The sequence below is a fragment of the Corynebacterium sp. UMB9976 genome, from assembly GCF_030212265.1.
GTDB lineage: Bacteria > Actinomycetota > Actinomycetes > Mycobacteriales > Mycobacteriaceae > Corynebacterium.
The window spans coordinates 1-57671 of sequence record NZ_JASODY010000010.1 but is presented as its reverse complement, the minus strand read 5'-3'; the positions used below and the strand labels follow the sequence as shown (position 1 = coordinate 57671).

44 protein-coding genes and 2 tRNA genes (1 of these 46 running past the window's edge) are annotated in these 57671 nt (G+C 65.2%); 34 read left to right on the top strand and 12 right to left on the bottom strand.

The annotated features are described in order from the left end of the window. The 8 genes from QP140_RS06220 to QP140_RS06185 all read left to right on the top strand — a co-directional run. Positions 1 to 607: the final stretch of a class I SAM-dependent methyltransferase gene (locus QP140_RS06220; RefSeq protein ID WP_284758692.1), read on the top strand. 665 nt of this gene lie to the left of the window's left edge; the window shows 607 of its 1272 coding nt (coding positions 666–1272); its start codon lies off the left edge, out of view; its stop codon occupies positions 605 to 607. A 190-nt stretch (positions 608 to 797) separates the two neighbouring features. Next, positions 798 to 1586, top strand: coding sequence for an electron transfer flavoprotein subunit beta/FixA family protein (locus QP140_RS06215; protein ID WP_284758691.1), 789 nt, complete (start codon positions 798 to 800; stop codon positions 1584 to 1586). A gap of 62 nt (positions 1587 to 1648) precedes the next feature. Further along, entirely contained in the window at positions 1649 to 2599 is a 951-nt protein-coding gene (locus QP140_RS06210) for an electron transfer flavoprotein subunit alpha/FixB family protein (protein WP_070759305.1), read from the top strand. A 188-nt stretch (positions 2600 to 2787) separates the two neighbouring features. Next, positions 2788 to 4578, top strand: coding sequence for a vWA domain-containing protein (locus QP140_RS06205; RefSeq protein ID WP_284758690.1), 1791 nt, complete (start codon positions 2788 to 2790; stop codon positions 4576 to 4578). A gap of 135 nt (positions 4579 to 4713) precedes the next feature. Continuing rightward, a complete protein-coding gene (locus QP140_RS06200; protein WP_284758689.1) occupies positions 4714 to 6093 on the top strand; it encodes an SLC13 family permease in 1380 nt (459 codons plus the stop codon). Between the two features lie 30 nt (positions 6094 to 6123). Beyond that, positions 6124 to 7311: a cysteine desulfurase family protein gene (locus QP140_RS06195; protein WP_284758688.1), complete on the top strand. Its 1188-nt coding sequence runs from the start codon at positions 6124 to 6126 to the stop codon at positions 7309 to 7311. Positions 7312 to 7340: 29 nt separating this feature from the next. After that, a complete protein-coding gene (gene mnmA, locus QP140_RS06190) occupies positions 7341 to 8561 on the top strand; it encodes a tRNA 2-thiouridine(34) synthase MnmA (protein WP_070759309.1) in 1221 nt (406 codons plus the stop codon). Beyond that, positions 8558 to 9616, top strand: a complete 1059-nt coding sequence (locus tag QP140_RS06185; RefSeq protein ID WP_284758687.1) for a hypothetical protein — start codon at positions 8558 to 8560, stop codon at positions 9614 to 9616. Before mnmA ends, QP140_RS06185 begins: the two co-directional genes overlap by 4 nt. A 72-nt stretch (positions 9617 to 9688) precedes the next feature. Here the strand turns inward: QP140_RS06185 and ligA are convergent, their stop codons facing one another. Further along, positions 9689 to 11833, bottom strand: a complete 2145-nt coding sequence (gene ligA / locus QP140_RS06180; protein ID WP_284758686.1) for an NAD-dependent DNA ligase LigA — start codon at positions 11831 to 11833, stop codon at positions 9689 to 9691. A gap of 62 nt (positions 11834 to 11895) precedes the next feature. Here ligA and QP140_RS06175 point away from each other — a divergent pair, with 62 nt between their 5' ends. Then, positions 11896 to 12567, top strand: a complete 672-nt coding sequence (locus QP140_RS06175; RefSeq protein WP_246818125.1) for a 3'-5' exonuclease — start codon at positions 11896 to 11898, stop codon at positions 12565 to 12567. Positions 12568 to 12591: 24 nt separating this feature from the next. Then, positions 12592 to 14127, top strand: a complete 1536-nt coding sequence (gene ilvA, locus QP140_RS06170) for a threonine ammonia-lyase, biosynthetic (RefSeq protein WP_284758685.1) — start codon at positions 12592 to 12594, stop codon at positions 14125 to 14127. 63 nt (positions 14128 to 14190) lie between these two features. Here the strand turns inward: ilvA and QP140_RS06165 are convergent, their stop codons facing one another. After that, positions 14191 to 14874, bottom strand: coding sequence for an amino acid-binding ACT domain protein (locus QP140_RS06165; RefSeq protein WP_070759316.1), 684 nt, complete (start codon positions 14872 to 14874; stop codon positions 14191 to 14193). 97 nt (positions 14875 to 14971) lie between these two features. Here QP140_RS06165 and gatC point away from each other — a divergent pair, with 97 nt between their 5' ends. The 10 genes from gatC (at position 14972) to QP140_RS06115 (ending at position 26565) form a co-directional block, all read left to right on the top strand. Next, entirely contained in the window at positions 14972 to 15277 is a 306-nt protein-coding gene (gene gatC, locus QP140_RS06160) for an Asp-tRNA(Asn)/Glu-tRNA(Gln) amidotransferase subunit GatC (RefSeq protein ID WP_070759377.1), read from the top strand. 99 nt (positions 15278 to 15376) lie between these two features. Continuing rightward, positions 15377 to 16885, top strand: a complete 1509-nt coding sequence (gene gatA / locus QP140_RS06155) for an Asp-tRNA(Asn)/Glu-tRNA(Gln) amidotransferase subunit GatA (protein WP_284758684.1) — start codon at positions 15377 to 15379, stop codon at positions 16883 to 16885. Positions 16886 to 16966: 81 nt separating this feature from the next. Continuing rightward, positions 16967 to 17644: an NUDIX domain-containing protein gene (locus QP140_RS06150; protein WP_284758683.1), complete on the top strand. Its 678-nt coding sequence runs from the start codon at positions 16967 to 16969 to the stop codon at positions 17642 to 17644. 124 nt (positions 17645 to 17768) lie between these two features. Continuing rightward, on the top strand, positions 17769 to 19214 hold the full coding sequence (locus tag QP140_RS06145) for an MFS transporter (RefSeq protein WP_284758682.1): 1446 nt from the start codon (positions 17769 to 17771) through the stop codon (positions 19212 to 19214). A gap of 70 nt (positions 19215 to 19284) precedes the next feature. Beyond that, positions 19285 to 20322: a 6-phosphofructokinase gene (locus QP140_RS06140; protein ID WP_148812430.1), complete on the top strand. Its 1038-nt coding sequence runs from the start codon at positions 19285 to 19287 to the stop codon at positions 20320 to 20322. A 54-nt stretch (positions 20323 to 20376) separates the two neighbouring features. Then, positions 20377 to 21891 (top strand): Asp-tRNA(Asn)/Glu-tRNA(Gln) amidotransferase subunit GatB, encoded by a 1515-nt coding sequence (gatB, locus tag QP140_RS06135; protein WP_173362309.1) that lies wholly within the window; start codon positions 20377 to 20379, stop codon positions 21889 to 21891. A gap of 135 nt (positions 21892 to 22026) precedes the next feature. Beyond that, a complete protein-coding gene (locus tag QP140_RS06130) occupies positions 22027 to 23658 on the top strand; it encodes an AMP-binding protein (RefSeq protein ID WP_284758681.1) in 1632 nt (543 codons plus the stop codon). An 86-nt stretch (positions 23659 to 23744) separates the two neighbouring features. Continuing rightward, positions 23745 to 24800 (top strand): FecCD family ABC transporter permease, encoded by a 1056-nt coding sequence (locus QP140_RS06125; RefSeq protein ID WP_284758680.1) that lies wholly within the window; start codon positions 23745 to 23747, stop codon positions 24798 to 24800. Continuing rightward, positions 24797 to 25501, top strand: a complete 705-nt coding sequence (locus QP140_RS06120) for an ABC transporter ATP-binding protein (protein ID WP_284758679.1) — start codon at positions 24797 to 24799, stop codon at positions 25499 to 25501. Before QP140_RS06125 ends, QP140_RS06120 begins: the two co-directional genes overlap by 4 nt. 119 nt (positions 25502 to 25620) lie before the next feature. After that, complete coding sequence (locus QP140_RS06115) at positions 25621 to 26565, top strand: ABC transporter substrate-binding protein (RefSeq protein ID WP_284758678.1); 945 nt, start codon at positions 25621 to 25623, stop codon at positions 26563 to 26565. Between the two features lie 29 nt (positions 26566 to 26594). On the opposite strand, the gene QP140_RS06110 is transcribed toward QP140_RS06115, so the two are convergent. Beyond that, positions 26595 to 27641 carry a glutathione S-transferase family protein gene (locus QP140_RS06110; protein ID WP_284758677.1) on the bottom strand — a complete coding sequence of 349 codons (1047 nt, stop codon included), beginning with the start codon at positions 27639 to 27641 and terminating at the stop codon, positions 26595 to 26597. Positions 27642 to 27871: 230 nt separating this feature from the next. On the opposite strand from QP140_RS06110, the gene QP140_RS06105 reads away from it, so the two are divergent. Continuing rightward, positions 27872 to 29398, top strand: a complete 1527-nt coding sequence (locus tag QP140_RS06105; protein WP_284758676.1) for a DoxX family protein — start codon at positions 27872 to 27874, stop codon at positions 29396 to 29398. A 101-nt stretch (positions 29399 to 29499) separates the two neighbouring features. On the opposite strand, the gene QP140_RS06100 is transcribed toward QP140_RS06105, so the two are convergent. From QP140_RS06100 to QP140_RS06085, 4 genes are all read right to left on the bottom strand, one after another. Next, positions 29500 to 32091, bottom strand: a complete 2592-nt coding sequence (locus QP140_RS06100) for an excinuclease ABC subunit UvrA (protein WP_284758675.1) — start codon at positions 32089 to 32091, stop codon at positions 29500 to 29502. A 5-nt stretch (positions 32092 to 32096) separates the two neighbouring features. Continuing rightward, the gene (ilvD, locus tag QP140_RS06095; RefSeq protein WP_284758674.1) at positions 32097 to 33974 is read right to left on the bottom strand and encodes a dihydroxy-acid dehydratase; all 1878 of its coding nucleotides are present in this window, start codon (positions 33972 to 33974) and stop codon (positions 32097 to 32099) included. 99 nt (positions 33975 to 34073) lie between these two features. Continuing rightward, positions 34074 to 34739: a PH domain-containing protein gene (locus QP140_RS06090; protein ID WP_284758673.1), complete on the bottom strand. Its 666-nt coding sequence runs from the start codon at positions 34737 to 34739 to the stop codon at positions 34074 to 34076. A 76-nt stretch (positions 34740 to 34815) separates the two neighbouring features. Beyond that, positions 34816 to 36510, bottom strand: a complete 1695-nt coding sequence (locus QP140_RS06085) for a mechanosensitive ion channel family protein (RefSeq protein WP_284758672.1) — start codon at positions 36508 to 36510, stop codon at positions 34816 to 34818. A gap of 351 nt (positions 36511 to 36861) precedes the next feature. On the opposite strand from QP140_RS06085, the gene QP140_RS06080 reads away from it, so the two are divergent. From QP140_RS06080 to QP140_RS06065, 4 genes are all read left to right on the top strand, one after another. Then, the gene (locus QP140_RS06080) at positions 36862 to 38775 is read left to right on the top strand and encodes an acetolactate synthase large subunit (RefSeq protein WP_284758671.1); all 1914 of its coding nucleotides are present in this window, start codon (positions 36862 to 36864) and stop codon (positions 38773 to 38775) included. Next, on the top strand, positions 38775 to 39278 hold the full coding sequence (ilvN, locus tag QP140_RS06075; RefSeq protein ID WP_070759343.1) for an acetolactate synthase small subunit: 504 nt from the start codon (positions 38775 to 38777) through the stop codon (positions 39276 to 39278). Before QP140_RS06080 ends, ilvN begins: the two co-directional genes overlap by 1 nt. A gap of 138 nt (positions 39279 to 39416) precedes the next feature. Then, complete coding sequence (gene ilvC / locus QP140_RS06070) at positions 39417 to 40430, top strand: ketol-acid reductoisomerase (protein WP_012360004.1); 1014 nt, start codon at positions 39417 to 39419, stop codon at positions 40428 to 40430. 96 nt (positions 40431 to 40526) lie between these two features. After that, complete coding sequence (locus QP140_RS06065) at positions 40527 to 41525, top strand: cation diffusion facilitator family transporter (protein WP_284758670.1); 999 nt, start codon at positions 40527 to 40529, stop codon at positions 41523 to 41525. Between the two features lie 30 nt (positions 41526 to 41555). Here QP140_RS06065 and QP140_RS06060 read toward each other — a convergent pair whose 3' ends face one another. Then, positions 41556 to 43028, bottom strand: a complete 1473-nt coding sequence (locus QP140_RS06060) for a DUF5129 domain-containing protein (RefSeq protein ID WP_284758669.1) — start codon at positions 43026 to 43028, stop codon at positions 41556 to 41558. An 8-nt stretch (positions 43029 to 43036) separates the two neighbouring features. After that, complete coding sequence (locus QP140_RS06055; protein ID WP_284758668.1) at positions 43037 to 43459, bottom strand: phosphatase PAP2 family protein; 423 nt, start codon at positions 43457 to 43459, stop codon at positions 43037 to 43039. 665 nt (positions 43460 to 44124) lie between these two features. Between QP140_RS06055 and serA the strand changes: the two genes are divergently transcribed. After that, positions 44125 to 45717, top strand: coding sequence for a phosphoglycerate dehydrogenase (gene serA / locus QP140_RS06050; protein WP_284758667.1), 1593 nt, complete (start codon positions 44125 to 44127; stop codon positions 45715 to 45717). Positions 45718 to 45912: 195 nt separating this feature from the next. Here the strand turns inward: serA and QP140_RS06045 are convergent, their stop codons facing one another. Continuing rightward, a complete protein-coding gene (locus QP140_RS06045; RefSeq protein WP_284758666.1) occupies positions 45913 to 47427 on the bottom strand; it encodes an ABC transporter permease in 1515 nt (504 codons plus the stop codon). Between the two features lie 134 nt (positions 47428 to 47561). Next, entirely contained in the window at positions 47562 to 48329 is a 768-nt protein-coding gene (locus tag QP140_RS06040) for an ABC transporter ATP-binding protein (RefSeq protein ID WP_262370426.1), read from the bottom strand. Positions 48330 to 48555: 226 nt separating this feature from the next. Between QP140_RS06040 and QP140_RS06035 the strand changes: the two genes are divergently transcribed. From QP140_RS06035 to QP140_RS06020, 4 genes are all read left to right on the top strand, one after another. Continuing rightward, positions 48556 to 49575, top strand: coding sequence for a 3-isopropylmalate dehydrogenase (locus QP140_RS06035; protein WP_284758665.1), 1020 nt, complete (start codon positions 48556 to 48558; stop codon positions 49573 to 49575). A gap of 137 nt (positions 49576 to 49712) precedes the next feature. Further along, complete coding sequence (locus QP140_RS06030; RefSeq protein WP_284758664.1) at positions 49713 to 51575, top strand: DUF294 nucleotidyltransferase-like domain-containing protein; 1863 nt, start codon at positions 49713 to 49715, stop codon at positions 51573 to 51575. Positions 51576 to 51612: 37 nt separating this feature from the next. Beyond that, positions 51613 to 52332: an exonuclease domain-containing protein gene (locus tag QP140_RS06025; protein WP_070760825.1), complete on the top strand. Its 720-nt coding sequence runs from the start codon at positions 51613 to 51615 to the stop codon at positions 52330 to 52332. Positions 52333 to 52343: 11 nt separating this feature from the next. Then, the gene (locus tag QP140_RS06020) at positions 52344 to 53150 is read left to right on the top strand and encodes a fumarylacetoacetate hydrolase family protein (RefSeq protein WP_012360016.1); all 807 of its coding nucleotides are present in this window, start codon (positions 52344 to 52346) and stop codon (positions 53148 to 53150) included. A gap of 54 nt (positions 53151 to 53204) precedes the next feature. On the opposite strand, the gene QP140_RS06015 is transcribed toward QP140_RS06020, so the two are convergent. Continuing rightward, positions 53205 to 54347: an isochorismate synthase gene (locus QP140_RS06015; protein ID WP_284758663.1), complete on the bottom strand. Its 1143-nt coding sequence runs from the start codon at positions 54345 to 54347 to the stop codon at positions 53205 to 53207. 106 nt (positions 54348 to 54453) lie between these two features. On the opposite strand from QP140_RS06015, the gene QP140_RS06010 reads away from it, so the two are divergent. The 4 genes from QP140_RS06010 (at position 54454) to QP140_RS05995 (ending at position 57477) form a co-directional block, all read left to right on the top strand. Next, positions 54454 to 55530, top strand: coding sequence for an alpha/beta hydrolase family esterase (locus tag QP140_RS06010; RefSeq protein WP_284758662.1), 1077 nt, complete (start codon positions 54454 to 54456; stop codon positions 55528 to 55530). Positions 55531 to 55677: 147 nt separating this feature from the next. Next, positions 55678 to 57177: a glutamate--tRNA ligase gene (gltX, locus tag QP140_RS06005; protein WP_284758661.1), complete on the top strand. Its 1500-nt coding sequence runs from the start codon at positions 55678 to 55680 to the stop codon at positions 57175 to 57177. Between the two features lie 117 nt (positions 57178 to 57294). Beyond that, a tRNA-Gln gene (locus QP140_RS06000) sits at positions 57295 to 57366 on the top strand. Between the two features lie 38 nt (positions 57367 to 57404). Continuing rightward, positions 57405 to 57477: transfer RNA gene (locus QP140_RS05995), tRNA-Glu, on the top strand. Positions 57478 to 57671: the final 194 nt, after the last annotated feature.

Here is a 57671-nt window from a genome sequence, read left to right as displayed (position 1 = left end):
GGACGTCATCAGCGTGGATGGCCAGGCCAAAGAGGCCTGTGCCTTGACCTCCGGGCTGGTATCCCCGGAAGCCCGGGATAGCGAGGGGTTGGCGCGCCGGGCTGTGGTGATCAGCACCAGCAGTCAGGGGGACAGCGTGGACGCCCTGGCCAGCTGGGAGCCGGAGCTGTCAGAAGACGACGTCGCAGCACGCGCGGGGCAGCCTGGCCGGTACATCATGGAACCGGATGCAGCGATCATTCGCGCTGGGCTGGTGCGCCACTTCGCCGCCCGGGAGGGGCTGTGGCTGGTGGACCCGAACCTGGCTTATGTCACGGGGGACCACATCCCGGCGGGCATGCGGGCCTTCGAGGTGTTGGATGCCGTGCCTGTCAAGCAGTTGCGCAAGGCTTTGCAGCAACGAGGAGTCGGCAAGCTGGAGATCCTCGTGCGCGGGGCGGATATCAATCCGGACCAGCTGCGCGCGAAGCTGAAGCTGAAGGGCAAGGGCGAGGCGACGGTCGTCATCGCGCGGCTGGGGGAGCGGAACTCGACGCAGCGCGGGGGCGGGGTGAGCAGCGGGGTGGTGGCCTATATCTGCCGCGCGGTAGCCCCCGAAAAGCGCTAATTCTGCGAATTCGCTGCCGGTTGGCGCAAAGCGCGGGCGCGGGGTGTGCCGGTTGGGTAGAACGGACGGTGACACGCCCAGCCCGCATGGCGGGGTGGTTCTAGAAAAATATTAATGTGTTGTGGCGAAGCTCACGTTTTTCAAGCTAAGCTGAACTGGAAACCAACACGCAATCACGAAAGGCCAACGCATGTCGAACATCGTTGTTCTGGTTAAGCAGGTGCCGGACACGTACTCCGAACGCAAGCTCCGTGAGGACGACTTCCGTCTGGACCGTGACAGCGCCGACGCTGTTCTCGATGAGATCAACGAGAACGCTGTCGAGGCTGCGCTCCAGCTGAAGGAAGCAGACTCCTCCCGCAACGTCATCGTGCTCTCCGTGGGTCCGACCCGCGCGACCGAGGCGCTGCGCAAGGCACTGTCCCTGGGCTGCGACGAGGCAATCCTGGTCACCGATGAGGGCCTCGAGGGCTCCGACGTCCTGGGTACCGCCTGGACGCTGAGCAACGCGCTCAACCAGATCGAGGACATTGAGCTCATCATCGCTGGTAACGCATCCACCGACGGTGTTGCGGGCGCTATCCCGGGCCTGCTGGCCGAGTACCGTCAGATCCCGGCTCTGACCCACATGGAGGAGCTGGCTGTCGAGAGCGGCACCGTCACCGGTAAGCGCGTCACCGAGGAGGGCATCTTCGGCCTCGAGGCGCCGACCCCGGCCATCGTCTCCGTCACGGAGAAGGCCAACACCCCGCGCTTCGCCGTCTTCAAGGGCATCATGGCCGCGAAGAAGAAGGAGATCAAGGAGCTCAGCCTCTCCGACATCGGCGTCGATCCGGCGAACGTCGGCGGCGGCAACGCAACCTCTTCGGTCGCTGGCGTCACGCCGAAGCCACCGAAGTCTGCCGGTGAGAAGATCACCGATGAGGGCGACGGCGGCAAGAAGCTCGTCGAGTTCCTCGCTAAGGAAAAGCTGATCTAGCTCACCGCTTTTCACGTTCCATAACCCGACATTCCCTGCCACATTAGGAAAGAGGAAAATCCATGACCAACGTATTGGTACTGGTTGATCACGTTGAAGGTGAGCTGCAGAACTCCACTCGCGAGCTCATCACCGCTGGTCGCGTATTCGGCCAGGTCGGCGCCGTCGTTGTTGGCAAGCCGGGCACCGCTGAGGGCCTGAAGTCCGAGCTGGCTGCTGCTGGCGCGGAGACCATCTACGCTGCCGAGTCCGACGAGGCTGACTCCCTGCTCATCACCCCGTCCGTCGACGCCCTCTCCGGGCTCGCCGCTCACCTGCAGGTTCCGGTCCTGGTCTCTGCGTCCGCTACCGGCAACGAGGTTGCTGGCCGCGTGTCCGCACGCGTGGGCTCCGGTGCGGTCTACGGCATCACCGAGATCGACGCCGAGCGCAACGCTAAGAAGCCGGTCTTCGGTGGCGAGTACATCGTCGACTCCGGTGCCGCAGGCGTGGCCCCGGTCTTCACCTGGCAGGCCGGCTCCATCGATCCGGAGCCGCAGGACGCTGCCGGTGAGATCCAGGCAGTCGAGCTGCCGGGCGCTGGCCCGACCGCTGTGAAGATCACCAGCTTCGCTCCGGCTGAGGCCGGCGACCGTCCGGACCTGGCTGAGGCGAAGATCGTCGTCTCCGGTGGCCGTGGCGTGGGCGGCTCCGAGGGCTTCACCGACGTTGTCGAGCCACTGGCCGACGCGCTCGGCGGTGCCGTTGGTGCATCCCGTGCCGCAGTCGACGCGGACTACTACCCGGGCAAGTTCCAGGTCGGCCAGACCGGTGTCACCGTGTCCCCGAACCTGTACATCGCACTGGGCATTTCCGGTGCTATCCAGCACAAGGCTGGTATGCAGACCTCCAAGACCATCGTTGCGGTCAACAAGGATGACGAGGCATCGATCTTCGAGATCGCAGACTTCGGTATCGTTGGTGACCTCTTCGACGTTGCCCCGCAGGCAACCGAGGAGATCAAGAACCGTTAAGGTTCCCGAATCCAATCAGCTGCCCTGAGCGCAGCTAAAAATTAAAAGTCGGTGTTTCCCGCCATGGCGGAGCACCGGCTTTTTTTATATCCGTCCATAGTGTGCCTAAGAGCTTTGGGAAGCAGTAAACAAAACTTCGAGTTGAGGGGACTTTTAAGATGTGGGCACGACGTTCGGTTGGGGCCATTATGGCGTTCGTGGTGGGGGCGATCCTCGCTGTGGCGGTTCCCGTTGGGGTAGCTAACGCCGATATCGACAAGCCAAAGAAGCAGCGAGTACACCTGGTCATGGATTCATCCGGGTCGATGGCGGAGAAGATTGATGGCGGGAAAACCCGGATTGATGCAGCCAAGGACGCCCTGAACTCCCTGGTTGATTCAACACCGGAGGAGACCGAGCTGGGGTTGCGGGTGTACGGCGCGAATGACAAGAACAAAGGCAGCGAAGAATCCTGCCGTGATTCCGAGTTGGTGGTCCCGATTGCGACGGGGAATCGCGAGGACCTCTCGAAGGCCATCGAGGGGTACAGCCCAGCCGGGTGGACCCCGATCTCTTATGCCCTGAAGGAAGCCGGCAAGGACATCGGCAAGCCAGGGGAGGATGAAGAAAACACCATCGTCCTGGTCTCCGACGGCGAGGAAACCTGCGTCCCGGACCCCTGCGACGTCGTCGATGAACTTCAGAAGCAGGGCATCAACGTGACCATCAACGTGGTGGGCATGAACGTGGATGGCAAGGCGCGCAATCAGCTGCAGTGCATCGCGAAGAAGGGCAACGGAAAGTACTACTCGGCGGATAACGCCGATGAGATCAAGACAGCCATCGAGGAAGCTGCGATGCGCACGGGCCAGGCCTTCCAACTGGACGGGGACCCCATCACCGGCGGGGACTCCCGATCTGAGGCCCCCGACATGAGGCCGGGAACCTACCTGGACAAGTTCGGTTTCAACGAGACGCGCTGGTACCGCGTGCCGAAGCAGGCCAAGGATTCCGTGGTCTGGGCAGGTGCCGCGATGAGCCTGGCGGAAACTGACAAAGAACACGGCTCCATCACCGTCGAACTGGTCGATCCCACCAGCGAAGAAAAATGCGCCCGAGAATCCGGCTATGGGCACAGCAGCGGCCCCGAGGGTCTGCTGGCCACCAGCCTATCTAGCAGGGAGTGCGAAGACGCCGAAAACCTGCTGCTGAAAGTCACCACGGAGGTCAAGGGCGAAGGCGAGCTCCCGGTGCGGATCCACCTGGAGGAACGCGGCGCGGTCCTAAACCTCGACGAGTTGCCCGAAGCCGCCAAGGCACCCGAATGGGAGGAAATGGAGGTGCCAAAGGCGCCGGAAGGCACGTCCTACGGCGGTGACTCCTTCGGGAACGCCAAGGTCATCGAGCCTGGTGCCCACAACATCGCGGTGACGATGGGCGAAAGCCAGGTGTTCGCCGTGGATCTGGACTGGGGGCAGCGCGTACAGGTGCAGACCGATCTGGAAACGGTGCAGAAGCGCTTCATGGCATGGAACACGAGGGTGCTTTCTCCCTTCGGAAGCGATGCCCTCGTTAACGACACTGATAGCTTGGACTTTGGCAGCTCCAAGAGCATCAGTCTCCAGGCCCGGACATTCCCCATCCGCTACAAGAACAGCGGCGAGATCTACCCGAACGAGAACTCGGTGCCGGGCCGCTACTACATCATCGTCTCTGGCGGCGATCGGGAGGACACAGCCGATAAGCAGGGGGAGGCCAAAGGCACGATGACCGTGGAGGTCCTGGGCAAGGCTGGCGAGGGGGCGCCGGAGTTTGCTTCCCTCGAGAAGGATCTGGACCAAGAGCAGGATGTCGGCGCTGCCGATGCCGATGCCAAGAATGTGGCCGCCGAGCAGGAAGACACCGGGATGAGCTGGCCCATGATCGGAGCCGCCGGGGTCGGGATTATCGCCCTGCTGCTCGCGATCGTGTTGGCGGTGACGGGAAGGAAGAAGTCCTAGCCAAGTTTTCGCATCGAGCACACGAATTCTCGTGCGCTCGATGATTGTGCTCCAGTTTGGGGTCTCTGTCACAATGTGACGCACGGCATAGGCGCGCTGAAGGCGCGCCACCCCCTCACTGGAAAGGACTTGGGCATGCAGTCAGGCCTCGGGCTCACCATCGCTGGGCTCGCCATCATCTTTCTCACCGTCGCAATTCTGATTCGCGGTAAGGTGAGTCCAATCGTGCCCATGGCCCTCATTCCAGCGATCGGCGCGCTGATCCTGGGCTATAGCTTCGAGGAACTCTCGGACTTCTTCAGTGACGGGCTGAAATCCGTCATGAGTGTGGTCGTGATGTTCATCTTCGCGATCATCTTCTTCGGGATCATGCAGGACGTCGGGCTGTTCACGCCCGTGATTCGAGCGCTGATCAAGGGAACCAGGGGAAATCCTGTCTTTATTACGCTGGGAACCGCAGCCATTGGCGTGGTCGCCCACCTCGACGGCTCGGGCTCGACGACCTTCCTACTGACAATTCCCGCACTGCTGCCGCTGTATAAGGCGATGCACATGAGCCGCTACACACTGCTGATGATCGTCGCGCTGGCGGCGTCGGTGATGAACATGGTCCCGTGGGCAGGCCCGGTGGGGCGCGCGGGCTCGGTCATCGCACAGGATCCGCACAATATTTGGATCCACCTGCTGCCAGCCCAGGGCATCGCGCTGCTCGGAGTGTTCGCAGTGGCCGGGGCCCTCGGCGTCCTCGAGCTGCGCCGCGCCCGCAAGCGCAGCGCGCAGAAGGTTGGAGCCGGGGCAGACACCCCAGGCCCGGCTAACGTCGATGTCGAGAAGATGGCCGCCAACTTCGCAGAGAACCAGCGCCAACAGCAGGCTGAGATCGGCCTGTCCTTCCGCACTGGCAGGGTGGTGACGGTGATCAATATCGTGCTGATCCTCGCGGTGCTGGTCGTGCTGCTGGCGGGCCTGCTGCCACCGGCTCCGGCCTTCCTCATCGCCACCACCGTGGCCATGCTCGTCAACTGCCAGGGCAAGGAAGCCCAGGCCGGGGTCCTCAACCGACACGCACCGAATGCGCTCTCCATGGCCGGTGTGATCATCGCGGCCGCCATGTTCCTGGGAGTGCTCAACGGCAGCGGCATGCTCGAGGAGATCGCCCTGCAGCTCATCGCGATCATGCCTGAGGGAGTGGGGCAGTACCTGCACATCATCGTCGCGTTCTTCGGCGTCCCGCTGGACCTGCTCACGTCCACCGACGCTTACTACTTCTCGGTGCTGCCCATCGTTCAGGAGACTGCTGCGAACTTCGGTGTGAGCGGCATGGGGGCTGCCGCAGCGCTCATCGTGGGCAATGTCATCGGCACCTTCGTCTCCCCGTTCTCGCCGGCGCTCTGGCTGGCGCTCGGCCTCGCCGAGGGGCAGATGGGTCACTATCTCAAGCGCGCACTGCCGGTGGTCTGGGCATTCTCCATCGGGCTGGTTGCCATTTGCTGGGGCATGGGGATGTTCGCTTAGCTTGCCAGGGGCTATGCCACACTGGATGTCATGACAAGCCAGCCCCGCATCTACGCCGACCACGCTGCCTCCAGCCCACTGCGCCCGGAGGCGGCCGAGGCGATGCGGGAGGTAGAATCCGCGCTCAATCCGGCCGGTCAGTACCGCACCGGCCGGGACGCCCGGCGGTTGCTGGAGGACGCTCGCGAGCAGATCGCCGAGCTCCTCGGCGCCGACCCCGTGGAGGTGATCTTCACCGCCTCGGGCACGGAGGCCGATAACATCGCCGTGCAGGGGCTGGCCTTCGGCTCTCGGAAGTTGCACCCGACTGCCGGCGACATCATCGCTCCTGGCATCGAGCACCCGGCGGTGGGGGAGGCCATCGACTGGCTGTGCACCGGTCCGCTTGACCTGGGATACCGCCGGGTCGAGCTGCCCGTGGACGAACACGGAGTCGTCGATCTTGAAGCGGCCGAGGAGATCGGCGTCCTAAAAAACATGGACCCCGAGCAGACGGCGCTGATCACCTGCATGTGGGCGAATAACGAGACCGGGAACATCCAGCCGGTCAGCGAGCTCGCCAAGATCGCCACGGATAAGGCCGTGCCCATGCACGTGGATGCCGTGCAGGCAGTGGGGCGGGTGCCGATCGACTTTCACGGCCTTGGGGTCGCCACCCTCGCAGCGAGCGCGCACAAGTTCGGCGGGCCGCGCTCGACCGGGGTGTTGCTCGCGCGCCGGGACGCGAAGATCCTCTCGCCGTTGAAGGGCGGAAACCAGGAACGCGGGCTGCGCTCCGGAACCGTCAACGTCCACGGGGCGGTGGGCACCGCAGCAGCACTGGCGGCGGCACATCGGGATATGGCTGCGGAGAACGAGCGGCTACGGAACATCCGCGAGCGGGTGCTGGAGGCCGTCCGTGGCATCGAGGGGATAAAAGTGTGGACCCACGAACCCTCCTTGCCCAGCCACCTGCACCTGAGCATCCCCGGTGCGGAGGGGGATAGCCTCATCATGCTGCTGGACGCCGCGGGGGTGGATGCCTCCACGGGTTCGGCGTGCGCGGCCGGGGTGAACCGCGCCAGCCACGTGCTCGCTGCCATGGGAGTGGACGTAGAGGTGGCCCGAGGTGCCCTGCGGCTGACCTTCGGCGCGGAGACCACGATGGCGGACGCTGAACGCATCGCCGAATTGTTGCCGCGCGTGGCCGAGCAGGCTCGCGCCGCCGGAATGGCCTAAGCCCGCTAAACCCGAGTAGGGTGCCACCCATGCGAGTAGTAGCAGCAATGAGCGGTGGTGTGGATTCGGCGGTCGCGGCCGCCCGGGCACTCGAAGCAGGCCACGAGGTTATCGGCGTGCACCTGGCGCTGTCCCAATCCCCGGAGGCCGTGCGCGCCGGTTCCCGCGGCTGCTGCTCCCTGGAGGATTCCGCCGACGCCCGGCGGGTCGCCGACAAGCTCGGCATCCCCTTCTACGTCTGGGACTTCTCCGACCGCTTCAAGGCCGATGTGATCGATAACTTCGTGGACTCCTACGCCATCGGCGAGACCCCGAATCCGTGCCTGCGCTGCAACGAGAAGATCAAGTTCGAAGCCCTGCTGGACCGCTCCATCGCGTTGGGCTTCGACGCCGTGGTCACCGGCCACTACGCGCAGCTCCACGACGGCGTGCTGCGCCGGGGCGTGGACGCGGACAAGGACCAGTCTTATGTCCTCGGCGTGCTGACCGACGAACAGCTGGCACACTGCATGTTCCCGGTCGGGGACACCGTCAAGCCCGAGATCCGCGAAGAGGCCGCCGACGCCGGCTTCGGGGTCGCCAATAAGCCAGATAGCCACGACATCTGCTTTATCCCGGATGGCCGAACTCAGGCATTCCTGGGTTCGAAGATCGGCCTGCGTCCCGGCCTGGTGCGGGATACCGGCGGGGAGACCGTGGCGGAGCACGACGGCGTGTATGGCTTCACCGTTGGTCAGCGCAAGGGGCTCGGCCTGCCGCGCGAAACCCTTGACGGCCGCCCACGCTATGTCACGGATATCGACGCCCACACGGGCACTGTGACCGTCGGCACCCGGGAGGACCTGCGGGTCGGCGGGATCATCGCCGACCGCCTCAAGCGCCTCGACCCGGAGGTACACGGCCGCGAGTTCGACTGCGAGGTGCAGGTGCGCGCCCATGGCGGAGTGGTTCCTGCCCGCGCCCGGCTCGTTGACGACCCAGCCCCGGTCACCCCGGCGGGTCGCGTGAAGGAGGCCGACGAGCTGCCGTGGCGTCTGGAGCTGGAGCTGCTGCAGCCCCTGGAGGGCGTGGCGCGCGGCCAGGCCGCCGTGGTCTATCGCCCCGACGAGGCCGGCGACATCCTGCTGGGCTCCGGCACCATCCGCGCGACCACGGCCCTCGGCGCCCCGATTGAGGAACAGCCCGCACCCGGCACCGTCGGCGCGGTGGACGCCGACGCCATCGAACAGGGCGAGGACGCCCAGCGATGACACGTCTCGGCTGGTGGGAATCCTTCGCCACGACCCACTCGGACCAGAACAGTGCCCTGGAGGCCGCGCTTCTCCGCGGCGTCGATGTGGATGAGGATACCGGCGCGCCGGGCGGGATCTCCCTGCCCCGTATCCAGCCTGCAGGCGAGCCCGGGGTCAAGGACGTCGCCCTGGACGTCACCGCTCTGACGGCCGGTTTCGCGCAGCTCAACCTCGCCGCGAACCCGCGGGGCTGGGAGATCAGCCACGGGGCCAGCCTGATCGGCCGCCAAACCCGGTCCTATCTTTCGGAGCTCCGAGACCTGGTGCCCGCGGTGCTTGCCGAACGTCGGGCCCCACGGATCATGCTGAACGTCGCCGGGCCCTGGAGCTTTGGCGCCACCGTGGAGCTGGCGGGCCACCCCATCGTTGCCGACCGCCCCGCATTCCGGGAGATCGCCCTCACGTTGGGGGCTGGGTTGGCGGAGACCGCCGAATGGCTGGCCAGCGCGACCGGCTCGGAGGTGTTCATCGGACTCCACGAGCCCGCCGTGCCGCAACTGTTGGCCGGGCTGGCCGGGGCCACGCGCTGGGATCGGCTGGCCCCGGTGGACCCCGAGCACATCCTCGGCGTGTGGCAGCGGCTGCTCGGCCAGCTGCCCGAGGGCGTGGGAGCCGTGCTGCACGAGTGCCCGCCCGAGCTATTTCGCGACATCCCCCAGGTGGGCTTTGACCGCGTCGGGGTGGCCGCCGGGCACCTGTTCGGCGAGCAGTCCACCTCGGAGCTCAAGGACGCCATTGGATACAGCGTCGGGGCGGGCCAGGGGATCGGCATCTGCCTGCCGCGCCCCACAGAGCCGCAGGGAGCCGCGGCGATCGAGGACAGTGCCGCCACGTACGCGGGTGCCGTCCAGCGCCTGTGGCAGCAGTGGAGCTTCCCCGCAGAGCGGCTAGTCCAGCAGGTTGACCTCTGCGCGATCACCCCGGGGCTGGACGAGGTCGCTGTGAGCCCTGCCGTTGCAGCCACCTGGTCGGCGACCGCGCGGATCGCCGCACGCAACCTCGCTGCAGGCTAAGCCTCACCCAGCAGGGCAGCCCAGGAACGACCAGGCTCGCAGCAGCGAAGTGTTGATCCCAGCGCTCCGGGACTAGTCCTCCTCGGCGTCGCCCTCGTCAGCTTGGCCTGGCCCCTCGCTCAGCAGCTTGTGGAAGCCGGCCTCGTCGAGCACCGGAATACCCAGCTCCTCGGCCTTCGTGAGCTTCGAGCCGGCTTTGGCCCCGGCGACCAGATAGTCCGTCTTCTTCGACACGCTGCCGGTCGCCTTCCCGCCGCGGGACTCGATGGCCTCCTTCGCGCTGGAACGGTCGAAATCCTCCAGCGTGCCCGTGACAACGATGCTCAACCCGGCCAGCAGGTCGGCCTGAATAGACCCGGCCGCGTCGGCGGAAGGCTGCTCGGTGACGTCCTGCTCCATCCGCACCCCAGCGGCCGCCCAGGCATCGACGATCTCCTTATGCCAGGAGACCGCAAACCAGTCGCGGACGGATTCGGCGATGATGGGCCCCACCCCGTCGACGGTGGACATCGTCTCCACATCGGCGGCGGCGACGTCCGGAATGGAACCGTAGTGATTGGCCAGGGCCTTCGCCGCGGTCGGTCCGACGTGTCGGATGGACAGGGCGACGATGACGCGCCACAGGTCGACCTCCTTGGCCGCCGCGAGCGTCGTCAGCAACGTCTCACCTTGCTTATTCAGCGCGCCGGACTTCGTCGTATACGCGTCCGTGCGGCGCAGATCCTCCTCCGTGAGCGAGAACAGGCCCGTCTCGTCCGGCAGCACGCCGGAATGGATGAGGTCATAGGCCGCCTTCTCGCCGAGGGCGTCGATGTCGAAGGCCCCGCGGCCGGCGATGTAGGTCAGGCGGGTGTGCAGCTGGCCGGGGCAGTAGCGGGTATTCGGGCAGCGCCAGTCCGCATCGTCTCCGCGGGCCGGGGCCAGGGGAGTGCCGCACTCCGGGCACAGACTGCTGAAGAGGAACTCCCGCTCCGCACCACTCCGGGCGTCCTCCACCGGGCCGAGCACCTCCGGGATGACCTCCCCGGCCTTGCGGATCATGATCTCATCACCCAGGCGCACGCCCTTGCGGTGGGCCTCGGAGGGGTTGTGCAGGGTCGCCATGGTCACGGTGGAGCCCGCGACGTATTTCGGCTCCATCACCGCATACGGGGTCGCCCGGCCGGTGCGCCCGATCCCTAGGCGGATGTCGTGCAGCCGGGTGCGGGCCTCCTCCGGTGGGTACTTATAGGCGATCGCCCAGCGCGGGGCGCGGCTGGTCGTGCCGAGCCGCTGCTGGGACTGGGTATCGTCCACCTTGATGACGAGCCCATCCATCTCGTGGTCCGCATCGTGGCGGTGGTCCGCCCAGTAGGTGACCTGCTCCAGCACTTCCTTGGCGCTGTGCACCTGCTTGGTGTACGGGCTCACCGGCAGGCCCCAGGCAGCCAGCGCTTCGTAGGCCGCGTGCTGGGAAGCGGGGGTGAAGCCCTCGCGGGCGCCGATGCCGTGACAGATCAGGCGTAGCGGGCGGCGCGCGGTTTCTGCCGGGTCCTTCTGGCGCATCGCTCCGGCCGCGGCGTTGCGCGGATTCGCAAACATTTTCAGCCCCTCCGCCTGGCGCTGGGCGTTCATCTTCGCGAAGTCCTCGACGCGGATGAACACCTCGCCGCGGATCTCCACGAGCTCCGGCACTGGGAAGTCCTCGGAGGGCTGCAGGCGCGCCGGGATATCGGAGAGGGTGCGGGCGTTGTGGGTGATGTCCTCGCCGGTCGTGCCGTCGCCGCGGGTGAGAGCGAGCTCCAGGACGCCGTTACGGTAGAGCAGGTTGATCGACGCGCCGTCGATCTTCAGTTCGGTGAGGTAGGCCTTGGCCGGGGTGCGCTCCAGCCAGGAGGAAAGCTGCTCGGTGTCGAAGACGTTATCGAGCGAGAGCATCGGCTCCTGGTGGTCCACGTTGCGAAACGGGCTGGACTCAGGAGGGGCCGGGGCGACCTCGGTGGTGGGGCTGGGTCCGGTTACCGCCTCGGGGTGGGTGTTTTCGAACTCCTGAAGTTGGGTGAGCAGGGCGTCGAACTCGGCGTCGGAGATCTCCGGATTGCCGTAGTAGTACACCTCGCGGTGGTGCCTGACCTGGTCCGCGAGGGACTGCCACTGCTGGCTCAGCTCTGCAAGCGCAGGATCTGCGGCTCCGGGGTTGGCGGCGGGCGAGGAATCGGAATCGTATTGAGTGCTCACGGGTTCCAAGTCTATCGAGGATCCGCTCTGGCCTGTCTGGTGCTCCGGTTAGAGTAAGGATCATGACCGCAGCGCATTTCAATCCGGCTCACATGTTGAGCTTCGACCTAGAGACCACCGGCACCAATCCACTGTCCGCCCGCATCGTGACCAGCGCCATGGTGCGCATCCGCGGCAGTCAGGTGGATGACGTCGAATTGCTCGCTGACCCGGGGGTCGAGATCCCCGAGCAGGCCAGCGCGGTGCACGGCATCACGACCGAATACGCACGGGAGCACGGTCAGCCGCACGACGAGGTCCTGGCGGAGACGATCCGGGCGATCCGGCAGGGTTGGGAGGACGGCGCGACCCTCGTGGTCTTCAATGCGCCCTATGACCTGACGGTGCTGCGCAGCCAAGACCCGAGCTTCACCGTGGACGGTCCAGTCATCGACCCGCTGCTGCTGGACCGCCACTTCGACCAGTATCGCAAGGGCAAGCGCACCCTGGGGGCGGTCTGCGAACACTACGAGGTGGCCCTCGACAATGCGCACGAGGCCACCGCTGATGCGATCGCCGCGGCCCGCGTAGCATGGAAGATCGCCCGTGAGCACCCGGAGCTGACCCAGATGAGCGCCGACGAACTCATGTTGAACCAGTCCACTTGGTACTACGAGCAGCAGTCCAGCTTGGCAGAATACTTCCGCTCCAAGGGGCGCGACGCGAACGTGAACACCAGCTGGCCGCTGCAATAGGCCGGTTGCCTATAATTTCTAAACATGTCTTCCTCACCACAGCCCACCGCAGCCGATTACCTCAAGGAGATCGTCGCAGCACCCGTCTACCGGGCGGCGAAGCACACTCCCACCGACGCGATGCCCGTGCTGTCCAAGCGCTTGAATAACCGCGTGCTCGTCAAGCGCGAGGACCTGCAGCCGGTGCACAGTTTCAAGATTCGCGGCGCTTTCAACCGCATGGCTCAACTGAGCCCGGAGGAGCGCAATCGGGGCGTGGTCGCGGCATCCGCTGGAAACCACGCGCAGGGGGTGGCCCTGTCCGGCCGCGAGCTGGGTATCCAGACCACCATCGTAATGCCGGAGATCACCCCGCAGATCAAGGTCGCCGCAGTGCAGGGGCTGGGCGGCGGTGTGCTGCTGCACGGTGCCAACTTCGACGAGGCCAAGGCGAAGGCCATCGAGCTCTCCGAGACCGAGGGCATGGTCTTCGTCGCCCCCTTCGACGACGAGGCGGTGGTCGCCGGTCAGGGAACCATCGGCCTGGAGATTTTCCAGGACGTCCCCGAGATCGACCGTGTCTTCGTCCCCATCGGAGGCGGCGGCCTGGCTGCCGGTGTGGCGATCCTGCTCAAGCAGCTGACCCCCACAATCCAGGTCATTGGCGTGGAGCCGGAGGAGTCCGCCTGCTTCGTCGCCGCGAAGAAGGCGGGCGGGCCGGTGGACCTGGCCTACACCAGCCTGTTTGCCGAGGGCGTGGCGGTCAAGCGCATCGGGGATGAGAACTTCCGCATCCTGGACGAGTGGCTGGATGACGTCGTGACCGTCACCTCCGACGAGATCAGCGCGGCGATCAAGGACATCTTCGACGACACTCGCGCGATCGCCGAGCCTGCCGGTGCGGTGGCGCTGGCGGGCCTCAAGCGCTACTGCGCCGAACACGAGATCACCGACGAAACCCTCGTCCACGTACTCTCGGGCGCCAACGTCAACTTCCACTCGCTGCGCTATGTCTCCGAGCGCGCGGAGCTCGGCGAGGGCAGCGAGGCCCTGTTCGGCGTGACGATCCCCGAGGCCAAGGGCGCCTTCCTGGACTTTTGCACCGTGTTGGGTAGCCGCGCGGTCACCGAGTTCAGCTACCGCGTGGGGGAGACCGACGAACCAGCGAAGATCTTCGTCGGTGTGCAGCTCAAGGGTGGCCACCAGGAGCGGGAATCCATCCTCACCGACCTGGCTGCGGCTGACTATGGGGTGGTCGACCTCTCCGAGGACGAGGTGGCCAAGGAACACGTGCGGTACATGATTGGCGGCCAGCCACCACACGCCGTGACCGAGAGCGTGTTCGCTTTCGAGTTCCCGGAGCACCCGGGCGCTCTCATCCGCTTCCTCGAGGTGCTGGGAACGCGGTGGAATGTGTCGGCCTTCCACTACCGAAGCATCGGCATGGACTATGGTCGCGTGCTCGCCGCGTTCGAGAATGTGGAGGGGGACGCGGAGTTCGCCGAGCACCTGGAGAAGCTGGGTTATCACGCCACGGAGGTCAGCTCCAGCCCGGCTTATCAGTTCTTCCTGAAGGCCTAAAACACCTCAGCCCCCGACGGTCGCCCGCCCGGCCGCGGGGCGTTGTATTTCGCCGGCGAGGGATCAGTCGGCGAAGAACGCGCCCAGGATGCTGCCCAGCTGCCGCAGGTGCTCCACCTCGGAGAGCAGGAAGTCCGGGCCGCCCGGGCGACCCACGATGAGGATCAGCGAGGAACCCTCGATGGGGGTGGCGGCAAGCGAGGAGTCCATGACCGCCCAGGGCTCGGGGATCCAGTCCTCCTGCTCGGGGTTGAGAACCCGGGCCTCGAGTACGGGCGCGGAATCCAGCTCCTGGCCGTTGTCCTCAGGAGCAGCGCTCGAGGCCGCGATGCGATGGGTGCGGGGCGCGGTATCCAACACGATGGCCCAGCCCGCGGACATGGAGCGCGGCAGATCCGCCATCAGCGTCTCCAGGGCCTCAGCGCGGCGGGAGCGCAGCGCCGCGATGGAGGCCAACATCTGCACCTGGCCGCGGCGGTCGATCGAGCCGGAGAACGGGCGGATGGAGTCGACGAACACGCCCTCGACTTCCTGGGCTGCGGTGATCAAGACGTCCGGCAACGTGCCGTGGGGCAGGTCCACGACGATGTCGTCAACGACGACGATCTCGTTGTTCAGGGAGTCGTCTTCGTCGTAGCCGACGATGTCGACGCCTTGGATGTTGCCGTCGACGTTGCCGAGCGCCTGGGCGATCTTGCCAAGGGCGCCGGGCGAATCGGGTACGCGCACGCGCATCAAATAAGACATGCCTAAAGTCTAGCGATCCGTGCGAAAAACTTAAGGAGCTCTTTTCCGGCCGGGGCATGCTAGGTGAACGTGCACGGCCTTGACTAGAGTTATGGGCATGTCTGAAATTTCCCGCGAAAATGTTGCCCACTTGGCCAAGCTGGCACGCCTCGAGATCCCGGAGGATGAGCTGCAGAGCTACGCCGACCAGATCGACGACATCATCGAGCACGTCGCCGCGATCTCCAAGGTCGATACCGAGGGCGTCGAGCCGCTCAGCCACCCGACGCAGAACGTCGACGGTGCCGTCTCCGTGATGCGCGAGGACGTCGTCATGCCCGTGCTGACCGCCGAGCAGGCCCTGGACCAGGCACCGGCAGTGCAGGATCAGCGCTTCCAGGTTCCGCAGATCCTCGCCGATTAACCTGCCTTAGCTTTGTGCCTGGCTGGCACGCCGGAATAACAACACCAACTCCACGCAGCGCACCCACGCTGCCGATGATTACAGCTCAAAGGATTATTGATGACTGAAGCTCAGCGCCTGACGGTCGGGGAGCGTACGGACTCCGACTTCACGACCTGGACCGCCGCCGAACTGGCAGAGAAGATTCACTCGCGGGACATCAGCTCTGTCGAGGTGACCCAGGCTCACCTGGACCGCATTAGCGACGTTGATGGGGAGATCAACGCTTTCATTCACGTCAGCGCCGACGAGGCACTGGCTGCCGCCCACAACGTCGACGCCGCCATCGCCGCTGGTGATACGCCGACCTCGAGCCTGGCCGGTGTGCCGCTCGCGCTGAAGGATGCCTTCGTCACCACCGACGCGCCCACCACCTCCGGTTCGAAGATGCTCGAGGGGTACATGAGCCCCTACGACGCGACGCTGACCCTGCGTCTGCGCAGCGCTGGCATCCCGATCCTGGGTAAGACCAACATGGACGAGTTCGCGATGGGTTCCTCCACCGAGAACTCCGCTTATGGCGTGACCCGCAACCCGTGGGATCTGGAGCGTACCCCGGGTGGCTCCGGCGGTGGCTCCTCCGCCGCGCTGGCTGCGGGCATGGCTCCGCTGGCCATCGGATCTGACACGGGTGGTTCCATCCGCCAGCCGGCTGCGCTGACCAACACCGTGGGCGTGAAGCCGACCTACGGCACCGTCTCCCGCTATGGCCTGATCGCCTGCGCCTCCTCCCTGGACCAGGGCGGCCCGGCGGCCCGTACGGTCGAGGACACCGCCCGCCTGCACCAGGTTATTGCGGGCTTCGACCAGAACGACGCCACGTCCTCCCGCCACGAGATCGCCGACGTGGTCGCAGCCGCCAAGCAGGGTGCGAACGGTGACCTCAAGGGCGTGAAGGTTGGTGTGATCAAGCAGTTCCAGCAGGCAGAAGCCCTGCAGGCGGGCGTGCGCGAGCGCTACGAGGCCAACCTGGAGCAGCTGAAGTCCCAGGGCGCGGAGCTCGTGGAGGTCGACTGCCCGAACTTCGACCACGCGCTGAATGCCTACTACCTGATCCAGTTCTCCGAGATCTCCTCCAACCTCGCCCGCTTTGACGGGATGCGTTACGGCCTGCGCGCCGGTGACGACGGCACCCGCAGCGCCGATGAGGTCATGAGCCTGAGTCGCGCGCAGGGCTTTGGTCCGGAGGTGAAGCGCCGCATCATGTTGGGCACCTACGCGCTCTCCGTTGGTTACTACGACGCCTACTACCTGCAGGCACAGCGCGTGCGTAACCTCGTCGCGCAGGACTACGCCAAGGCCTTCGAGCAGGTGGACGTCATCGCCGCGCCGACGACCCCAACCACCGCGTTCAAGCTCGGCGAACTGGTCGACGATCCGCTGCAGATGTACCTCTTCGATCTGTTCACCCTCCCGCTGAACCTCGCCGGTGTCTGCGGCATGTCCGTTCCGGGCGGACTGAGCAGCGATACCCAGCTGCCAACCGGTCTGCAGCTGATGGGCCCGGCCCATGGTGAGGAGAGCATCTACCGCGTCGGCTCCGCCTTCGAGGCAGGCCGCGAGAACTAAGGCTCCTTGAACTAGGCATACCGAGCGGCCCCGCACCCAGATTCGATTTGGGTGCGGGGCCGCTGGCGTACAGTAGACCCTATGGTTACTACGGGTGATGGCTGGGCAATTGGCGTCGATGGTTCCCGCAGGTGGGGGACCCTGGGGGCAGCCGGGCTGTTCCTGTGCGCCCCGGCCGAGGACTCCGCCGAGCCGGTCGTCCTCATGCAGCACCGTGCCTGGTGGACCAACCGTGGGGACACCTGGGCGCTGCCGGGTGGGGCGATCGACCACGGCGAGTCTCCCGAGCAGGGCGCGCTGCGCGAGACTCAGGAGGAGACTGGGATCGACCCCGCGGACGTCACCGTCCTGGATACGCTGGTCACCTCTCGCGTCGAGCTGGATCACGTGCTGCGCCGCGAAGCCGTCCTCCCGGAGGAGGAACACCTGTTGGATCCCGTGCGGGCCATGATCGAGCGTGATGGCGATGTCCGCCAGGCACTGCAGGAACAGCCCATTTACCACCCAGAACACGGGGGACGGGCGGTCTTCGGGCTCGGCGCCAAGTTCTGGTGGGAGGTGCTCGATGAGACCGTGACTGAATGGCGGTATAGCACTGTCATTGCGCGCGCTGAGCACCCGCTGGAGTTCGTCCTCACCGAGGAATCCACGGACCTGCGATGGCAGCCGCTCTCGAAGCTGGAGGAGCTCAACCTCATGCCCGAATTCCGGGCCACGCTGCCGGAGGTGCGGCAGCGGGTGGCGCAGCTCTGGGGCTAAAACAGCTCTTGGACTAAGACACAGAGCCCGCTCCACAACTATTCCCGCCGGAGGCTGGTAACTGACCCGGCCTTCCCGCCCGGCGTGGCCCGGGGAGGGGAGAGCGGACCGGGGAGGTGATTAGATGGTGCCTGTGACTGAGCACAAGTATCCGACCCTCCCGCTGAACAGCGTGGCGGCCTGGCGGGCGCTGACCGCCCTCTGCATCGGTTTCTTCATGATCCTGCTGGATCAATCGATCGTGGCCGTTGCCACCCCGGATCTGCAGGCACAGCTGGACGCCACCTATAACCAGGTCATCTGGGTGACCTCGGTGTACTTGCTCTTCTTCGCCGTCCCGCTGCTGGTCACCGGGCGGCTGGGGGACCGCTACGGGCCGAAGAACGTCTACATCGTGGGCATGGTGATCTTCACGCTGGCCTCACTGGCGTGCAGCTACTCCGCGACGATCGAGTGGCTGATGATCTCCCGGGCGGTGCAGGGGCTCGGCGCCGCACTGCTGACCCCGCAGACCATGTCGGTGATCAACCGGGTCTTTCCGCGAGAGAAGCGGGGTGCGGCCATGGGGGTGTGGGGTGCCGTGGCAGGCCTATCCACCATGATGGGGCCGATCCTGGGAGGGGTCATCACCTCCACGCTCTCGTGGCACTGGATCTTCTTGGTCAACGTTCCCATCGGCATCCTGTCCATCGGAATGGTCGCAGCCTGGGTGCCGCCCTTTGAGCCCACTGATAAGCCCATCGACGGGATCTCGATGGCTCAGTCCATGCTCGCGGTCAGCTGCCTCATTTTTGCGATTCAGCAGGGCGAGAGCGTGGCCTGGGCTTGGTGGATCTGGGCCGTGATGGCTGTGGGTATCGCCATCGGCGTGCTCTTCTTCCGCCGCCAGGCCCTGCTCACGCACGGCGCGGGAGGTAAGGATCCGGTCTTGCCGACCACGCTGTTTTCCCGTCGCAGCTTCGCGATGGGAAACCTCGCTATCTTCACGATGGGCTTTGCCACCGCAAGCATGATGCTGCCGCTGATGATGTACTTGCAGCAGGTTCACGGGCTCTCCGCGATGACGGCCGTGGCCTATGTGCTGCCCATGTCCGTTCTGGCGCTGCCGCTGTCGCCCTGGATCGGTTGGCTCATCGACCGGAAGGACGCCCGGCCCATCGCCGTGGCCGGCTTCGTGTTCATGATCGCCGGGATTCTCGGGTTGTTTTTCTGCCTTCGCCCGGGAGGATCGGCCGGGGCGATCATCGTGCCCATGCTGCTGATGGGGGCGGGCAACGCTGCCTTCTGGTCGCCCAACTCCGCGATGACGCTGCGGGACTTGCCACCCCACCTGGCCGGTGCCGGATCGGGGGCATATAACACGATCCGCCAGGTCGGTGCGGTCACCGGCGTGGCCGTGGTGGGCGCCGTCCTCCAGGTGCGCTTGAGCCACTACGGCGACGGTGCGGGGGAGCAGCTTGCTTATGCCTTCGGCCAGTCCTTCCTCCCGATCGCCGCTGCGCTGCTGGTCGGGCTCGTAGCCACGGCCGTCTCGGGAAGTGCTAAGCCAGGACCTGCCCCGCGCAACTAGTGTTGCTGGCGTAAGGCTGCAACGGAAGCACACGTGCCGGTGGCACAGCTCGGGAGGAGAGCTTAAGGATATGCGTATCGCGATTTTGACCAGTGGTGGGGATTGCCCCGGCTTGAATGCAGTGATTCGTGGTGTCGTGCGCACCGCGGGTGCCGCCGGTGTCGAGGTTATTGGCTTCGAGGATGGTTACCAGGGGCTGGTGGAAAACCGCGTGGTCCCGCTCTACGACGACGCCTACATCGACCGCATCATTCGTTACGGCGGCACGATTCTCGGCACTGGTCGGCTGCACCCGGATAAGTTCAAGGCGCAGATCGACACAATCAAGGCCAACCTTGCGGAGCACGAGGTCGACGCGTTGATCCCGATCGGCGGCGACGGCACCCTGCGGGGTGCACAGTTCTTGCACGACAACGGCATCCCGGTCGTCGGCATTCCGCAGACCATCGACAACGACGTCGACGGCATGGATTACACCTTCGGCTTCGACTCCGCCGTCGCCGTGGCCACCGAGGCCATCGACCGCCTGCACACCACGGCGGAGTCCCACAAGCGCGTCATGATCGTTGAGGTCATGGGGCGCCACACCGGTTGGATCGCGCTGCATGCGGGCATGGCCGGTGGTGCCCACGACGTGCTGCTGCCGGAGTTCCCCTTCGACATCGACGAGGTCTGCGCCCGCATGGAGAAGCGCTTCGAGCAGGGCGAGCGCTACGGGATCATCTGCGTGGCAGAAGGCGCGGAACCGAAGGGCGGCAGCCTGGACGGCCAAGGCGACGGGGAAGAGGAGCTCGACGAGTTCGGGCACGTCAAGCTCCAGGGCATGGGCTACCAGGTAGCCCGAGCCGTGGAGAAGCGCCTGGGAGTGGAGGTGCGTTCCTCGGTGCTGGGGCACATGCAGCGCGGCGGGACCCCGACTGCCTTCGACCGGGTGCTGGCCACCCGCTGTGGGGTCAACGCGACCAAGGCAGTGCTGGAAGGCAAGACCGGAAAAGTAGCCGCCCTGCACGGCGAGAAAATCGACCTCATCGACTTCGAGCAGGCCGTCGGGCGGGTGAAGTCCGTGCCGGACTACCGCTACCAAAACCTCCAGGGCCTGCTGGGCTAAAAGCACCCGAGCCGATTACAGATGCCCGGTGGCAAAGGTACTAAGATGGGCGCCATGACTGCGCAGTTGTATGACTATTCCGACGATGTGATGGATTTCGACGAAGTGCTGGAGCGCTTCGAACCCGTGATGGGAATGGAGGTCCACGTCGAGCTGTCCACGAACACCAAGATGTTCTCCACCTCGACCGCTGCCTTCGGCGGGGATCCGAATACCCACGTGGACCCGTGCAGCCTGGGTCTGCCGGGCGCACTGCCGGTCGTCAACAAGCAGGGTGTGGAGTGGGCCATCAAGATCGGGCTTGCACTGAACTGCAAGATCGCGCCGTACTCCCGCTTCGCGCGCAAGAATTACTTCTACCCAGACCAGCCGAAGAACTACCAGATCAGCCAGTACGATGAGCCGATCGCCTACGACGGCTACCTGGACGTCGTCCTCGATGACGGCACTGAGTGGCGCGTCGAGATTGAGCGCGCCCACATGGAGGAGGACACCGGCAAGCTGACCCACCTCGGTGGCGCCTCCGGCCGTATCCACGGTGCGACGGCCTCCCTGGTGGACTGCAACCGCGCCGGGGTGCCACTGATTGAGATCGTCACGAAGCCGATCGAGGGCGCTGGCGAGCGCGCCCCGGAGATCGCACGCGCCTATGTCACCGCGCTGCGCGACCTGGTCAAGGCCCTCGGCGTGTCCAATGCCCGCATGGACCAGGGTTCCATGCGCGTGGACTCGAATCTCTCCCTGCGCGAGAAGGGCAGCACCGAGTTCGGCACCCGCACGGAGACCAAGAACATCAACTCCCTGCGCTCCGTGGAGCAGGCCGTGCGCTTCGAGATGCAGCGCCACGCCGCCTGCCTCGTCAACGGGGTGGAGATCCAGCAGGAGACCCGCCACTACCAGGAGGACGGCACCACCTCGAAGGGTCGTCCGAAGGAGTCCATGGCGGACTACCGTTACTTCAATGACCCGGATCTGCCGCCGGTGCTTGCGCCGGAGGAGTGGGTCGAGGAGATCCGCGCGACCCTACCGGAGATGCCGTGGATCCGCCGCGCCCGAATCCAGAAGGAGTGGGGTCTGCCGGACGCGGAGATGCGCGACCTCGTCAACGCTGGTGCGCTCGACCTGATCGTGGAGACCACCGAGGCTGGCGCGGATCCGGCGGATGCCCGCAGCTGGTGGGTGGCCTACCTGGCGCAGAAGGCCAATGAGCAGGGCGTGGAGCTGGAGCAGCTCGACATCACCCCAGCACAGGTCGCCCGCATCATCGAGCTGGTCAAGGAAGGCAAGCTGACCACCAAGCTCGCCCGCCAGGCCGTCGACGGTGTGCTGGCAGGGGAGGGTGACGTCGACCAGGTGGTCAAGGATCGTGGCCTGGAGGTCGTCCGCGACGACGGCGCGATCGAGGCCGCCGTCGACGAGGCCCTGGCTGCAAACCCGGACATCGTGGAGAAGTACCGCGCGGGCAATAAGAAGGTCACCGGCGCGATCGTGGGTGCCGTGATGAAGGCAACCAAGGGTAAGGCTGACCCGGCGCAGGTCAATAAGCTGATCGCCGAGAAGCTGAACTAGCACCGCACGCGGCCACCGCTCGCGTGCGTGATGCGCGGTGATTCGCGTAGAAGCCTCCGGGCCCCGGGAAAACGGGCTCGGAGGTTTCTTATTTTCTCTCGCTTTAAGCGGGCGCGGGAATGTAGCGTGTTGGTTATGGAAACTAAGTATCGAGGTCTGAATGTTCCCCTGACTCCGCTGCGGTTCCTGGAGCGCAGCGCGAATACCTTCCCAGAAGCCACGGCCTGCATCGACGGAGTGCGGCGCATCAGCTTCAGGCAGTTCCGAGAGGATGCGGAAGCCTTCGCTCGTGCGTTGCGGGCCCACGGGTTGGGGCTGCACGACCGGGTAGGGGTGCTTGCCCCGAATAGCTACGAGGCTCTGCTGGCGCAGTTTGCTGTGCCTCTCGCTGGGGGAGTGACCGTGCCTATCAACACCCGGCTCGCGGCGGCCGAGGTGGCCTATATTCAAGGTCATGCGGGGTTTAATATCCTCATCGGTGCAGCTGACCTGCTAGCCGGCGTGGTTGAGGAACTGCCAGAAGAACTGCGGTTGTTGGAGATTCCAGAGTTGGACGGCACCCAGCCCGGGAAGTTCCCCTCTTTCGCGGATTTCATCGCACCCCACCGGGAGGGCGAGGATCTGAGTTACCGAGTGGCCGACGATAATGAGCCCATTGCGATCAACTACACCTCGGGCACGACCGGAAAGCCGAAGGGTGCCGTGTATACGCACCGCGGAGCCTACCTCAACGCTATCGGCGAGGTTAACGCGCAAAAATTCGCCAGCGACAGCGTCTATCTGTGGACGCTGCCCATGTTTCACTGCTCTGGCTGGTGTACCGGCTGGGCGACGATGGCAGTTTCGGCAACCCAGGTAGCGCTCCGGGCGGTGCGAGGGCCAGAGATGTGGCGCTTGATCGCAGAAGAGGGGATCACTCACATGTGTGGCGCTCCCGCGGTGCTCACCACGCTGGTCGATGATGAGAACAAGCGGCGCGTGAAGAACCTCAGGATCGTGACCGCGGGAGCCCCGCCGAGCCCCACAATCATCACTCGGTGTGAGAATCTCGGCATCGAAGTCACACACGTTTATGGGCTGACGGAATCCTATGGGCCGTTTACCGTCTGCGAGCCGCAGCGCGAGTGGTCGGATATGACTGTCCGGCGTCGCGCGGTGCTCAAGGCCCGGCAGGGCGTTGCAATGATCACCAACGAAGAGGTACTGGTCATCGAGCAAACCGCTGAAGATGATGATTCGATTGTCGAGGTGCCTAGTGACGGTACGACGATGGGCGAAATCGTCATGACTGGCAACGGGGTGATGGCTGGATACTTCGAGGATGAGGAAGCCACCCGCATCGCCTTCCGGGGTGGGTATTTCCACACCGGCGATCTCGGTGTCAAGCACCCCGATGGCTATATCCAGCTGCTGGATCGGGCCAAGGATGTGGTGGTCAGTGGCGGTGAGAACATTTCCACCATCGAGGTGGAGCAGGGCATCGTCAGTTACCCGGACGTCTCCGATTGCGCGGTCATTGGAGTGCCGGACGAGAAATGGGGCGAGAGGCCGCGTGCGTACGTGGTGCTGCGGTCGGAGGCTCGAGGGGATGATCCGGAGGCGATTTCTGAGGCGATCATCGCCCACTGCCGGGTGAATATGGCGGGCTATAAGGTTCCCAAGGATATCGTCATTCTCGACGAGCTGCCCCGGACCTCTACCGGCAAGGTGCGCAAGAGGGAACTGCGTGACGAGGCGTGGCAAGGGCAGGAGGCCAAAATCCACTAACTCCTGCTTGGCAGCCGAAGATTGGCCTAGAGGTGATAGCCTGCACAAATATTGAAAATGGCTACCAGTTACGGTAGGTTCGCGGTGTGCAGAAACGTCGTCTTAGCTCGCCGGCGGTAGCAATCGCCATCGCGGCGATCCTGGCGGCAATTCTCTTTATCGCAGCGCTCGCCATCGGGCCGGTCACCATCGCGGTGCCGGATGTGCTGGCCAGCGTCTGGGCGCAGATCACTGGGCGTGGAGAGATCGCCCGGCAGGATCCGGCGCTGGGGAGCGCTTATAACGTTGTGGCGACCATCCGCCTGCCCCGCGCAATCATCGCCGCTCTCGTGGGCGCGGCCCTGGCCGTGGCCGGAACCGTGATGCAGGCGGTCTTCCGCAACCCGCTGGCAGACCCGGGCATCATCGGTGTGTCCGCTGGGGCGGCGACGGCCGCGGTGCTGGCCATCGTCACCGGATTCAGCGCGGTGGCCGCCTGGGCACTGCCGGCCTCGGCTTTCCTCGGGGCGCTGGGAGCCGTGGCCATCGTGCAGCTGGCCGCGGCGATGCGCGGGGGAGGCCCGGCCACCCTCGTGCTCGTCGGTATTGCGCTCAGCGCGTTTTTGGGTGCGGTCACCTCGGCTGCGATCGCCAACGCACCCTCGGACTCGGATATCCGCGGCGTGGCTTTCTGGCTCAACGGCGATCTTGTCGCCCGCACCTGGGAGCACGTCGCCATCGCGAGCCTGCCCATTGTGCTCGGCATTGTGCTTCTGTTGCTCTTTAGCCGGGACCTCAACATCCTGCTGATGGGCGACCAGGCTGCCCGCACCACGGGAGTGAATGTGCGCCGGGTTCGCGTTGTCACACTTACGGTTGCTGCATTGATCACCGCGTCGGCGGTGGCGGTCTCCGGTGTGATCGGCTTCGTGGGGCTCGTGGTGCCGCACCTCATCCGCCTGATCATCGGCCCGAATCACAAGTCCTTGCTGCCCACCGCTGCGCTGGCCGGTGCGGCCTTTCTACTGGCAGCAGACACGATCGCCCGCATGCTCTTCGCCCCAGTCACGCTGCAGACCGGAACGGTCGTGGCCTTCATCGGTTCGCCGATCTTCCTCTGGCTGCTGCTGCGTGGCCGTCGTCCGGCGGGGTGGTCGGCATGATTGACGCCCGCATCACCGTCCCCGGCATTCTTTCCGATGTCGCCTTTTCGGCCGAACAGGGCCAGGTCACCGGAATCATCGGCCCCAACGGGGCCGGCAAGTCGACGCTGTTGCGCGGGGTCTGGCTGGATGCTGGAGCCTCCGACCGGCAGCGCGCCCAGCGGATGGCGGTCGTTCCCCAGGACACGACGATGAGCTTCGACTTCTCTGTCGCCGAGGTCGTCCAGTTCGGACGCCACCCTCACGTCTCCCGCTTCCAACAGTTCTCTGACTCCGATCGCCGGATCGTGGATGACTCGCTGGCGAGGGTGGGGATCGAGCACCTGAGGGAGAAATCGGTCAATCAGATTTCTGGCGGCGAGCGCCAGCTGGTTCACGTCGCACGCGCGATCGCGCAGGACACCCCGGTTCTGCTGTGCGATGAGCCCACCAGCGCGCTCGACCTTAAACACCAGGTGCGGGTGCTCAACCTCCTGAGGGAACAGGCACAGCAGGGCAAGACCGTGGTGGTTGTCCTGCACGACCTGACCCTGGCGGCGCGGTACTGCGACCGGCTCGTCCTCATGGCGGAGCGGAACGTGGCTGCCACGGGGCCGCCTGAGGCGGTGCTTTCCCCGGAGCTGGTATCCGAGGTTTACGGCGTCCCGGTGGACATTAGGCCGGACCCGGTGACGGAGAGCCTGCGAGTCACCCCGCTGTGACACCGCGTGGCGGCGGGTTGGCCGCTGCTTCCGGATGCGCCGTAAACCCGAATCCCACAGTGGCGGAGCGCTGAAACGCTACGCCCCGAGACCCAAGACAAAAGACTTTAAGGATGAGAATGACTACTGCCCGTAAGCACTGGCGTCGCGCGCTGGTCGCGCTGACTCTCCCGCTGTTCACTTTCGCCGCGGCGTGCTCCTCGGCTGAGGACGACGGCGCTGCGCAAGCTACGCAGGGAGCGGAGGAAAGCCGCAGCGCGGAGTCCACCGAGTCCGGAGAGGCGGTAACCAAGCCGCAGCGCATCGCCTCCTTGTCTTCCGATGCGACCAGCGTGCTCGTGGAGCTCGTCGATCACGAGCGCATCGTGGCATCCCCGGCGACCCCTGGCAGCAAGCCGGTTGGCGAGACCGTGCTTCCCGATGGGGTGCACGCCGACCCGGAGCAGGTGCTGGCGCTCAACCCGGATCTGGTCGTGCTGACCGAGCGGCACGGTTCCGAGGGCTCTGCCGCGGAGCTACTCGCCAACAGCGGGGTGAAGGTTCACACCTTCAAGGACTCCGACTGGAGCTCCATCGACAGCCTCATGAAGAGCATGACCACCCTCGGCGAGCTGACCGGCGAGCAGGACAAGGCCCAGGAGCTGAGCGCGAAGATCGGCGAGCGACGCGATGAGATCGTGGGGTCGCTGGACAAGGAAGCCAAGCCCCGCGTCCTGCTGCTCATGGCTCGCGGCGGCAAGAAGATGATCATGGCGCCGTCCACGATGGCCAGCGGCCTGGTGAAGGAGGCCGGTGGCGAGCTGATCTCCGAGGCTGAGGGCATGCGGGGTGCGGCACCGGCAGACCCGGAGCGCATCGCCGCGCTTGCTCCGGACGTCATCCTCGTCGAGGACTTCCGCGGGCAGGGCAAGGAGGCCTTCGCGGATCTTCTGGACCAGCCGGCGATCGCCGAGCTGGGCGCCCGGGTGGAGCTGATTTCCCCGGCAACCACCGGTGCCTCCGCGGGTTCGAAGATCACCGAGGGGCTGGAGGACGTCGCCGAGAAGATCGGCACCAAGCGTTAGTGCCGAAGCGTAACTAACGAACCGCCGGGTTAGGCGAAGGCCCCGGCCTCGTCGCCGTCTAGCAGGTCCTCCCCTTGGGGAGCGCCCGGGGCGGTGCCCTCGCCGAACGGGCTGCCCGGGAGCTCCTCGCGGCCGTGCTCGGTGTAGAAGATCTCCGGGTTTGGGCCGACCGGGACCACCCCGGTGGGGTTGATGTCCGTGTGTACCAGGAAGTAGTGGTCCTTGATCTGCTGGAAGTTCGTGCTGTCGCCGAAGCCCTGTGTCTGGAAGAGATCCCGCAGGTAGCCCCACAGGTTCGGCATCTCCGAGATCTTGTTTCGATTGCACTTGAAGTGGTTGTGATACACCATGTCGAAGCGAACCAGGGTGGGGTAGAGGTACACATCCGCTAGTGTGATGTGATTGCCGACCAGGTAGCGGCGGCTGCTCAGTCGTTCCTCCAGCCAGTCGAGGGTGCTGAAGAGCTCGTTGAAGGCCTTCTCGTAGGCCTCCTGCGAACCGGTGAACCCTGCTCGGTAGACGCCGTTGTTGACGGTGCGGAAGACGCGCTCGTTGATCTCGTCGATCTCCGCGCGCGACGCCTCCGGGTAGAGGTCCGGGGCTCCGGGGCGCTGATAATCGGTCCACTGAGTGGCGAGGTCCTCGACGATGCTGAAGAAGTCGTTGCTGACCACGGACTTCGACGCGACGTCCACCATCGCCGGCACGGTGATTCCGCGAGGGTAGTCCCGGTAGCGGTTGAGGTAAGCGTCGCGGAGCTTGCCGATCTTCAGCACGGGGTCGACGGAGTCCTCGTTGAGGTCGAAGGTCCAGGACTTCCAGTCGTGGGTGGGGCCGGTTAGACCCAGGGAGATCGCGTCCTCCAGGCCCATCAGGCGCCGGGTGATGACCGCGCGGTGTGCCCATGGGCAGGCGCGGGCTGCGATCAGCCGGTAGGTATTGGGCTTCACCGGCCAGGCCTGCCCTTTGCCGGAGGCGGTGTTGCCTGGGTCGAAGTTGTCGACGTCCTTGACGATGCGGTCGTCGATGTAGTTCATGTCGCGGTCGAATTCGCCGCCCGATTCAACGTAAGCCATTTCCCTCACTGTCTTCTATATTTGCGCGCTCTGTTGGAGGCCTGAGACGGTAGGCCCTCCTCCATTATTGATGATATGTCAACAAAGGTCAGTCACTTGGGGCGGCTGCCCTGAACTGCGAGTTTCACAACTTCATACCAGGGAAGTTGCTCGATTGGGCAGGTGCAGTGTTCTCCGACACTCCGCGTCTGTTCGGTCTGTTCCTGGGGAAACTCGTTTAGGCTGGGGACATGACTGACGCATCGAATAATGGCAAGAAGCCCCAGAAGGGGGCGCCTGGAGGTTCGCCCTTCGGGCACAGCGACCGCGCATCGGAACCGTACGCCGATATCGATGTGCCAGATTACGAGGGCGCAACCCCGGATCCGGCCGCGAAGGGTGCTCCGAAGGCGCCGGGCGCCCCGAAGGCTCCGGCTGCTCCAGCAGCGAAGACCGTGAAGAATGGCCCCGCTGCCGCGGATAAGAAGGCGGCTGCGAAGGACGGGCCAACCGCGAAGGCTGCGGCCAAGCCCAAGGCGAAGTCGAGTGACGACAAGTCCCCAGCCTCCGCTCAGGCGAAGTCTGCCAAGGGCGATGCCCCGAAGACAGCAGCCAAGGCGGCTGGTCCGCAGCCTGCCGAGGCTAAGAAGGCCGACACCGCAGCGGCTGACGCTAAGGCCACGGCCAAGGGCAAGGACGCAGCGGAGCGGACTGACACTGCAGGAGTGGCAGAGCGGGGGACCGCTGAGCAGAGCCGTCCGCGTGATATTTATGCCCTCGCGGGCCGCGCCCGCCCCCAGCGCATCGAGGCACCCGCGCCGGAGCCGGCCCCCGAGGCTGAGTCCGTGCCGGCAGCCGATGTTCCGGATGCGGCTGGTAAGCATCCGGACGCCGCCGAGGACCAGCGCACTGAGGTGCTCGACCTCTCTGGCGCTGGTGCGGGCACGGGCTCGCAGGGCACAGTGGCGCAGCACCAGACTCAGCCGCAGACCGGCACGAACACCGCAGCGCTCGGCGCTGGGGTGGCCGGGGCAGGGGCCGCGGGAGCCGCCAGCGGGTCCGCCACGGGCGGCGGCGCTCCGAAGAACGACGCCGACACCGCCGCGCAGGGCTACCCGGCACAGCCGGGCGAAGCTCACCCCCAGGGGCCCTTCGACGCGGACGCGCAGTGGGATCCGAACGCGCAGCCGGTGGGGCCTGAGGGCGAGGTTGCCTACGGACCTGACGGCCAGCCACTTGCCCCCGTCGCCGAGCCAGTGGAGACCCGCCGCGGTACCCAGTCCCTCGGCCTGGCCATCCTGCGCATCGTCGCGGGCGCGGTGCTGCTGATCTCCGGCCTGCAGACCCTCTTTGGCTTTGCCGGGGATCCGGGCATCAGCGCTCTCGAAAGCCGGCTTAGTTTCTTCAGCGTATCTGGGGTGCTCGCCGTCGCTATCCCCGCCGCCGAGGTCATCGCCGGTGGGCTGCTGATCCTGGGGCTGCTCACGCCGTTCGCCGCCGCCCTCGCCTTCGTGGTCTCGGCCTTCATGGCGACCTTCCACCTTTCCGGCCACCAGGGATCGCTGTGGCCCTACGGGCTGAACCCGGTGATCCACCAGTGGGCGCTCTACGCGCTGATCAGCCTCAGCCTGATCTTCACCGGCCCGGGCGGGGCATCCCTGGATCGCTCCCGTAGCTGGGCGACCCGACCGCTAGCCTCCTCCTGGATCTTTGCCGTCCTCGGCATCGCCGGGTTCGCCGCGCTCTGGCTGCTCACGGGCGGTCGCAACCCCTTTTAAATTTCGCGGTACGGCGCGCTCAAGCGCCAGTGAAAGCAGAACCCGAGCCCACCAGGGCTCGGGTTTTCTTATGCCTTTGGGCAGTCCTTAGGCGTTCAGGCTCAAACCAATCCGGCTCGTTCGGCCAGAACCTGGGCCGTCACCGAGCGCGAATCCGGCTGCGTACCCTGCTGAGCGACTGCCGCCGGCGTCCCGGTGGCTAGGATCTGGCCACCCTCGTCTCCGGCTCCCGGGCCGACGTCGATGACGTGGTCTGCCTGCGCGACCACCCGGAGGTCGTGCTCGACGACGACCACCGTCGCGCCGTCGTCGACCAGATGACGCAGCTGGGCGAGCAGCAGGTCCACGTCCGCCGGATGCAGTCCTGTCGTTGGCTCGTCCAAGAGGTAGAGGCTGTGCTTGTGGCCCGATCCGCGTTGCATCTCCGAGGCCAGCTTGATGCGCTGCGCCTCGCCGCCAGAGAGCTCCGGGGAGCCCTGCCCCAGTCGCAAGTAGCCCAGGCCGAGGGCGTGCAGAAATTCGACGGAGCGAAGAATCCTCGGCTCCTCGGCGAAGACCTCCAGTGCCTCGTCCACGGTCAGCGCCAAGATATCGGCGATGCTGCGGCCGTTCCACTGCACCTCAAGGATCTCTGGCTTATAGCGCTTGCCGTGGCAGGCCGGGCAGGTGGTGTACGTGCCGGGCAGGAACACCAGCTCGACCTCGATGCTGCCCGCGCCATCGCACTCCGGGCAGCGGCCCTTTTTGGTGTTATAAGAAAAGTCCGATACTGACATGCCCCGCCGCTTCGCCTCTGGGGTCGCGGCGAACAGCCTGCGGACGTGATCGAACAGACCCGTGTAGGTCGCGACGGTAGAACGCACCGTGCGTCCAATCGGCTTCTGGGTGATGTGCACCAACCGGCGGATCTTATCGACCCCCGTGGCGCTATCCACGCGGAAATCCCCGTAAGCGTCGGCGCTTGCCGTGACCTCAGCATCCGGGTCCTCGTCCGAGACCTCGTCGGCGCCGACTACCTGCTTGGCCGAGCGGGACACCACGTCGGCCAGAACCCCGATGACCAGGGTGGACTTGCCGGAGCCGGACACTCCCGTGACCGCGGTCAGCGCCCCCAGCGGAAAGTCCACGTCGGCCCCGTCGAAGGCACGTGCGTGCACGCCACGAAGTCCGATCGCTTCACCGGTGCCGGCCGGAGTGGCCGTCAACTCGGGGAAGTCCTCGTTCAGCGCGGTGGCTGTGGGGGAGCCCAGCTGGTCGGCGCGGGCGCGGAACTCGTCAGTAGGGCCGGAGAACACCAGCTGCCCGCCGCGCTCACCAGCACGAGGCCCGATGTCCACGACCCAAGCGCAGCCGGCCACCAGAGACATATCGTGCTCCACCAGAAGCACCGAGTTCCCAGCAGTGATGAAGCGCTGCAGCAGCTCAGAGACCGCCTTCCGCTCCACCACGTGTAGACCGGCCGAGGGCTCGTCCAGCACGTAGGTCGTTCCGAACAGGCTCGAGTTCAACTGGGAGGCCAGCCGCAGGCGCTGGTGCTCGCCCGCAGACAAGCTGCGTGCCGGGCGGGAGAGGCTTAAGTGCCCCAGCCCCAGCTCGATTGCGGCGCGCACCGTGGGCAGCACCTGATCCAGCAACAGTTCCTCGGCCTCGTCGTGCTCGGTCCACTGCTGCTTGGCGATACCCGCCAAGTGCTGGAGGCGATCCTCCAGCACAGCAAGAACATCCTTCAACGCCAGGCCATTGAACTCGTCGATGGCATAACCGGCATAGGTGACCTGCAGGGTATCCGGCTGAAAGCCGCGGCCCTGACACGTCGGGCACGTCGATGAGTGCATGAAGGAGAGCACCCGGCGGCGGTTCTTATCCGACTCCGTCTCCGCCAGGGTGTCGTTGAGGTAGGTGGCAACCGAGCGCCACTTTCCCTTGTAGGAACCGTGCACGGCGTTCTCATCCCGCACCGGGTGGACGGTGACCACGGGCTGCTCATCGGTGAACAGGATCCAGTCGCGGTCCTCCTGCGGAATATCCCGCCACGGGATATCCAGCGGGTAGCCGAGAGTTCCCAGGATGTCCCGGAAGTTCTTGCCCAACCACGCTCCCGGCCACGCGGCGATCGCACCATCCCAGATGGACAGGCTGGGATCCGGCACCATCGACTCTTCCGTCGGCCGGTGCACGATGCCGGTGCCCTGGCACTCGGGGCACATGCCGGCGGTGGTGTTGGGGGAGAAGGCGTCCGAATCGAGCCTGCCGTACTCCAACCGCTCGCGCATGCCGTCCGGGTAGCTGCCGGAGCGGGAGAAGAGCAGCCGAATACTATTCGACATATTCGAGATCGTGCCCACCGAGGAGCGCGCCCCACCCAGGGTGGTGGACTGCTGCAGCGCCACCGTCGGCGGCAGCCCCGTGACAGATCCCACGCGCGGGTTGACCGCGCCACCAATGAGACGGCGTGCGAAGGGGGAGACGGACTCCAGGTAGCGGCGCTGCGCCTCCCCGTGGATGGTGCCGAAGGCCAGGCTGGACTTGCCCGAACCCGACACGCCGGTGACCGCCACGAGGGTGTCCCGGGGCAGGTCGACGTCGATGTGCTTCAGGTTGTGCAGGTGCGCATCGCGCACCCGGATCATCGGATCGTGACCCGCGCGCTCCGTCGTGTGCGGAGCCGGGGACCCGGAGGAGGCCTGAGCCATGGTGGCTACTTCACCTCGCGAACTGCGCCCTTATCGGCGGAGGTTGCCATCGCCGCATAGGCGCGCAGGGCCTTGGTCACCCGGCGCTTGCGGGTGGTGGGCTGCCACGGGGTGTCGGAGGCGTCCATCTGGCCGCGACGGCGCGCGATCTCGTCTTCGGAGATCTGCAGCTCCAGCGTGCGATTGTGGACGTTGATGAGGATCGGGTCGCCGTCCTCGACCAGGCCGATCAGCCCGCCGTGGGCAGCCTCGGGGGAGATGTGGCCGACCGAGATGCCGGAGGAACCGCCGGAGAAGCGGCCATCCGTGATCAGCGCGCACTCGCGACCCAAACCGGAGCCCTTCAGGAAGGCGGTCGGGTGCAGCATCTCCTGCATGCCCGGGCCACCAGCCGGGCCCTCGTAGCGGACGACGATGCAGTCGCCTGGGGAGACCTTCTTGTCCAGGATCACGCGCACCGCGTCCTCCTGGGATTCGACGACGAGGGCCTTGCCCTCGAAGTGCCACAGCTCCTCGTCGATGCCGGCCGCCTTGATGATGGCGCCGTCCTCGGCGAGGTTGCCTCGCAGCACCACCAGGCCGCCGTCGGCGGTGTAGGCGTGCTCGACGTCGCGGATGCAGCCACCGGCGGCATCAGTGTCCAGGGAGGACCAGCGGTTCTCGGTGGAGAAGGCCTCGGTGGTGCGCACCCCGCCCGGAGCGGCGTGGAAGAGGTCGATGGCGGCATCGCTCGGGTTCTTTGCGCGGATGTCCCAGTCCTCCAACCATTCGGAGAGGCTGCTTGCATGCACGGTGTGGACGTCCTCATTGAGCTTGCCGCCACGCCACAGCTCACCCAGGATCGCGGGGATACCGCCGGCGCGGTGGACGTCCTCCATGTGGAAGTCGGAGTTCGGGGAGACCTTGGACAGGCAAGGCACCTCGCGGGAGAGATCGTCGATGTCCTGCAGGGTGAAGTCCACCTCGCCCTCCTGGGCGGCGGCGAGGATATGCAGCACGGTATTCGTGGACCCACCCATCGCCATGTCCAGCGCCATTGCGTTCTGGAAGGCGTGCTTGGTCGCGATATTGCGTGGCAGGACGGACTCGTCGCCCTCGCCGTAGTAGCGGCGGCACAGGTCGACGATGGTGTGGCCGGCCTGGGTGAACAGGCGGCGGCGGTACTCGTGGGTCGCCAAGGTGGAGCCGTTGCCCGGCAGGGACAGGCCCAGCGCCTCGGTGAGGCAGTTCATGGAGTTGGCGGTGAACATACCGGAACAGGAACCACAGGTCGGGCACGCTGCGGACTCGACGTTCAGCAGCCCCTGGGCGTCGACCTTGTCGGATGCGGAGGCCGAGATCGCGGTGATCAGGTCCGTCGGGGCCTGGACCACGCCGTCGACGGCGACGGCTTTACCGGCCTCCATCGGGCCACCCGAGACGAAGACGACCGGGATGTTCAACCGCATCGCGGCGTTCAGCATGCCCGGGGTGATCTTGTCGCAGTTCGAGATGCACACCAGGGCGTCCGCGGCGTGCCCGTTAACCATGTACTCCACGCTGTCGGAGATGATCTCGCGGGAGGGCAGGGAGTAGAGCATTCCGGCATGCCCCATCGCGATGCCATCGTCGACCGCGATGGTGTTGAACTCGCGAGCCACACCGCCGGCCTCCTCGATGGCCTCAGCGACGATGTCGCCGACGTCCTTGAGGTGGACGTGGCCCGGCACGAACTGGGTATAGGAGTTCGCGATGGCGATGATCGGCTTGTGGAAATCGTCGTCCGTCATGCCCGTCGCGCGCCACAGCGCACGTGCACCTGCAGCGTTGCGGCCCTGCGTCGTGACGTCGGAGCGCAGCGGGATCGAGGCTCCGAAAGAAGTGGTGTTGTCCTGAGATGTCATTGTCGAAGTGCTCTCTTCAATATCTCTATGGGTGAAAGTGGCTATCCGGCCCCGTATGGTCCCCTGGAAGCGGGCAACACGAGGCCGACGTTGTGTTCTTTAGTTATCGCGAGCGCGCTCGGGGGTGCTGCTGGCACCCGGATTCTCGGCGTTACCTGGGGAGGCGGCGGAATCCGCATCAGGTGCTGGCTCGGCCGTGGGGTGCTCGGCCTCGTACTCCGCGCGACGCTGCTTCTCGTACTCAGCGTAATCCTCGGAGTCCATCAGCACAGCCGAACCATCGCGGTTGACGACCTGCACCTTGTTGTGAATATCCAGGCGCGCCGGGGTGAGGGGGTCCGGGATGCGGCCGGCGGTGGCCTCGGCGAGGGCGGGGAGGCTGTTGAAGGTGATGCCAGGCAGCCAGAATTGCGAATCATCTGTGGCAGCGGCGTAGGCCTTCCCCGCCTTGTTGAAACGGATGCCCTGGAAGTCCTGCCAGGACACGGTCTTGGACGGCCGGATCAGAGGCTTGGCCGTAATGCCCTTGCCATCCACTCGGGTCCCTGCCTTGATGACCCACCCGATGAAAAGCAGTGGGAGCAGGGGGATCCAGAAGAACGCCGAGACGTTGTATCCGGTGAAGATGAGGCTAATCAGGAACATGACGAAACCGACCAGGATGTTTTCCCGGCTCGGGTGGAAAGTCTGGGGACGCACCGCCGGTCGACCGTGGTTGTGGTCGGGGCGGGGCTTATTCGTGGGGTTGTTGTCCTGGGCGCTCATGTGAGCCATTTAACCAGGTGCCCGGGGTGGGGCTTAAATCCCTTTTCCTCAGTCCTGGGCTCTCAGTGTGATCGCGTTAGAAGCCCCCGGCGTCCCCGCCGAAGTCTCCCGCACCAGTCCCGGAGCCAGCACCGGTGGGAGACGGTGCCTCGGCACCGCGATTCCCATCGGACTGCTGGTTTTGATTCTGATTCTGGTTTCGCTGTTGCGGCTGTGGGGCCTGGTTCTGCTGTCCGCGCTGCGGTTCGTTGGCGTTCGGCTCCTGCGTGGAGCGGGGCTCCGGGCTGTCCGCCTGGCCAGTCTGTTGGGGCTGCTGCCCCTCTTGCTCCGGGGAGTCCTGGGTTGCGGGCTGCGTCGGCTCCGGCGCAGGCGTTTCGGTCTGTTCGCTGGTCTTCGCCGGCCGGTCGCTCCAATAAGCGGGGTTGAGCACGCCGGCGCGGCCGTCGTCCGGATTAGAGGACGCTGCGGCCAGCAGCCCCAGGACCACGAGTGAGATGAACAGCAGGGTGGTGGAGACCCTGGTGCGGCCGCCGAAGGTCAGCCAGCGCTGGAAGCGCGAGCTGTAGTCGTATCGCTTGAATACCCCGGAATCGAGGTCTTCTTCATCGTCGTCCTCGGTGCCAACGATGAGCGCGCCGTCGGAAGCTGCTCCCGGACCGTCGTCCTTCGATCGGATGATCGCGACCTCTTCTGCCGGGTCCAGTGGGGTGCCGGAATCGTCGTCATCGGACAGACGAGACGTATCCGTGCTGTGGACACCGTCATGTGGCGAACTCTGCGGAGAAGCGCTTGCTTCCTGCCGGGTGGCGAACACGGTCGTGGGGGCGGAGTCGTCCGCTGCCGTGGTCGGGGCTGCTCCCGGCACCGTGCTGTGTGGGATGGAAGTCCCGGAGGCTTCCTTTGCTCCGAACGGCGAGGCGGGAACGGTTTCCATGCGCTCCCAGAAGGTGTTCAGAATGGCCGAGCGAATGGCGCGTTCCACGGCCCACTGCTTCGCAGGGACGACGTCGACGGTGACGCGGAAGGTCACTGCCCACGGCTGACCGGCAGCCTGGGGTTGGACGACGGCGATGGCGGGCATGACGTCGACGTCGCCGGTGACGTTGGGCTTGACGTCGGGGGCGGATACGGCGCGCTTGGTTGCCTTTTCGACCTGCGAGACCAGGTGGTCGATGTTCTCGCCGGGACGCAGCGGGATATCGATTTCGACGAAGGCGCGGGACCAGTCCTGGGAGAAGTTGGTGATCGCGCCGACCTTGCCGTTGGGGACGGTCACCATCTCGCCGCTAGCGGTACGCAGCTTCGTGGCGCGGAGGGTGAGCGCGACGACGGTGCCCTCCACCACATTGTTTGTGCCTTCGAAGCTCACGTAATCGCCGACGCCGAACTGGCGCTCGGTGATGATGAAGACACCGGAGAGGAAGTCCCCGATGATGTTCTGCGCACCGAAACCAATCGCGGCGGACACGACGGTGGCGGGGACGGCAGCCGAAGCTGCGGGTACGCCGAGCAGGGTGAGGGCGCGGATGGCGATGATGAAGTAGATCACCGCTTCGACGAGGTACACCAGCGCGCCGGCGAGGGCGAGCTTGGACTTCGTGGATTCCTCATCGGCATCCAGCCGCTGGGCGACGACGCGGACGCACAGTCTGCCGACTCGCGGTATCAGAACTGCCAGGACCGCTAGTGCGGCCAGCGCGAGGCCGGGGTGGATGAGCCATTCCCAGGCCTTGATCGCGTAATGCGTGAGGAAGTAAGTCGATGCTTGCATAGCGCACAACCTTAGCGAGACAGCCTGTGACCGTGCCGGGTCTCTGCTGATAATTCAGGCAGCTTGTTGGCTGTGAACAGGGGCGGGGGATGACACGGGCCGGGATAGTTCTCTCGGTCGTCCAAGCACGCTCATGCAATCACTCTATGGGAATAAACATTTCAACTATTGAGAACCTGCAGGTCGCGAAGTTTGCCATTCGGGGCTCATATTGTTAGTATCATCACAATGCTCAGCCCGCCGGTTACCGAAATTCGGGGAAATGCGGCAGGTTGCAGCGTTCTTGTTTTGTCCCCGATGAAGTAGAAGCGAGTAAAAATCTCGCGTGCCGAGCAAGGAGCGATTGAAACCGTGAACAACACTTCACGCTCACAGCCCACGCCCGCCACGGTCGCTGCGGCTAGCCGCGGCGTCGCGCAGGCCCGCAAGCCCGAGCGCATTAACGGTGCAGAGGCGATCGTGCGTTCCCTTGAAGAGCTGGGGACCGGCGTGGTCTTCGGGCTCCCGGGTGGCGCCGTCCTCCCGCTGTATGAGGCCCTGTATGGCTCCGAAAAGCTCCGCCACGTTCTCGTGCGCCACGAGCAGGGGGCCGGCCATGCCGCCACGGGTTACGCCCAGGTCACCGGTGAGGTTGGCGTGTGTATCGCTACCTCCGGCCCGGGTGCGACGAACCTGGTCACCCCGATCGCGGATGCCAACATGGATTCCGTTCCACTCGTGGCGATTACTGGTCAAGTCGGCAAGGGGCTGCTGGGCACCGATGCCTTCCAAGAGGCCGATATTCGTGGCGTGACGATGCCGATTACGAAGCACAACTTCATGGTGACCCGCCCGGAGGATATTCCGGCGGCGATGGCCGAGGCCTTCCACCTGGCGTCCACCGGGCGCCCGGGTGCGGTGCTGGTTGATGTGCCGAAGGATGTGCAGAACGCCGAGCTGGACTTCGTCTGGCCACCGCAGTTCGACCTGCCGGGCTACCACCCGGTCACCACGCCCCACGATCGCCAGGTCGAGGAGGCTGTGCGCCTCATTAGCAAGGCCAAGCGCCCAGTGCTCTACATCGGTGGCGGCGTCATCAAGTCCGAGGCGCACAAGGAGCTGCGGACCTTCGCTGAAGCGAATGACATCCCGGTGGTCACCACCCTGATGGCTCTCGGTGCCTTCCCGGAGTCGCACGAGCTGCACATGGGCATGCCGGGTATGCACGGTTCCGTGCCCGCAGTGGCCGCCCTCCAGCGCTCCGACCTGCTCATTGCCATCGGTACCCGCTTCGATGACCGGGTGACCGGCAAGCTGGAGAGCTTCGCGCCGAACGCCAAGGTCATCCACGCGGACATCGACCCTGCGGAAATCGGCAAGATTCGCGAGGTTCAGGTGCCGATCGTCGGCGACGCGAAGGAGGTTCTCACTGCGCTGCACAAGGCGATCGATACCCACGGTCTGTCTCGTCCGGACACCACCGAGTGGCGTGAGTACCTGGGGGAGATGCAGGAGCACTTCCCGCGCGGCTACGAGCACACGCCGAACGAGAAGATGGCCCCGCAGTTCGTCATCGAGACCCTGTCCAAGGAGGTCGGTCCCGACGCGATTTACTGCGCCGGTGTCGGTCAGCACCAGATGTGGTCCGCACAGTTCCTCGACTTCGAGCACCCGCGCACCTGGCTGAACTCCGGCGGCCTCGGCACCATGGGCTACGCGGTGCCGGCGGCCATGGGGGCCAAGGCTGGCGCGCCGGATAAGGAAGTTTGGGCCATCGATGGTGACGGCTGCTTCCAGATGACAAACCAGGAGCTCGTCACCTGTGCGGTCGAGGGCTTCCCGATCAAGATCGCGCTGATCAACAACGGCAACCTCGGGATGGTGCGCCAGTGGCAGACCCTGTTCTACGACGGGCACTACTCGCACACCAACCTCAAGCCCAAGGAGGCCTACCTCCCGGACTTCCTGCAGCTCGCGGAGTCCATGGGCTGCGCCGCCTTCCGCGTGGAGAAGGAGGAGGACGTCCTCCCGACCATTAAGAAGGCACGCGAAATCAATGACCGCCCGGTCGTGATCGACTTCATCGTCGGGGAGGATGCCCAGGTGTGGCCGATGGTTCCGGCCGGCACCTCCAACGACGAGGTGCAGTATGCGCGTGATCTGCGCCCGCTTTTCGACGACGAGGAATCGGCAGCGGAGACCCCGGCCGAGATCCACGAGACCATGCAGGAATTTCAGGACACCGAAGTCGACAACATCGACGCCCAGGAAGGGGAACAGAACTAATGTCCAACCTTCACACTCTGTCGGTCCTGACTCAGGACGAGGACGGCATCATCTCCCGCATCTCCGGAATGTTCACCCGGCGTGCGTTCAATATCGTCTCCATTAGCTCGGGGCGCACTGAGGTCGACGGCGTCAATCGCATCACGCTCGTCGTCGAGGGCGAGGAGATCGTTGTCGAGCAGATCACGAAGCAGCTGAACAAGCTGGTTCCGGTGCTCAAGGTCTCGCGTCAGGATCCGGAAACCACGGTGCAGCGCGGTCTTCTGCTGGTCAAGGTCGCTGCCGGCAATAGCAACCGCACCCAGGTTGTCGAGGCGGCGAAGCTCTTCCGTGCGCACGTTGTCGACGTCAGCCCGGACTCGCTGATTATCGAGGCCACGGGCACTCCGTCCAAGCTGCAGGCGCTGCTGGATGTTCTGGAGCCCTTCGGTATTCGCGAGCTCATCGAGTCTTCCGTGACTGCGATGTCCCGCGGTCCGCGATCGATGGCGCCGAGCCGTTAAACCGGGGGCACCCGCCCGGACAAAATTTCATAGAATGGTAAATTTCATCTCAAAGAGTGAAATTTCTGTTATAATCTAAACATGCTCATCGATAGCCAGCCGCGGGCAGACGCGGCTGGCGAGAAAGGTTGAAACCTCATGGCAATTGATGTTTTTTACGACGACGACGCTGACCTGTCGATCATCCAGGGTCGCAAGGTTGCGATCATTGGCTACGGCTCCCAGGGGCACGCTCACGCGCAGAACCTCCGCGAGTCCGGCGTAGAGGTTGCCATCGGCCTGCGCGAGGGCTCCAAGTCCCGCGAGAAGGCTGAAGAGGCCGGCTTCAAGGTCCTGAACAACGCCGAGGCCAGCGAGTGGGCCGACGTCATCATGCTGCTCGCCCCGGATACCTCCCAGGCACAGATCTACGAAAACGACATCGCCCCGAACCTGAAGGACGGCGACGCCCTGTTCTTCGGTCACGGCCTGAACATTCACTTCGGCATGATCAAGCCGGAGGACAACATCACCATCGGCATGGTCGCACCGAAGGGGCCGGGCCACCTGGTGCGCCGTCAGTACGTCGACGGTAAGGGTGTTCCGTGCCTGATCGCCGTCGAGCAGGACCCGAAGGGTAACGGCCGCGACCTGGCTCTGTCCTACGCTGCGGCAATCGGCGGCGGCCGCGCGGGCGTCATCCCGACCACCTTCGAGGCAGAGACCGTCACCGACCTCTTCGGTGAGCAGGCCGTCCTGTGCGGTGGTACCGAGGAGCTCATCAAGACCGGCTTCGAGGTTCTGGTCGAGGCTGGCTACGAGCCAGAGATGGCTTACTTCGAGTGCCTGCACGAGCTGAAGCTGATCGTCGACCTCATCTTCGAGGGCGGCATCAAGAACATGAACTACTCCGTCTCCGATACCGCGGAGTTCGGCGGCTACATCTCCGGCCCGCGCGTCATCGACGCCGATACCAAGGAGCGCATGAAGGGCATCCTGTCCGATATTCAGGACGGCACCTTCACCAAGCGCCTCGTCGCCAACGTCGAGGGTGGCAACAAGGAGCTCGAGGAATTGCGCGCTAGCTACAACGATCACGAGATCGAGAAGACTGGCGAGAAGCTGCGCGACCTGATGAGCTGGGTGAAGAACCCGCTGAACGAGACCGCCTAAGGTCTCGTTATCCCGCGGGGTATAGCCCCGCGACCGCGCCTCCCGACTATTTTCAATAAGTTGTCAATAAGGGGGGCGCTCGCTAAGCTTGAGGGCATGAGCGAGCACATTGACGCAGCCCCCGAGCGCCCACAGAACCGTGGTGGTGCCGATCCGCATCACCACGGTTCTGCGCATTCTCACTCCCATTCCGAGGCACACGGGCATTCCCACTCCCACGCGCCCACGGACGCCCCGCTGCGCGCACTGCTCATCGTGCTCGCGGTGACCGGCACGATCTTCTTCGCCGAGCTCATCGGCGGGCTGGTCACCGGCTCCGTTGCGTTGCTGGCCGACGCGATGCACATGCTTTCCGATGCGGCGGGGATCATCATCGCGGTGATCGCCATCCTCATCGGGCGCCGGGCCTCAAATGCGCAGGCGACTTTTGGCTACCGGCGCGTGGAGGTGCTAGCCGCACTCGTCAACGCGGTCACCGTGCTGGGCATCTCCGTCTGGATCGTGGTGGAGGCCATCCGCCGCCTACGCGAGCCCGTCGAGATCCTCGCCGGCCCCATGATGATCATCGCCGTGATCGGTCTCATTGCCAACGTGGTCTCCGCATGGATCCTGCACAGCCAGCGGGACAACTCCGTGAACGTCCAGGGTGCCTTCCTGCACGTGTTGGCGGACATGTTGGGCTCCGTCGCCGTCCTGATCGCTGGTGGCGTCATTATCGCGACCGGCTGGCAGTACGCGGACGTCATTGCCTCCCTCGTCATCGCGGCACTCGTGCTGCCGCGCGCCTGGCAGCTGATGATGCACACGCTGCGGATCCTGCTGGAGCAGGCCCCACCCGGCTACGATCCTGCCGAGATCGACGCGCTTCTCCGCGAGGTGGACGGTGTGATGGATGTTCACGACCTGCACCTGTGGTCGCTCGACGGGACGAGCGCGCTCGCCTCGGTGCACCTGGTCGTTCCGGAAGACCGCGACCCGGCTGCCGTGCTGTGTGTGGCCCAGGAGGCCCTGCAAGAGCGGGGGATCGCCCACTCGACGATTCAGGTGGAGCGCCCGAATCACGTTGAGCACGAGGGGCCACACAACGTCTGCTAGCCAGCGAGCGCTGGTTGTACGTGGGCGGGTTTACCAGCTGGAGGAGCCGCCGCCACCGGAGAAACCACTGCTGAAGCTGGTATTCGCAATACCACCGCTGCTGCTGGAGCTTTCAGCAGCACGCGTATCCGCGCTGTGCCACGAGGCCAGCAGGTAGTAGGGCACCCAGTTGGAGTACACGTAGCCGGGACGCCAGTCGCGGTCGGTGAGGGAGGGGCGCTCGTCGCGGTGAGCCTCGCGATCCAGGTGCTTCATATCGCGGGAGGCCAGCTCCAGAGCGTGCGCCTGGTCACTGACGATGCGCGCCAGCCGGTCCATGAAATCCGGGGCCTGAAGGTCCCGCATCAACGCCTCGACTTGCGCCTCAACATTCTTTAGCTGGCGGATCGCCTCCCGATTGCGCACCTCGAACAGGGCCTCGGAGAGATCCTGCTTGATGGAACGCAGCTCTCGCTCGCGCTTGATCTGATCGCCGTTTTCCAGCTCGAACATCAGGTTGATGTTGTCTTCGGCATTGCTCATCGACTCGAGGGTTTCGTGCGCGCTCGCGACCTGCTTGTGCTTGGCGTAGAACTCCTTGTCATCGCTCGTGAGCGTCAGGTTTAGTGCCCCCACTCGGTTGTTGAGGTTCAAGAACTCGTCGCGGATCGTGGTCCACTGCGAGCGCAGCTCGGCATTCGCCAGCGGGGAGCTCAGCGAATTGGCGCGGATATCCAGTGCGTCCAGGCGCTGCGAGAGCTCGGAGTAGCGGGTGGAAAGTTCGTAGAACTGCTGCTTCGCAGTGGCCGTCAGCTTCTTCTTTCGGCGCTGCCAGGCAGCCGCCCCCACACCTGCAGCTCCCACGCCCACCGCGCCGATGCCGAGCATGGCGTTGCGGTCTTCGCGAGCCTGCTCTTCGGCCAGGCGCGCGCCCAGCTCCGTATCCGCGGCGACCTTGGCGCCCTCGACGAGGCCGTTGGCGAAATTCCCGCGGCGGAAGCTGTCCTTCATCGCCTCCAGGGAGGCGTCCAAGTGGGGGCCTTCGAAGATATCCAGGTCCTGGCAGACGTCGTTGCCGCAGTAGACACCGTTGGTCCGGGTGCTGGTACCCACTCCCAGGATCAGCGTTCCGTTTTCCCATGCAGCACCCTTGCCGGTGCCGTCGGGCACCAGCTCCGGCATGTTTCGGCCTGCCCAGTCGAGGACGTCGTCGTTGAAGTTATCGCTACTGCTCGGGATGAGGACGTAGACGACCTTCTGGACGGAATCGGGGAAATCGATCCTTGCAGTCTGTTCGATCATTCCCTGGCGTGCGGCGTCGCCCAGGACGCCGGAGCCGTCGGCGACCTGGACGTCCACCGTGGTGTGGGGAACCGCCGGTGCTGCCTGAGCCTGCACGATGTTGTGGGCCACCGGCTGTTCCGCAGCAGCCGTTCCGGTGACAAGCCAGGGTGCTGCTCCGGCGCACGCGATGCCCATGAGGGCCAGGATCGGGGCGGTGGGGTGGCGTCGCGAGTGCATCATGGCACCAATCATGCCACAGGCCCCTGGCCCCCGATGTGCTGTGAGCGATCACGAAGGAGAAGGTGAAACATGAGCTTTTCCCATAGCGTCCACACCAACGGTGCCAGGCTGAAGGAGAAGATAATGGCCCCGGCAGCGTCGCTGGGGAAGTGGACGCCACGGGCCATCACGGTGGTCACGATGAGTGCGATGGCAGCGCAGCCGACCACGGCGACCAGGCCGATTCCCTTCCATCCCACCGTCGAACGGGGCAGGCTCGAGTCGAGACCGCGATACGTCGCGATGAGGCAGACGGCCACCGTGACGGCGATGAACGTCGTATGCCCGCTGGGAAAGCTCATATCGCTGGGCAGGCTGTGTGGCGGGTGCGCGAGAAAGTCCCAGTCGGGGCGGGGGCTGCGGACCAGAGTGCGGGCCAAGCATGGAGGCATTCACGGGGAATCATTCTCGCAGAGCGTGAATCGAACGCCACCGGTCCGCTGAGCGACTGCTAACGGGGGTGCTAAAGAATTCTTAAACGCGCTGGCAGCGGGGGAATCAATAGAACATGCAGGGGGTGGTGAGGGGAAAAGTTTTTCGCAATTACGCAAAAGGTGAAACGAATGCTCACCAAATTTCCTAGGTTAGTTTTTGTCAGCAAGATGCACCGCTGCGGCGGGGCTCGGCTGGCGACCTTTCCGGCAAGCCCGATTCCTGGGTGTCCGCGGGGTTGCGGACCAGGGGTGGGGCTCAGATCAACTCACGTTGGTCGCCGCTGCAAGGGGGTGCAGTGAGGTCGACGTGAGTGGGCGAGAGTGAACAGCCGCGACATGGTTGGGCTGGTTACTGGAGCTCGTGCCTACTGGGTGAGGGGCAGATGATCTGGGCGAATCCAGGATTCGGGCTCGCCGGTGAAGGCACTGCCGGGGGTGGGGTTCCCAATAGATGCAAAACCACCGCCCAGCGGGGGGATTTTAAGGGTGGCCTACGACACACACGCCACCGCCAAGGGATATGATTGTGGGGTCATGCGCCATACACGGTCAGGCGTGGGCCCCCTCGGGTGACGCGGTCGTTTCACCCGCTGGGGAAGTGAAAATTTTTCAGGAGAATTCCCTTGAGCACCACCAACCGCCCGGTTGTACTAATCGCAGATAAGCTCTCTCAGTCCACCGTCGATGCACTCGGCGATTCCGTCGACGTCCGTTGGGTGGATGGCCCGAACCGGCCAGAACTCCTTGAGGCCGTCGTCGATGCCGACGCCCTGCTCGTGCGCTCCGCCACCACGGTGGATAAGGAAGTGCTCGAGGCCGCCAAGAATCTGAAGATCGTCGGTCGCGCCGGCGTCGGGCTCGACAACGTGGACATCGAGACCGCGACCGAGCGCGGCGTCATGGTCGCCAACGCGCCGACCTCGAACATCCACTCCGCCTGCGAGCACGCCATCAGCCTGCTGCTGTCTACCGCCCGCCAGATCCCGGCAGCCGATAAGACCCTCCGCGACGGCGAGTGGAAGCGCTCTTCCTTCAAGGGCGTGGAGATCCTCGGCAAGACCGTCGGCATCGTGGGCTTCGGCCACATCGGTCAGCTGTTCGCTCAGCGCCTCGCCGCTTTCGAGACTGAGATCATCGCCTACGACCCCTACGCCAACCCGGCCCGCGCCGCGCAGCTCGGCGTGGAGCTCGTTGAGCTTGAGGAGCTCATGGGCCGCTCGGACTTCGTGACGATCCACCTGCCGAAGACCCCGGAGACCAGCGACATGTTCGACGCTGACCTTCTGGCGAAGTCCAAGAAGGGTCAGATCATCATCAACGCTGCCCGCGGCGGCCTCGTCGACGAGCAGGCTCTCGCCGATGCCATCAAGTCCGGCCACATCCGTGGCGCGGGCTTCGACGTCTACGCCTCCGAGCCGTGCACGGATTCCCCGCTGTTCGAGCTCGACGAGGTCGTCGTCACCCCGCACCTGGGTGCATCCACCGTTGAGGCGCAGGACCGCGCAGGCACCGACGTCGCTGCCTCCGTCCTCAAGGCCCTGGCTGGCGACTTCGTCCCGGATGCCGTCAACGTCTCCGGTGGCAAGGTCTCCGAGGAGGTCGCCCTGTGGCTGAACCTGGCCACGAAGCTGGGCGCGGTTGCCGCCAAGCTGCTGGACGGCGCCCCGGCCTCGGTGGTCGTCACCGCCCGCGGTGAGCTCTCCAGCGAGTCCATCGACGCACTTGGCCTGGCTGCCCTGCGCGGCACCTTCTCCGGCGTGCTGGACGAGCAGGTCACCTTCGTTAACGCCCCGTCCATCGCTGAGCAGCGCGGCGTGGCTCTCGAGGTGAACTCCCAGGACGAGTCCGTCACCCACCGCAGCGTGCTGGAGGTCAAGGTCGTCGCCGCTGACGGCTCCTCGGCCACCGTCGTTGGTGCGCTGACCGGCCTGGAGCGCGTCGACAAGATCGTCCGCATCAACGACCGCGGCCTGGACCTGCGTGCCGAGGGCACCAACCTCTTCCTGGTCTACGCAGACCAGACCGGTGCGCTGGGCCGCATCGGCACCCTGCTGGGCAAGCAGGGCGTGAACATCGCTGCCGCAGCTCTGTCCCCGAATACCGAGGACGGCACCGCAACCCTCGTGCTGCGCATCGACCGTGTGCTGACCGAGGATGAGCTGGAGGCTGTTAACGCGGAGCTCTCCGCCGAGAACGCCTTCCAGGTCGCCTTCTAAGAGGCACTCCTCACATCGCCTCCCGCCAACCGGCGGGCAGCGAACGGAGCCAAGGCTCTCTTCAGCAACCGCCCCCGGCGTAGGATTAATGTTCTGCGCCGGGGGCGGTTTGCCATGTGTTGGGCGGGGCCTGCAGGCTTAATCGGCTGGGCGCCGGACACGACGCTGCGGGCGAATGAACCAGGAAAGCCAAGGCTAAACCCAGTTTCGGACCTTCGCGAAGGCCTTGGGCCAACGCTGGGAGGTGTTCTTCACCGCCCAGCGGTAGCCGAAAAGCCCGATAGCTCCGCTGATCAGCACCTGCACCCCGATGCCAATGGCACTAAGCCGGGATGCATCTGCCCAGGAATCGGCGTCGTGGAGGTCGATGACCAGCAGCGCTGTTCCAGGAATGAGCGGCAGGAACAGCCCCAACAGGCCGACGATGGAAAGAATGAACGCGTTGCTGGACGTTCCGGAGCGGTTCTTCATCGGGCTCGTGCCCGGTGCGGCGCTGGGGAAGGGGAAGCGCAATGCGAAAGCGGGACTGAGCCCCAGAGACTGCACCAGGGAACACACGGCGAGCAGGCTGATACCCGCCCAGAGGGGGCGGAAGTTTTCGATGGCCCCAAGCCCGATCACGATGAGGAGGAAAATGGGGCCGATGGCCGTCAGCGAGGCCAACAGGCGGCCAGCGATGAGGTCCTTCGGGCGCACCCCTGAGACCATGTTCACCCAGTTGGAGGGTCCATCCAGGCCGAAGTCATTGCCGTTGATCATCAGCACGCCCTGCGCGACGATGAAGGGCGCGTACCACTGCACCCCAGTGCCCTGGAGCGCGCCAAGGGCGAGAAACATGGCGCCGATCAAAATAAACACCACGGCCTGATAGGAATAACGCACATCGCGGCGCCAATACCGCAGCGTGCGGGAATAGACTGCGTCGCGCGGACCCGCAGTGGCCCACCGCAGCATGACCCCACCGGTGTGCTTCGTGGCCTGATCAGAACTACTGCGGATCGGGTGGGTCAGCTCGAAACGCAGGGCGGTGCGCCAGAGCCACAGGCAACCCAGAATCGTCGCGACGGCAATGAGACCCTGGGCGATCGCCGCGCCGGCGTTGCCTGCGATGGCAGAGGCTGCGGCACCTGCCGCTGCACCAAACGGTGTCCAGCTGAAGATCGTGCCCAGTTCCAGCAGCTTATCCAGGCTTTGTACACCATTGGTGGTGAAATTCAGCCCCATGATGGCGATGAGAAAGAGGAAGGAAAAGACGTAACCCAGGCGCTCCGACCACACGCGGTTCGCCATTGCCGAGCTCAGCGATCCTAAGGCCTCGCCCAGGAGTACGGCGACGATGCCCTGCGCGAGGCAGGCAATGACCCAGAGCGCGGAGAGCAGACCCGCGCCGGATGCAGCACTCGCCTGGATTCCGGCCACGCCGAAGCCAGCCATGATCAGCGAGCAGATGAGGGATAGTAGGGCGCGGGATTGCAGGAACGCCGCGCAGGTCAGCCCGGGAAATAGTTGGCGCTCAGTGACCGGCAGTGTGGCAAACTTCTGCGGGGTCAAGTGGTTTTCCGGGCTGGGCCACACGAACACAATGAGGAGGTAGGCGAGGGCGCCGGCAGCCATGGTCAGCGGTAGCAGACGCACCTCATGTTCTTGCGTGAGCATCGCGTAGCTGAACGCGCCGAGCCCGATGGCACCGGCGATCCCAAAAACAGCCATGAAGATGGCGTTGAAAATGAGGACCCAATCTTTTTTGAAGCTCCGGCGCCACATTGTCAGATGGAGGCGGATCAGGTGCCTGGTCAGTGACTTTTTGGCACGCGCTGGGGCGGGTTGTTGGCGTGGGGAGAGGCTCACTGGGCGTCTCCCTGAGTGCCGAGCCAGCTGAAGGAACCCTGCGATAGGCTGCGGCCGCCCACGAGGGAGACGAAAACCTCGTTGAGGGGTTGGCCCTGGCGGACCTCGTCGATTGTGCCGTCCCGCAGCACCCGACCGTCGGCGATGATCGCCACATGATCACACAGGCCCTCGACCAACTCCATGACGTGCGAACTCATGACGACGGTGCCGCCGGCCGCGACGTAGCGGCGCAGGATGTCCCGAATGACCTGCCCGGAGACCGGGTCGACGGCCTCGAAGGGCTCGTCCAAGATCAGTACTTCCGGGCCGTGGAGCATGGCGCCGGCGAGCAGGATCTTCTTGGTCATGCCCGCGGAGAAGTCCACGATGTACTTACCCTCAGCGCCGGTGAGGTCCATCGCCTCCAGGAGCTCCTCGGTGCGCTGCTCGATGACCTGCGGGTCCATTCCGCGCAGGTGGCCCAAGTAGTCGAGGTATTCCCGGGCGGTGAGCCGGTCGAAGATGGGCAGCCCATCCGCCAACAGCCCGAAGCGCTGCTTCGCTGCCATGACCTGCTCGGCGGAGGCGTGATCCCACATCGGGATGCCACAGATCCAGGCGTTTCCACTGGTGGGTTCCAGCAGCCCGGTCGCGATGGTCAGTGCGGTGGTCTTTCCGGCACCGTTGGGTCCGACGACGCCGTACATGCTGCCCCGGGGGATGCGAAGGTTGAGGTTATCGACGGCGCGGGTGTCGCCGAAGCTTTTGCTCAGTCCGCTCATCGTCAGGGCGGTGGAGTCCACCCCGCTCGCGTCGGAGCGATCGGTGGAGCTGCCGGGGTAGGGGCGGATGTTGTGGGCTTCACTCATGTTTTCAAGCTAACAAAGTGGCCCCGCGTGCCCTGGGATGAGAGCGAATTTCCGCCACGGCCATAGAGATTCTTTTAGCTCTAAGCTGTGAGGTGATACACTCGAAGTGTTCAAATAGTGAGATGAAGGGGTTCATTCTATGAAACTCGCGGTTATTGATGGTGACGGTATCGGCGTCGAGGTCACCGCAGAGGCCTTGAAGGTTCTCAAGGCGGTACGCGACGACGTCGAAACCACGGAATACGACCTCGGCGCCCGGCGCTACCTGCGCAATGGCGAGACGCTGACCGACGCCGACCTGGAGAGCCTCAAGCAGCACGACGCGATCCTGCTGGGCGCGATCGGCGACCCACGCACCGTCCCGGCCGGCGTACTGGAGCGTGGCCTGCTGCTGCTGCTGCGCTTCAAGCTCGACCACGCGGTGAACCTGCGCCCCTCCAAGCTCTACCCGGGGGCGAGCTCGCCGCTGAAGAACCCCGGCGAGATCGACTTCGTGGTCGTCCGCGAGGGCACCGAGGGCCTCTACTGCGGCAACGGCGGTAACCTGCGCGAAGGTACCGACCAGGAGGTCGCGAGCGAGGTTAGCCAGAACACCTGGTTCGGCGTCGAGCGCGTCGTCCGCGACGCCTTCCGTCGCGCCCAGGAGCGCCGTAAGAAGCTGACCTGGGTCCACAAGACCAATGTCCTCGTCAATGCCGGTGGCCTGTGGCAGCGCGCCATCGAGACCATTGGTGAGGAATTCCCGGACGTCGAGGTGGACTACAACCACATCGACGCCGCGACCATCTACATGGTCACCGACCCATCCCGCTACGACGTCATCGTCACCGATAACCTCTTCGGCGACATCCTGACCGACCTGGCGGGTGCGGTCACCGGCGGCATCGGCCTGGCCGCCTCGGGCAATATCGACCCGACCCACAAGAACCCCTCCATGTTCGAGCCGGTGCACGGCTCGGCCCCGGACATCGCCGGGCAGGGGATCGCCGACCCGTGCGCCGCGATCCTCTCCGTGGCCCTGATGCTGCGCCACCTCGGCGATGAGGCCAACGCCGAGAAGATCGAGAAGGCCGTGCTGGACGAGGCTGCTGGCCGGGATGGTTCCCCGATCCGCACCGCCGAGGTCGGCGACCGCATCGCCGCAGCGGTCCAGGCTTAGCCCCACACTCACTCCAGCTCGCCCGCCCGGGTTTTCCGCATGTGAAGACCCGGGCTCCGTCATGTTTGGGCGCGTCGGTGAGAAACACTTCGGTGGTTTGGCGCCCAAACCTAGGTCCGAATGGGTAGGTTGAGGCCATGAATGCGCCAGTCAGCGTCGAAGTCGAGGAGATCCGTAGCTTCCTCGCCGCCCACGAGCCCTTCTCCCGGCTTCCCGAACCCGCACTGAACGCCCTCGCCGCGGGAACCCAGATCGGCTACGCCCGCAAAGGCGAGGTCCTCATCCGCCACGGGGAGGTCAACGACGAGCTCGGCGTGATCCGCTCCGGGGCCGTGGACGTCATCGATGAGGACGGCATCCTCCTGGACCGCCGGGATATCGGCCAGACCTTTGGCTACTCCACCCTCGTTGCCGAGCCCGAATCCCACTATCAGATGGAGGCTGTGGAGGATAGCCTCATCATCTACATCTCGCGGGAGACCTTCGCCCCGCTCGCAGAAGAGTTCGCCGACTTCCTGCGCTACTTCTCCAGCCTCTCCGAGCGCATCCGGCTCGCAGCGGAACAGACCCGCAGCAACACCAGCTCTGAGGTGCTGCGCACCCCGCTGGGGGCGTTTGCTATCACCGATCCCGCCGCCACGACCTCACAGACCACGCTGCGGGACGCCGCGATCAGCATGGGGGAGCACAACGTCAGCTCGCTGCTGGTCATCGACGACCGCGAGCTGCGCGGCATCATCACCGACCGCGACATGAGACGCTCCGTCGCCGCGGAGATCAGCGGGGACTCGCCGGTCGCCGAGGCCATGACCGCCAACCCCATTTCCCTGGGGTCGGATGCGCTCGTCTTCGAGGCCATGCTGCTCATGGCGGAGCGCGGGATCCACCACATCCCGGTCGTCGACGACGGCAGGGTTGCGGGCATCATCGCCGCGGCCGACATCATGCGCCTCATGCAGTCAGACCCGCTTTATCTTTCCGGCCAGCTCGCGCGCCAGAGCACGCCGGAGGAGCTGGCCGAGACCTATCGCTCCGCCAAATCCGTGGCCATCCGCTTCTTGGAGCGCGGGGCCAGTTCTGAGGAGGCCCAGCGGCTGCTCACCGTGGCCACCGACGCGCTGACCAGGCGGCTTCTCACGCTCGCTGAGGAGGAACTGGGCCCAGCCCCTGTGCCCTTCGCCTTCGCCGTACTGGGCTCCCAGGGGCGCCGTGAGATGGGGACAGCCAGCGACCAGGACAACGCCCTGGTCATCTCCGATGAATACCAGCCCGAGGCGCACGGCGAGTACTTCCGCCTCCTCGGCGAGATGGTCTGCCAGGGTCTGGCCACCGCCGGGCAGCCGCTGTGCCCCGGCGACATGATGGCTTCCAACCCGCAGTGGCGGATGACGGTCAGCCAATGGCGGGCGACCTTCCACCACTGGATCACTGCCCCCGAGCCCGACGCCCTGTTGCACGCGCAGACCTTCTTCGACATGCGGGCCGTCGGCGGCGGGGAGGAGATGGTCGATGAGATCCACGACTACGCAACTGCTGCGGCCAACCAGGCACCCCGGCTGCACGCGCACCTCGCCGCTCTCGCGGTACGCCGGGAACCCCCGCTCGGGGTTTTCCGCGGCCTGATCCTGGGGCGGCGCGGCGAGCACGCGCACACCCTTGACATCAAGAAGGGCGGGCTGGCCGCCGTCGTGCAGATCGCGCGCCTGCACGCGATTCTGAGCGGCAGTCACGAGCTCTCCACCCGGTCCCGGCTGGCCGCGGCGGCGGGGGAGTCGCTCAGCCGATCGGCCGCGGCAGACCTCACCGATGCTTTCGATTTCCTGTCTTCCATCAGCCTTCACCACCAGGCGAAGCAGGACGCGGCAGGGGAGGCGCCGGACTACCGGGTCGACCCGGGGGAGCTCAAGAAGATGGAGCGGGAGCACCTGCGGGATGCCTTCCAGATCATCAAGAAGGCCCAGTCGGGGCTCTCGGTGCGTTTCCCCGTGCGCAGCGTGTAGTGCAGCAACGAGCGAGAGGATTATTAAAGGAGTAGCGATGGCGAAGTGGTGGCAGGCCCCCTGGCTGGGTACTTCCTGGCGTACCCGCAAGGCGACGGGCGCCCTGGCGGAGTACTACGACGTCCCCCGCGCCAAGGTGGACCAGCCCATCGGAGAGGCCCCACTGCTGGCCGTGGACGTCGAAACCACCGGCCTGGATCCAAAGAAGGACCTCATCCTCTCCATCGGTTGGGTGCCCATGACTGGCGGGCGTATCACCCCGGCCGAGGCGGACTACGCGGTGATCCACCACGAACCGGAGGCCCTGGAGCGCGTACCCGCCGGCATGGAATCGGCGAAGATCCATGGCATCACCCACACGGACATCGAGGCAGGGGAGCCGCTGCGCGACGTGTTGAGCAGGTTGCTGTTGGCGCTCCGGGGCCGGGCGATGGTCGTGCATTTTTCGCCCATCGAGACCCAGTTCCTAGGGCAAGCGTGCAGGCAACACTTCGGTTCGGGTCTTTCCGTCCCGGTCATCGACACCTTCGCCATCGAACGCCGGTACTTCGAGCGCATGGCGACCTACCCGCGCGGTGAGGATCTGCGGCTACCACGGGTGCGGGAACGCTACGGGCTACCGCACTACGGTTCCCACAACGCGCTCAGCGACGCGCTGGCCTGCGGGGAGCTGCTGCTCGCGATGCTGAAACACGAAAGAAATAATCTTTCGATAACAAGTACCCTAAGCGACATCATTGAGCGCACAGCCAGGTAGGGTTGGTACCTATGCGTATCGCCCGAATTGCTCACCCAGAAGGAATGACATTCGCGGTGCTTGAGGGTGGCCAGCCGGACGGCACCGGCGCCACCTGCCGCGAAATCGCTAATCACCCATTCGGCGAGCCGGAGTTCACCGGCAAGTCGTGGCCGATCGAGGAGGTTCGGCTGCTCGCACCGATCCTTCCCAGCAAGATCGTTGCCGTGGGCCGCAACTATGCCGACCACGTCAAGGAGGTCTTCAAGCAGGGCGCGGAGCACCTCCCACCGACCATCTTCCTGAAGCCCCCGACAGCCGTCGTCGGCCCCGAAGCCCCGATCCGCATCCCGGAGTGGGCCACCCGCGTGGAGTTCGAGGGCGAGCTCGCCATCGTGATCGGGCGACCGTGCAAGGACGTCAACCGCAACAACTGGAAGGACGTCGTCCTGGGCTTCACCATCGTCAACGACGTCAGCTCCCGCGACTTGCAGTTCGCCGACGGCCAGTGGTCTCGGGCTAAGGGCCTGGACAGCTTCTGCCCGCTGGGCCCATGGATCGAGACGAACGTCGACGGGATCGACATCGACAGCCTGCCCATCAAGGCGCACCTGACCCACGACGGGAAGACCGAGACCAAGCAGGACTCGAATTCTAACCAGATGATCAAGGACATCCCGGAGATCGTCGAGTGGGTGTCCTCCGCGTTCACCCTGCTGCCGGGCGATGTGATCTGCACCGGTTCTCCGGCCGGAACCGCGGAGATGGTGCCGGGAGACCGCATTGCGGTGGAAATCCCAGGCCTGGGAACGCTGGCCAACCCGGTTCAGGCGTATTAGAAGATACGGAGTCGGCGGCCTCGGGGGAGGTTCGCCGCGCCGTGGGGGCGGGGGTTAGACGTTTCGCATGCTGGCGGGGACGTTGAGCGCGCGCAGCGCGGTTTGCAGCTTGGCGGTGGTTTCCTCCGCCTCCTCGTGGGGATCGGAGTCGGCGACGATCCCGCCACCGGCCCACACACGCGCAGAATCCCCCTCCACGCAGGCGCAACGGATGGCGACCATCCACTCGCCGTCGCCGTCCGCATCACACCAGCCCACGGCGCCGGCATAGAACTCGCGGGGATCCTCCACGGACTCGATGATCCCCACCGCCTCGTCGGTGGGGGTGCCACCGATCGCCGGGGTTGGGTGCAGCATCAGGGCAAGGTCAAGAGCGGAGTAGTCCGCGTCAGCCAGAGTGCCGACGATCGGGGTTCCCAGGTGAATCATCTCGGTGGTCTCGTGAATGAGGGGCTCGGCAGGGATGTCGAGTTCCGAGCACAGCGGCTCCAAGATCCTGCGGTAGTGCTCCACCACAAGAGCGTGCTCGACGAGGTTCTTTTCGCTGGAGCGCAGCTCTTCGGCGGTCGCATCGTCGCGCTCTGCAATGCCCGTGCGCGGCGCTGAACCCGCCAGCGGGAAAGCTCGAACCGTCCTGCCCTTCCGGGAGACCAACATCTCGGGGGAGGAGCCCACGAACATCGCCCCCTGGTCCTCCTTGCGTCCGGTCGCGGACAGGTCCACAGCGTAGCCGTCACGGTTGGCGGAAAGATCGATGAAGCGGGCGGCGACGAGCAGCGGGTCGATGGTATCCGCGAAGTACACGTCCGCTACGCGGGCCAGAACCACCTTCTTCAGGCTGGTCCGGCGGATGGTCTGAATCGCCGCGGCGACGCGGGCCTGGTGCTCTTCCTTCGTTGTCGCGACGGTGACCTCGACCGCCTCGAGGGACTCGGCGGCCTCTCGTCCCCGGAAGTATGCGGGCGGCTCGAGCGGGCCGTCGAAGGTGACGATCTTCTCCGGCTCCATGAGCGCGGCGCGAAAACCAGTGTTGAAAGGAATCGCGCCGACCAGCAGCTCAGCGGTGCCCTCACGCAAGGCAGTGCTGGCCTCGAAAGGGTCCGGGAACGTGGCCTTACGCCCCTGAGTCCGAATGCTGTGATGTGGTCGTGACAGCAAAAAGTCCGGAGCGGTCACCGGCCTTTTGTCTGAATCCATACCCGCCAGTCTACCGACCACCCCCGCGGGCTCCTCGATGGCCACCTCATGGGCCAGTTTTCGGCGCAGCTAGGTTTCCTGAGGGGCCATAGAGTACATTTGCCGCATGAACTTTCTTCCCCACCTGTCTCAGCGCGCCGGTGAGCCCGCTGAGCAGCAGACCCGCCAGTCCGGAGAATCCCGCGGAATGATCCGCCGCGGCCTGACCGGAGCACTCGCCGCAGCAGCAGCCCTCTCCCTCTCTTTCGTTCCGCAGGGATTCCCCGAAGCCCAGGCTCAGTCCTCCATGGGCAGCCTCAGCTCCTCCGCAGGCGACCTGGAGGACCTCGCCGGCATCATCAACGGCATCGTCGGCGGCTTGGAAAACGGTGGCGGGGGCGGGGCGGGTACCGCCCCGAACAATAACGCCAACCTGAGCGAGCGGACCTTCAGCGTCAACGGCAAGACCCGCAAGGCGATCGTCAAGATGCCGAAGTCCGGCCTGCGGAGCAACCTGCCGGTCGTGTTCATGTTCGGCGGTTGGCAGCACGACGCGAACAAGGCCCGCAGCTACGCCGGCCTGGAGAACACCGCAGCCGGTGACTCTGCGATCATCGTGTACCCGGAGCCGGTTCGTAGCACCTTCAAGGGTGAGACCTACCCGGCCTGGGGCGGGGCCCCGTACGCCACCAACACCAGCCGCGGTGCCGACGTGGCCTTCGTCCGCCAGATCGTCAACACCCTGGTCCGCGAGGGCAAGGCAGACCGCAACCGCGTCTACGCCACCGGGCTATCCAACGGCGGCGCCATGGCCCTCGGCCTCGGCTGCGCGGCACCCGACCTGGTCAAGGGCGTCGTGGGTGTGTCTGGCGCGTACTACACTCCGACGGTGAGCAACTGTGTGAATGCCTCGGTGCCGACCATGATCATCCACGGCACGGGCGACGACATCGTGAACTACAACGGCGGTTCCCGTCACGGTGCAACCTACCTCTCCATCAACCAGGTGCACCGTCAGTTCGCTGCCCGGAACAAGTGCGACCTCTCCAAGGCGCCGAGTGCCTCCACGAACGGCAACATCACGACCTACCGCTACAGCGGCTGCGCCGCGACGACCGTGCTGAAGAAGGTCGCAGGTGGCGAGCACACCTGGTACCCGAGCCGTCCAGATGCTGCGCAGGAGTCCTGGAACTTCTTCAAGTAATTCATGTGCTACGCGCGGGAAAATAACCCGCGCCCGCCCCGGGGTGTGCGATGCACAGCCCGGGGGTTTGCGCTCTCAGGGCGGATCCTGTGGTTCGGCCCCGGCGCTCGATCTTGCGACGGGGCAGCGCGGGTAGGATAAGAGCCCATGAGTGAAGTTCGCGTACGTTTTTGTCCATCGCCCACCGGCACCCCGCACGTCGGCATGGTGCGCACCGCGCTGTTTAACTGGGCTTATGCTCGCCACACCGGCGGCAAGCTGATCTTCCGCATCGAGGATACGGATGCTCAGCGCGATACCGAGGAGTCCTACCAGGCCATCATCGACTCCCTGAAGTGGCTCGGCCTCGACTGGGACGAGGGGATCGAGACCGGCGGCCCGCACGAGCCCTACCGCCAGTCCCAGCGCATGGATATCTATGCCGAGGTCCTGGAGAAGCTGAAGGCCGCCGGCGAGGTCTACCCGGCGTACTCCACCCCGGAAGAGGTCGAGGAGCGCCACAAGGCCGCTGGCCGCGACCCGAAGCTGGGCTACGACAACTACGACCGCGACCTCACCGAGGAGCAGATCGCTGCGTTTGAGGCGGAGGGCCGCAAGCCAGTCTGGCGCCTGAAGATGGACCACGACCGCCGCTACACCTGGACCGACCTGGTCCGCGGGGAGATGGACGTCGACGGCAAGACGATGCCGGACTTCGTCGTCGCCCGCTCCAATGGGCAGCCGCTCTACACCCTCGTCAACCCGCTGGACGACGCGCTGATGGGCATCACCCACGTGCTGCGTGGCGAGGACCTGCTGCCGTCGACCCCGCGCCAGATCGCGCTCTACGAGGCGCTGATCCGCATCGGCGTGGCCAAGGAAGTACCCACCTTCGCGCACCTCCCGTTCGTCACGGGGGAGGGCAACCGCAAGCTGAGTAAGCGCGACCCGGAGTCGAACCTCTTCAACCACCGCGACGCCGGTGTGATCCCGGAGGGCATGCTCAACTACCTCTCGCTGCTCGGCTGGTCGCTGTCCGCCGACGAGGACATCTTCACGATGTCCCAGCTGATCGAGAACTTCGACATCGCCGACGTGAAGCCGAATCCAGCACGCTTCGATCACAAGAAGATGGAGGCCATCAACGCCGACCACATCCGCATGCTGGATCTGGCGGACTTCACGCAGCGGCTGCGCACCTACCTGGAGGAGTTCAAGGACTGGCCGGCGGACTACCCGGCGGAAAAGTTCGCCTTCGCCGCCGAGCTGGTGCAGACCCGCATCAAGGTGCTGGGTGACGCCGACGGCCTGCTGCGCTTCCTGCTGACCAAGGACGAGGACCTTGAGTTGGAGCCGAAGGCGGCACGCAAGAATCTCAAGGAGGCCGCGAAGGAGCCGCTGGCTGCGGCGATCGAGGAGCTCGAAGCTATCGCGGAGGAGGACTTCCGCACCGAGGCGATCGAGAATGCCCTGTCCACCCGACTGATCGAGCAGATGGAGCTCAAGCCGCGCGTGGCCTACGGTGCGCTGCGCGTCTCGATCTGTGGTCAGGCCGTGTCCCCGCCGCTGTTCGAGTCCATGGAGCTGCTGGGCAAGGCCTCCACGCTGGCCCGCCTGCGCGCTGGGCTGGAGCAGACCCCATTCCAAGCTGAACAGCCTGCGAACTAGGGTTTAAAAATAGGCGACGACCTGCCAATTTGTGTGTGACGATGGCTTCTGGCTATAGTAGTCATCGTTGCACAGCGCAGGGCTCCTCAAGAAGGAGATGCTCGCAGTGTTAACGATTGGCCTATGGTGTAATTGGCAACACTACGGTTTCTGGTACCGTCATTCTAGGTTCGAGTCCTGGTAGGCCAGCAGCGAAGATTAACTTTAAGTTTCTCTCGCGTCCTAATGCCCCGTTCGTCTAGCGGCCTAGGACGCCGCCCTCTCACGGCGGTAACACGGGTTCAAATCCCGTACGGGGTACAAATTAGCAGCCTCACCGGTTTTCCGGTGAGGCTGTTTTGTTTTTCTGCGCAGTCCCATGCCTGATGGTGGGTTAAGTAGCAAAAAGTGTGTCTGCCCGGCGTGTCGCCGGGTGGACCCTTTTTATCTCATGGGCCCTTTCCGGATTCCTATGTTGTGTTGGTATTCGGTTGGGATAGCGTTGTCGTAGAAGG

Excerpts from the sequence above, each read along its gene's own strand:
- QP140_RS06150 (WP_284758683.1), top strand. The coding sequence starts at position 16,967 with ATGGTTACTACGGGTGATGGCTGGGCAATTGGCGTCGATGGTTCCCGC.
- QP140_RS06040 (WP_262370426.1), bottom strand. The coding sequence starts at position 48,329 with ATGAGCGGACTGAGCAAAAGCTTCGGCGACACCCGCGCCGTCGATAAC.
- QP140_RS06130 (WP_284758681.1), top strand. The coding sequence starts at position 22,027 with ATGGAAACTAAGTATCGAGGTCTGAATGTTCCCCTGACTCCGCTGCGG.
- QP140_RS06100 (WP_284758675.1), bottom strand. The coding sequence starts at position 32,091 with ATGGCTCAGGCCTCCTCCGGGTCCCCGGCTCCGCACACGACGGAGCGC.
- QP140_RS06200 (WP_284758689.1), top strand. The coding sequence starts at position 4,714 with ATGCAGTCAGGCCTCGGGCTCACCATCGCTGGGCTCGCCATCATCTTT.
- QP140_RS06015 (WP_284758663.1), bottom strand. The coding sequence starts at position 54,347 with ATGGATTCAGACAAAAGGCCGGTGACCGCTCCGGACTTTTTGCTGTCA.
- QP140_RS06060 (WP_284758669.1), bottom strand. The coding sequence starts at position 43,028 with ATGATGCACTCGCGACGCCACCCCACCGCCCCGATCCTGGCCCTCATG.
- ilvN (WP_070759343.1), top strand. The coding sequence starts at position 38,775 with ATGTCCAACCTTCACACTCTGTCGGTCCTGACTCAGGACGAGGACGGC.
- QP140_RS06065 (WP_284758670.1), top strand. The coding sequence starts at position 40,527 with ATGAGCGAGCACATTGACGCAGCCCCCGAGCGCCCACAGAACCGTGGT.
- QP140_RS06025 (WP_070760825.1), top strand. The coding sequence starts at position 51,613 with ATGGCGAAGTGGTGGCAGGCCCCCTGGCTGGGTACTTCCTGGCGTACC.
- QP140_RS06010 (WP_284758662.1), top strand. The coding sequence starts at position 54,454 with ATGAACTTTCTTCCCCACCTGTCTCAGCGCGCCGGTGAGCCCGCTGAG.
- QP140_RS06055 (WP_284758668.1), bottom strand. The coding sequence starts at position 43,459 with ATGCCTCCATGCTTGGCCCGCACTCTGGTCCGCAGCCCCCGCCCCGAC.
- ilvD (WP_284758674.1), bottom strand. The coding sequence starts at position 33,974 with ATGACATCTCAGGACAACACCACTTCTTTCGGAGCCTCGATCCCGCTG.
- gatA (WP_284758684.1), top strand. The coding sequence starts at position 15,377 with ATGACTGAAGCTCAGCGCCTGACGGTCGGGGAGCGTACGGACTCCGAC.
- QP140_RS06140 (WP_148812430.1), top strand. The coding sequence starts at position 19,285 with ATGCGTATCGCGATTTTGACCAGTGGTGGGGATTGCCCCGGCTTGAAT.
- QP140_RS06085 (WP_284758672.1), bottom strand. The coding sequence starts at position 36,510 with ATGCAAGCATCGACTTACTTCCTCACGCATTACGCGATCAAGGCCTGG.
- gatB (WP_173362309.1), top strand. The coding sequence starts at position 20,377 with ATGACTGCGCAGTTGTATGACTATTCCGACGATGTGATGGATTTCGAC.
- QP140_RS06030 (WP_284758664.1), top strand. The coding sequence starts at position 49,713 with ATGAATGCGCCAGTCAGCGTCGAAGTCGAGGAGATCCGTAGCTTCCTC.
- QP140_RS06090 (WP_284758673.1), bottom strand. The coding sequence starts at position 34,739 with ATGAGCGCCCAGGACAACAACCCCACGAATAAGCCCCGCCCCGACCAC.
- QP140_RS06165 (WP_070759316.1), bottom strand. The coding sequence starts at position 14,874 with ATGTCTTATTTGATGCGCGTGCGCGTACCCGATTCGCCCGGCGCCCTT.
- gatC (WP_070759377.1), top strand. The coding sequence starts at position 14,972 with ATGTCTGAAATTTCCCGCGAAAATGTTGCCCACTTGGCCAAGCTGGCA.
- QP140_RS06120 (WP_284758679.1), top strand. The coding sequence starts at position 24,797 with ATGATTGACGCCCGCATCACCGTCCCCGGCATTCTTTCCGATGTCGCC.
- QP140_RS06185 (WP_284758687.1), top strand. The coding sequence starts at position 8,558 with ATGACACGTCTCGGCTGGTGGGAATCCTTCGCCACGACCCACTCGGAC.
- QP140_RS06145 (WP_284758682.1), top strand. The coding sequence starts at position 17,769 with ATGGTGCCTGTGACTGAGCACAAGTATCCGACCCTCCCGCTGAACAGC.
- QP140_RS06210 (WP_070759305.1), top strand. The coding sequence starts at position 1,649 with ATGACCAACGTATTGGTACTGGTTGATCACGTTGAAGGTGAGCTGCAG.
- QP140_RS06215 (WP_284758691.1), top strand. The coding sequence starts at position 798 with ATGTCGAACATCGTTGTTCTGGTTAAGCAGGTGCCGGACACGTACTCC.
- ilvC (WP_012360004.1), top strand. The coding sequence starts at position 39,417 with ATGGCAATTGATGTTTTTTACGACGACGACGCTGACCTGTCGATCATC.
- mnmA (WP_070759309.1), top strand. The coding sequence starts at position 7,341 with ATGCGAGTAGTAGCAGCAATGAGCGGTGGTGTGGATTCGGCGGTCGCG.
- QP140_RS06115 (WP_284758678.1), top strand. The coding sequence starts at position 25,621 with ATGACTACTGCCCGTAAGCACTGGCGTCGCGCGCTGGTCGCGCTGACT.
- QP140_RS06205 (WP_284758690.1), top strand. The coding sequence starts at position 2,788 with ATGGCGTTCGTGGTGGGGGCGATCCTCGCTGTGGCGGTTCCCGTTGGG.
- QP140_RS06110 (WP_284758677.1), bottom strand. The coding sequence starts at position 27,641 with ATGGCTTACGTTGAATCGGGCGGCGAATTCGACCGCGACATGAACTAC.
- QP140_RS06195 (WP_284758688.1), top strand. The coding sequence starts at position 6,124 with ATGACAAGCCAGCCCCGCATCTACGCCGACCACGCTGCCTCCAGCCCA.
- QP140_RS06035 (WP_284758665.1), top strand. The coding sequence starts at position 48,556 with ATGAAACTCGCGGTTATTGATGGTGACGGTATCGGCGTCGAGGTCACC.
- QP140_RS06045 (WP_284758666.1), bottom strand. The coding sequence starts at position 47,427 with ATGGCTGTTTTTGGGATCGCCGGTGCCATCGGGCTCGGCGCGTTCAGC.
- gltX (WP_284758661.1), top strand. The coding sequence starts at position 55,678 with ATGAGTGAAGTTCGCGTACGTTTTTGTCCATCGCCCACCGGCACCCCG.
- QP140_RS06105 (WP_284758676.1), top strand. The coding sequence starts at position 27,872 with ATGACTGACGCATCGAATAATGGCAAGAAGCCCCAGAAGGGGGCGCCT.
- ilvA (WP_284758685.1), top strand. The coding sequence starts at position 12,592 with ATGTCTTCCTCACCACAGCCCACCGCAGCCGATTACCTCAAGGAGATC.
- QP140_RS06020 (WP_012360016.1), top strand. The coding sequence starts at position 52,344 with ATGCGTATCGCCCGAATTGCTCACCCAGAAGGAATGACATTCGCGGTG.
- QP140_RS06175 (WP_246818125.1), top strand. The coding sequence starts at position 11,896 with ATGACCGCAGCGCATTTCAATCCGGCTCACATGTTGAGCTTCGACCTA.